Origin of the sequence: Hymenobacter norwichensis DSM 15439, from assembly GCF_000420705.1 — a bacterium.
Taxonomy (GTDB): domain Bacteria; phylum Bacteroidota; class Bacteroidia; order Cytophagales; family Hymenobacteraceae; genus Hymenobacter; species Hymenobacter norwichensis.
On the sequence record NZ_ATVL01000006.1, the window covers coordinates 1 to 57,671 of the forward strand.

A 57,671-nucleotide genomic window follows, 5' to 3' on the forward strand; every position below is an offset into this window, starting at 1 on the left:
CGGCGAGCGGGCGGCCGCCTTCCTGGCCATGGCCCACGAGTACTGCGCCGACATGCCGGTCTGGCTCACCGAGTCGGGCTACGACCTCAACCAGGGCAGCCCGCTCAAGGCCATCGCCGTGGGCGGCCGCTCGGTGGAGCAGACGCAGGCCGACTGGCTGCTGCGCTCGGCCCTGAGCTACGCCCGCTGGGGGGTGGAGCGCGTGTTCCACTACCAGGCCTACGACGACAACCCGACCAGCAGCATCCAGTTCGGCTCGATGGGCCTGTTGAACAGCAACCGCAGCCCGCGCCTGGCGGCGCAGTACCTGCAGCAGGTGCAGAATCTGCTCGGCCGCTACCGCTACCAGCAGACCCTGAACGCCGACCCACTGGTGGACCGCTACGCCCTCAACGGCCAATCCGCCTTCATGCTCGTCGTGCCCGATGAGCGGGGACGCACTGCTTCCTACACCTTGCAAGTAGGAGCCGTAGCCTACGCCGACGTATATCGTCCGCAAGCGGGTAGTACCATGAGTGTGCAGCGGGTGAACGTGACCAATGGCCAGCTTCAGCTCAACGTGACTGAAACCCCGCTGTTTGTACTGCCAGCCGGTACTACCACTACTATTGCGGGGCCAACGCCTACAAATTGCTCGGCCACGGGTACTATCCTGCGCGAGCAGTGGAACAACGTAAACGGCTGGGCAGTGAGTGATATTCCACTGAAAAATACTCCTAGCAGCACCAGCCAACTCACTCAGTTGGAGAGCAATGTCAATATTGGCGACTCGTACGGAGCGCGTATCCGAGGCTATGTTTGCGCACCACAAACTGGGGCATATACGTTTTGGGTTTCCGGTGACGACAATTGCGAGCTGTGGCTGAGCACCGACGACAATCCGGACAATAAAGTCAGAATTGCCAGCGTGCAGAATATCAATTCCTGGACTAACGCGCGGGAATGGTACAAATATCCTTCTCAGCAGTCAGCGCCGGTGAACCTGGTAGCAGGCGGCCGATACTACATTGAAGTGCTGCACAAAGAAGACGCCGGTGGCGACGTAGTAAGTGTGGGATGGCGCATGCCCAACGGCGTGATGGAAGGCCCAATCCCGGGTAGCCGACTTTCCCCTTACATAGAGGGTGCCAACCGGTCGGCGGTGGCAAGCGGATCGAACAGCACGACTTTGGCTACCACTGCCGCTGAGAAAGGTAAAACAGCTGAATTGTCGGCTGCCCCGAATCCTTTCAGCCAGGATAGCTACGTACGGTTCAAGATGGCCGCTGCTGGCAATGCCACGGTGACTGTGTATGATATGCAGGGCCGCCAAGTACGGCAACTATTCTCGGGTAATCTGAAAGCCATGCAAGTGCAGGAGGTACAGTTCAAAGCCGAATCGTTGCCAGCCGGCATCTATACTATTCGCCTTGCCACTGATACCGAGATAGTGCACCAGCGTGTAGTGCTTACCAAATAGGCTAACAGCAAGGTTTCAAATGAAACGACTGTAGCTTGATAAATAGTAACGTTTACCCAACAAAAAGGGCCTTTGCTTAGCAAAGGCCCTTTTTGTTGGGTACGTGTTGTGTGCTGAGAGTAACTTGTTGATGCTAACTATTTAGCGCAACTCCTGCTGCCTTCTCGTACATACCTACCAGTTGAGGCTTGATAACATCCGGGTGGAATTCCTGCTCATAGCACCGGCGGGCATTGTGGGCCATAGCCAGATACTCGGCGGGCGAGAGAGCAAATAGTTTGGTTAGCGCTTGGGCAGCCTCGTCGGCGTTATGGACAGCAAAGCCAGCCTTGTGCGCCACAATTTTATCGTGGATAGGCACCTGCGTTGACACCACCACCGGCTTGTAGCAAGATAGTGCCTGTGCAATGCTAAGCCCAAAGCCTTCCGTGCGCGATAACTGCATGTACACCTTCGATTGAGCTAGTAATGCGTTGCGTTCGGGCTCGGGTATCTTGTTGGTGAAAATTACATCTTGGCCAATGCGTAGATGAAGTCTTTGGCAAATAGCTTCACGTTCCTTGGCCGCTTGCTCATCAGCGGGCCCGATCAACACATAGGTCACAGTTGCGGCATTGCTGCTCTGCTCTTTGAACAGGTGAAATGCATCAAGAGCAATGTCGATACCTTTTCTAAAAATATCGAAACGGCCAATAAAGCACACTTGCTCCTTCAACGAGGCCGCGTCGAAGGCAATCTGCATATCGTTCACTTGGTTGGTTACCACCGAAACGGGATTCTTAGTCACGTTACCTAAGTGAGCGGCGCACATTTCTGATATGCCATGAACTACCGTGGCATTATCAAGTACGTATTTATCAAATACGGAAACAAAAGCATTCCTGTACCAGCGCTTTAGCAAAGGCCGAGCCTGCATATAGGCCGGATCATACACGAAAGAATCGTGCGGGGTGATAATAAATGGAATAGAAAGCCGCTTCAGTTGGCGACTAACTAAGTAATTGTCTATATTATAGATATGGCTCAAATGAAATACGCAGTTGGTGTTATCAACCTGCGCAAGCCATTTTTGAAAGCCACTAGGTAATTGAAATTTGCTTCTGTCTTTAGCGCCGAAAACGTGAATTAATACGTTTTCTTTAGATTCGGTATTGTGGTAGTTGCTGTCTTTGGTACTGTCAAACTCAATAAACTGTATGCTGAATTCGTCTCTTAGTACTTGGGTTATTCTGTAATTAAATTCAGCCAAACCATCGGCGGCTCCTGCTCTATAATGTCCTACTATATAAATAGTTGATTTAATTAAGTTAAGTGTTTTCATGGTGAGATGTTAAGTGGGCGGGTTGGGAGTTAATAACATAGGGTAGAAATTGAATAGTTTTTAATTAAGCTAATTTAGATTCCACAAGCAATAGAGCAGCTAGTACGTCAAGCAGTAGTATAGTAAGAAGGCTTGGTGCTGAAACGCGAGATGCCCTTTCCAGGAAATAGCTAGAAGCAAGCAGGCTATTTCAAATGCAGGTGCCGCTTGAGACGCATAATAGTCCCTTTGATTAGGCCGCCATCTATTTGAAGGCGTCGGTCGGTGGTCCAAACGGTGGCCTTAGAACTGCCTACGTAGTGAAACTTCTTGTGGAATGTATTCCGCAATTTTAGTCCCATCCAGCCGTCCTCGTTGCTACCCACAGGGTGATTAAAACTGTCAACCTGGAGGCCTTCTGTCCTTCTGAATGCCGAGTTAAACCCGTAGATATTAACGGCTTCCTCACGAAACTTCTTATTGATCCACTTTGAAACGTCAGAAGCGTATTCATACATCAAAAACACCGGGCGTGGCGTGCCCTCGGTTGGAATAAATGCAAAATTGCCGTATACCATGGCTACATCCTGCTTGTAAAGCGGAGAAACCATCTGGTCTATCCACTCAGGTGGATAAATAGTGTCGGCATCGGCATTTAAAATGTATTCTCCTTTTGCTTTGTCTAAGCCTGCGTTTCGAGCATGCGTAATTCCTTGCTTGGTTTCCAGAATACACGTTGCTCCTGCTAGCCGAACTAACTCTTCAGTTTCATCTTTGGAATTATTGTTAACTACAATAATTTCCACTTTTCTAGTAGTAGTTGTATCGGCTAAAGATGATAGGGTTTTTAAAATGTTTTCCGCTTCATTATAAGCCGGTATAACAATCGATATATCAGGAGTTGAGGAGTGCAGCTTTTGAATTTGCTTGCGTACTGTCTCTGCTCTACTTCTAAGCACCTCTTTGGGCTGATTGTGTTTAGTGATGTAAGCAGGAAGGCCGATGTGTCGCATAGCTACGGGGGAGAGGTACTTGAGTGAGGGAAAGGTAGCTGAATCAGTGAAGGTAGGAGGAGCGTGTGCTATGCCAGAATGCAGCTCAAGGAGCTATACGCTTGCCAAAGTGGATATCGTAGTTGTACTTAACCTGCCGGAAAACCAGCCGGACAACGGCAATCAGCGGGTTGTTGCTGGAACGCCAGTCACTGCGGGCAACCGTGCTAGGCTCCTCCGATGAATTCTCTTGCAGAAATAGCTCTTTGAACTTGGTGTAGAACAAAGCGCGGCCCTTGTTCTGCAAGAAAGAGATGCACATCAGGTATTCAGTCCGGTCCGATTTGATGCCTTCTCGGTAGCGTCCAAACCGTTCGAAAAAGTTGCTGCGCCGCAAATGCGGATGGTCGCTGTAGTTGTAAATCTTGCCGGTATGCGTAAACCACGGCTTGTACACCATTTCCGCAAAGCCCTTGCGGTAGGGCTTCAGGTAAGGGTAGGCGTAGTACGCATAGAACCGGGCAATATCAATGTCAGGCGTTTCCTCCATCATCCCGAACGCATCAACGAAATGAGGAAGGAACTGGTCAGTAGGTACAAAATCTTCCTGTACGTACAGCGTATAGGGCGTCTTTACTGCGTCTTGCCCTTTATTTAAGTTGTTGCCTAAGCCTTTGTTGACGGGCGTAGTAATCAGATTGAACTTATGAGTCTGCTGCAACTGCCGAAGCGCATCAACATGCTCTGGTTTGCTTCCATCATCCGACACCACAATGTCTCCAAAGGCTATACCTAGCTTGGTAAAAGAATCCAGAAGCCGTTCTAACGACTTGCTGCGGTTATAGTGGGTAACCAATAAGGTTACCGTAGGGAAATTAGCCGTTGACATCAATCGAGGAGTTTAATGATAGTGTTTTCGCCCAGATTACATGGGGAATACAGTACCGCAATTAGGCAACTGATGGGCGGTGGGCCTTGTCCCAAGCAGCCGGTTGCGAATTCCGCACGAAGCGGCCAAAGCCTCGGAAGGCTGCTACATTCATCATGGTGAAGTAAAGCGGAACCAACGCTGGTCCGGCCTTGCGGTTGCTGGCAGCCAGCCACCACCCAAAGGCGCTACTCAGATAGAACAGTATCTGCAATACCAACAAGACAGTATAGATACCTTGCTGGGTGTAAGCTAGGTACGCATTGAGCGGTAGCAGTAAAGCCAGCAAAGCAGGCGTGAGGCTCCAGCGCAACACCCGGTGCGAAACATAAAGGAATGTTACCACTGGCTGGCGGAATGGGTTGAGCAGAAACGTTAGGCGCGCCATCGACTGCCAGCCGCCTGCACAGATGCGTACTTTGCGGCCCATTTCCTCGGTCAATGAGGTGGATGGTGGCTCCATAGCGTAAGCTTTAGGCTCATACACCACACGGTAGCCAGCTCCCACAATGCGCATAGACTGCACAAAATCATCAAGGATGGTGTCGTGCTCAAGCGGCTTGAACAACTCCGTGCGGAACGAGACCAGCTCACCGGCTGCCCCCATAAGGCTGCATATTTTCGAGTCGCAGCGCTTAAGAAACGATTCGTATTTCCAATATAGGCCCTCGCCCGAACCCGAAGCACTGCCGTCGTTGAGAACCACTTTCTCGCCGGATACCGCCCCAACTTTGGGGTCTTGGTAATGACGAATCATAGCACGTACTGCTTCCGGATTTAGCATGGTGTTGCAATCCGTAAAGATTACGTACGGCGTGTGCACATACTGCATTGAGCGGTTTTCAGCCATCGACTTACCGCCGCGCTCCGGCACGTGCAGGTGCTGCACCATTGGAAACGCCGCCAGCACTTTCCCCGACGCGTCGGTGGAGCCGTCGGTGATAAACAATAGCTTCAGTTTATCAGCCGGATAGTCGAGCGCCAGACAGTTGTTAACCTTGGCGGCTAGAATAGAGGCTTCGTTGTAGGCCGGTACAATTAGTGTGACCTCTGGCTCAAATGAGGCGGTAGGAATGGCATGTGAGGAGCGGGTGAGTTTGGCCCATACGCCTACCAATAGTCCGTAGCCTATGTAGGTGTAGAAGATGATTCCTAAGAACACCCAGAATAGCAATACAAGCATGTGCGAATCAAGAGAAGAAATGCGTGCCATTAGTAAGGGCAGCGCACTTCTCAGTGACAGTATGTTTTCAGTTGCGTGTTAGCTGCTGCATGAGAGCAGCAAGTGGGGGAGTAGGCTAACAACTGTGGTGTGTTTCAACGCCGGATAGAAAGCTGAAAAGCAGCCATCTAAACGAATGTTCAGAGCGGTTGTGCAAAGATGTGTGCTGAACGAGGATGAATACGGAAGGTTTCAATGCCTTACCTTGATAAAGCGGAGAAAAGAGGTGGCTTTTTTATTAAGGAGGTTGTAAGCCTTGCGAAGTAAGCGGCTAGACTCCCGACGTGGGCGGTAGCCGCGCCATTCCGTTTGATTCAGGTAGTGAAAAAACAGCTCCTTATAAGCCGGGTTGTGTTCATACAGTTTGAATATTGGTTTACGGCCAATGAAATGAATCAGAAATGGCTTTTCCACTGTGGCCATAGGCACGCAATTCCAAAGCGGATCAAGCTCCAACCATTTATTGGCCAACACTACATTGAGCCCATATTGGTCGGGAAAACTAGCGTAGGCTTTATTGTCGCTAACGCATTGTAGTACTTTGTTTGTAATATCTAGCTTGCGCCACAGTGGCATATCAATTACAAGCAGGCCCGAATTAAAATACTTGGATTCTGGATCAAGCCCCAATTCCTTGTAATTCTTTATACCTCCCCAAGGGTTACTTACCTTCTCAGTTCGGTCAATTGCCGCTGCTAGCACATGCCCCTGTAAGTCGATATTCCATAAAACCGAAATATCCTCTAGTAGCAGCATGTCAGCATCCAGATAGATAATCTTTTCTACTTTGCTATCCACGAAGTATGGAGCAAACAAACGGATGTAGGCGCTAATCGGGAAGGAGGAATTATCCATTGGGATAATCATGTTTCTTGGAATAGCATCCTGCATTTTAATCCATCGCAGGGTTATGTTAGCGGAAGTAACACATCTGGTTAATTTCGCCCGGTTACTATCGCTCAGGTCATCATCAACGATATACAGTGTTATATTTTCCGGCGACTTATGATTTAGGTCTAAAGATTTAAGCAGTGCAGCAAGTAGAACTGCGAAATGATTGTTGCAAACTACAGCAAGGGTTATGGTTTCCTGTGTAGTCATAAAGAACGTAGCATAAAGGTGTGTAAGCGCAGGCAGTGCAATTGTAAATTAATTAAATCTCAACGGGAAATAGATGAGCTTATATGGGTTTATTGAAATTGGTAGTAGTTGCTTAACGAACTCTTTCCCATACAGCAGATGCAGCGTTGTACTGCTTAATAACCCGAGCTGGGTTTCCTCCGACTACTGCGTAAGCAGGTACATCTTTAGTAACCACGCTGCCCGCAGCTATTACTGCGTGCTTGCCAATGTGCACCCCAGCCGTGATAACGGCATTGGCCCCAATCCATACTTCGTCTTCTACTACAATATCAGCTGTGGTACAGGGCTGGTCATTTATGGGCATAGTAATGTCTTGGTACCCATGATTAAGGCCAGAGAAAACCACGTGCTGTGCAATAATTACATCGTTGCCAAGGCGAATAGGACCAATCAGAACACTGGAAATACCAACGAGCGCACGGTCACCGATAAACACACCACCCATCCCATTATTGATGGTAACGAAGTCCTCAATGATAGCCTTGGCTCCAACCTCAAACGGGTTGAAGGGCAGCACATCCAAGCGCGTATTCCAGCGCACGAGTGAGCCACGGCCGTAACGGTGCTTGAATGGATTAACAAACCAGCGTACCCATAGCCGGGGGCGTGCCTGTTGAGGAATGATCAACAGGTAAAGCACCAGTTTTTTGAGCTTCGGGCTACTCTTAATACGGTCAACTACTGACATACAAAAAAATCCAAGTGGAGGCAGCCTAGCATCACAATGCCCTCGTTACCTACTGCATCTGCTTAATCAACTATTGCCCGGCCATAGCACCAGACAAGTTGGTTGGTTTGGTAAAAGTCTTAAAGCATACGAATGATATAAGTAGCTTCCCTGAGCTAGAGGATTAATGAGTTAGGCAGGTTGCTTTTGAACGGCTGCCGATTCCACTATATCCCAGAAGTAAGCCACTCGGGCCTGCCAAGTATTAAGAGCTGCCTTGGCTATGCGGGCTTGCTTCCTCTCAGGGCTATCCTCTTGAATTGCCTGGTCAATCTTCGCCACGAATTCTTCCTCGGTTTGAGCAATGTAAGCCACATCACCGAAGTCCTGAATGTCTTCTGAGAAGGCAGTTGCAATAACTGGCTTACCAGCCGTCAGGTACTCGTTTATCTTCAGTGGATAAATGCTCTTCGTTAGAATGCTGTACTCGAACGGAATGAGCAGGCAGTCGCTGTGCTGGAGGTAAGAGGGTAGATCCTTTATGTCGCGGGAGCCAGTGAATACGACGTTGGGTTGTTTATCCAAGTCAAACTCTTTGTGGTCATCGTTGCTGACCGGGCCTACCATCAGCAATATTTTATCGGCGTGGGTTTGCGCCACCTTCTTCAGCAGACTATAATTGATACGGCTGCCAATGTTGCCCGTGTAACAAATAACCTTTTTGTCGACGCCAACTAACTCTTTGGGGCGCGCAAGCTTTTCAGTTGCTGCTTTCTGAAACAAACTAAAATCGGCGGCGTTGGGCATGCAAAAAGCCGCCGGTGTGTAGCGCGATATTAAGTGAGTTAATTGTTTGGAAGTGCCCATGCTCACGTCGGAATTGAGAATAACTTCTTTTTCCAAACGCACTCCGTGCCGAGCAATATAAGTTTCCTGCGTTATATCGTCAATCGTTTGGTATACTTTCACTATTGGCTGAAGATCAGCCGCAATGGATCTAAAGTAAAATGGGTCGAAGGAATTAAAGAATACGTACTTCTTAATATTGAAATCTTTAATTGTCTTTTTTAGGGCATTCTGTACGATAGTATCGTTGAATTTCCAGAGCGTATTGTATAGAGCACCTTCCCCAAGCCAATTGATAGGTAAAGTAACTTTTGGTGTTACAATTGTCAGGTTATTGGGTAAGCCGTCTATTTTACGATAAATACTCTTCCCCAAGAACAAAGCAGGTATTCTCGACTTCACCATATCCTTGTTTGAATATTGTGAAGCAACCTCATTCAGAGAAAAGGGATGATCTATATAAAAGACTCTATTATTCTTCGCAAATTCTTTAGCGAAGCTAAACCCTACTGATGAGTAAGGATTATCCCACCTAGAAGTTGAAATGATAACAATGTCACAGTCGTTTCTCATGCTACTTTGATGTTTATACTCTGGATGTAAGTACTATCTAGTAGTATAGAGAAAGGAAATTGAAAATGTCGGCCTCAGTTTTGGCATGCAGGATTTTAGCTCCAGATATAGCCGTGAAGATGCTGGAAAATTCGTTGAATATCGTTTCCAAACCTCCACCTTCAACTGGGTTTGCTTTGCCTTTTGAAAGAATGATATTATGTCCTCCGAAATAGCTGGCTAGTGTAGCGGTGCCACCATGTATCGACATGAATTTGTCACAATTGGCGTACACCAATATTTGAAAATGGTTGAAGCTATTTACCTGGTTCTGATACTTGTTGAATAAATCATCCAGAATAATCACTTCAGGATGCTTTTCGCGCAACCACGGAATATCTCCTAAATCGAGAATGTCGCTATTGTCTTCTACAATGCGGCTCGGCATGGGCCTATTATAGATGATTTGATATTTCTCTTTATAAGTCGATATTACTTTGTCGAGCGTAGGAATGTCAAAATAATTCAATGGTGGTCCATCCCACTCGATATTGTACTTGTTAGCAATAACCATTATAGGTTTTTCAAAAACGAAAATATCGTTTTTGTAATGCTCCTTTAGAGGTACGCGTGCCCACTTGCTATAGCTCTTGGTGATGCTATTCGTTTTGTTAGGAGTGTCGTAGTTTACGTAGGAAAACGTAGCATCTCTGCTCTGATACCGCTCTTCGTGATTTTCACTGAAAAAGTATAAATCCTTGGTGTCCTTACAGGATATAGTTTTTTTTAGAGTGCCGTTCAGATGATGCCAGTAAGCAAAGGGTAGCGTGTAGTTCAATTCGTCTGAAAACTCGCCGTAATAATCTATTACCTTATATTTTTTCTTGTACAGATAATCATCAGTAAAGAACCGTACTTGGTTTAAGCGGCTATAGTAATTGTCTCTGATATAGTAGCGAATAGCTTTGTCCATCTTGGGGTGATTAACAAAGGCCACCCCCGATAGTACTTTCAAGGCTATCTTTTTTACAGCTTTTCTCATGATTCTACGCTTTCAAAAGTTTTCCTGCTGATTTTAATTCCACGAGTGAAACCTTATACATCAGGGTTAGGATGCCATATACTAAGCCTCCAATTATAATTTCAGCTATTGTATTGACAACTCCCTCGTAACCGAAGTAGCTCTTGTAAAGAGTTACTGCTACTATCATTGATAAACAGAATAGCACTGGTTTGTATATGTTAGCTATGAAGTCCTTCATGAAACTGCCTACCAAGTACTGGACGATAACAAAGCTGAATGCCATGTTAGCGAAACTAGCCGCTAAGTAAGCAAACGCAATTCCATCAATACCCCACTGTTTGCCGAATAGGTACAGCAACGGCAGTTTAACAATTAGCGTGGCTAAATTTAAATAGAACAATAAATCAGGTCTGCCTTTTGAATATACTAGCGTGAACAGTGGGTGAGCTAAACAAGTGAAAATGCTGACGAAAACGAATATCTTGATCAAGTGAATAGTTTCTTCCCAGCCAGGACCATACAACAAAGGCACAACGCTTTCGGCAGTTACATACAAGCCTATCAGTAGAGGGAAATTCAGGTAGCTAATAAGATCTAGTATTTTAATGTATGACCGCTTCAAACTGGATGGATCTTCCTTCATCCTTGCCAGAATAGGATAGGCAACCTGTAGTATAATAGGGTTGAGCTTAGTTACCGGGAAAATAGTTAGCTGAGACGCTATGGTGTAATACCCTAGTGCTTTCACACCTAATATTCCACCAATGGCAATGTTGTCGGAGTTTCCTTGAACGAACGATAGAAAGCCTTCCCCTACATTGAATATGCCAAATCGCAAATGATCTTTTACTAAAGCGAAATCGAATTTTAGCATGGGAGAAAAATACTCCCGTCCAAAATAAATCTGTAGAATGGTTTTTGCGGTAATCATTGTGAGCTGCCCGAAAATGAGGGACAATTCTTCCAGCCCTTGGTATGCTAATAAAATGGTAGCACCGGTACCGACAACAGAGCCGATAATATCAATAATGGCAGTTGATTTAAATTTTAGGTTTTTCTGAAGTAGAAAGAAATATATCTGTCCAAAATAAGATATAATGAAATAGAGTGAAGCTAATTTTATTATGCTGTCTAGTTTGGGTTCTTTGTAATATAAAATAATTAATGGTGTGCATAAGTAAATGATGATAAACATGGCTACTCCGAGGAGTATGTTCATAATATATAAGCTGGATAAAACTCTTCTGTCGTTTTCCTGCTTGTAAATTATGGAATTAGCAAAACCTAAGTTTCCGAAGATGTTGAAGAAATTTATTATCAGTGCACTTACGCTAACAATACCAAACGCAGCCGGTGGTAGTAACCGGGCGAGGATAGCGACTTGAGCGAATTGAAAACAGGTTGAGATAACAGTTGCGACAGTTACCCACTTACCACCATTTATTGCCTTTTCTTTATTACTCATTTTGCATTGCAACTACACGTGGTGGAGGCTTAGGGCCGTGCTATTCCTACAGACTTATATAGTATGTCGCACGGTACTGCACTTGCTAAGCGAGCAAGTGGAATTGGGTGCTGCTACTCAATTTACAAGAGAGGCAGGCTGCCTAGTCATGCTTAATTTTTGCAATATTAGGCTATAGTTGGCTCTAAGCCATACAGCGCGCCCCAGTCATTTTTCAGAAGCTGCCCGTAAGCCGTACTTTATTCCTAATAAAAGGCAGCCGAGAGCTGGAAGAAAGATGATTTCCCAAGGCATAAAACAAGTGGTTAGTGCTGGGGAGTATCCATGCCAGAACTGGTGGCATGCGGAGTAGGCATGAAAGAAGACTTGGCTTTCTTGATTTGCAGCAACGCCAGCACCATGGATACTAAAGCCAGCGGCAAGTGTAGAATGGCCTGTGCTACCTGACGGTTATACAGCCGAGCTGGCAGGGAAAGGAGCAGTGCGCCCCCCGTGCCGAGCAGCAAGCCAGCCCAAAACAATGGAGAGGGCCCTATTGGTAGCTGAAGCAACGACAGGAGGAATAGTACCCCCAGCAAACCCAATAGCAGAATGCGGGGCACTAACAGGGTTTGTAGCACCTTATCGAAGAACTCGACATTGCCACGAAACAGCTGCACGGGACCTTCCCAGAAATACTTCTGGAGGAATTCCACTTGGGCGGCTATCCAGCGGGTCCGTTGGGTGGTAAAAGCTTGAGAGTTAGGAATTTTCTCGTCGTAAACGTAGGCGTTAGGCAAGTATCCGATTTTGATTTCATCCTTTACGGTGCGGAAATCCATTTCCTTGTCTTCACCAGGTGTTTCGCCAATGTCCTGCATCAGTTTCCGTAGGTACTGAAACTCGAATGCCATGCCTGAACCAATAAGGGCCGCCGACATACCTAAACTAGCGTGGCCCTGACGGAAGATGTGATTGTTAATCTCCTCGTTGCAGGCGTCGAGAACGGCAAAGGCAGAGTCTAGATTCTTGGCAGTACGGTGGCCCTGCACCACCCGGTAGCCGGCCGCAAAGGCATCGTTTACCTGGGTCAGGAAACCCGCGTCCATGATGTTGTCTACATCTAATACAACGGCCACGTCGTAGGCATCGGCTGGTAAGGACTGCAACGCCGTTAACAGCGCCTTGCCCTTGGTGCTTCTCTCGAAGAATACCTCGATAACACCGATTTGCTGCCGGCGCAGTGCCTGTACAGTGGCAGGCTGCAACCCATCCGCAATAACGTGCACATCCATCTGGCCTGGGTACGCCTGGCGCAGAGCCGCCGGCGCAGTTTCCAGAATTACAGCATCAGAGTGGTAGGCTGGAATAAGCACGCACATCCGCCGAAAAGCTGTGCCAGCAGGGGCTTTCGGAATGGGAGCTGGTTTGCGGTGCCCGGCTACAGCGAAAAGCAGCAGGTACAGCATATTGAGCAACAAGAATATTCCCAATGCATAGAAAAGTAGGGAAATGATGGTCAGTACGATGCTCATGAAAGGAAGTGGTTTTGGTGCACGTTATGAGGGGAGAGGTGCCACTTAAGCCCCCGCCACAAAGCACTTAAATATTTTTGCTCTAAATGAAGCGCATACACTAGGCCTTGCTTAGGCACGGCTACAAATAGAAAGAAAAGCATGCCACTCCAGAACCGGACGCCCGACGAATTGCGCCGGATATATAGCAGGCGGTTACGGTACATGTAATAGGTGCGTAGCACTGAGCCTTGACCCACTGAAGCCGACTCTTTGTGATAGACTGTACCCTGAGCTACATAGTGGCTCTCGTAGCCCCCACGTTTGATCATCTCGCACCAGTCCAATTCCTCGTAATAAAGAAAATATAGCTCAGGCATCAGCCCCACCTTCCGTATTACTTCCATCGGCACCATCATGGCGGCACCATGGATGAGCGGGGTGGGGGAGGAGACGTTGTGTTGCCCTTGGTCCTTTTCCATCAGCCCAAACGTTACGCTACGTCCGGTCCAAGGGTTGATGCCCCCGCACCCAGCGTACTGAATCAGGTTGTCGGTGCCGTAAAAAATGATTTTGGGGGATGCAATACCAGCCTTCGGGTTGGTTTCAAACAGTTCAACTAGCGGCTCTAAAAAGCCGGGGTCTACTTCGGTATCGTTGTTGAGAAACAGCAAGTATTTACCCTTCGCAACTGCAATACCCAAGTTGTTGCCCCCAGCAAAGCCAAGGTTTTCAGCAGACCGAATAAGTTGCACTCCCGGAAACTGGTCGGCAATAGGTTGCACTTCTGCTTCCGGCGACGCATTATCAACTACGATTACTTCGTAGTTGGGGTAGGTTACCTGCCGAAGCGAAGCCAGCATTTCACAGGTAACGCTGGCTTGCTTGTAATTGATAGAAATGATGGAAACGAGCGGCTTATCCATAAGTAAATTAGGCAGTAGGAGAAGCTTTATCGAGTTCCGGACCAAGGAAAACAAATACCCAGGAGATGTACACAATCATGGCCGTAGGTACCTGGTTCATGATTTCGTTGCCGTAGCTACAGAACAAAATGCCGCTGAAGCCGGCTGTAAGTGCCAACAGTTGTTGTCGGAGTTGGGGGTTGCGGATACGCCAGACAATGCCGCAGCATTTGCCCAGAATATAGAGCATCATACCAAACCAGATGATGAAGCCCACGATGCCGTATTCCGCCCAAATCTTAACGTAGTAGCTGTCGGGCTCAATGGTGGAAATAAACTTGTCTTTGTTGAATTCATGACCCCACGTACCAATGGTACCAACGCCTTCACCAAACGGCTTGGTTGACAAGTAGGCGCGCAGAGTAGCTTGGTTGGTAAGGCGTAATTGCAACGAGGGGTCGTTGGGGTCAAGGGACGAGCGGAGACGGAAAACATCCGGGTTACCGTTGCCAATGTTGGTGTACTTCAAGACCCCAAAAGCGCCCACCGCCAACATGCAGCCAATTAACAGTACTTTAGTTTGCTTGCTTAGCAGCAGGTATACCAGAATACCAGCCACTAGCACAAACATAGCGCCGCGCGTACCGGAAATAAGCATACCATACAGTAAGATAACACTGGCCAACCCAAAGGAAACCCGTTTCCACCAGGCAAAAGGCCCCAGTGCCAGGATAAAGCAAATAAGACTGATGTGCGCCTGGGAAGAGCCAAACTGAGCGGCCTCACTATAGAAGCCGAAGATGCGGAGCTTGCCCCAAATCAAGTGGGTTTCGGCCGCTCCGGCATCCAGCCACATCTGCTCCATAGCATCCACCCCAATGACTTTCTGCTTGAGGCCATAAAAACTGGCCAGCAACGAAAACCCAATGATAAGCAGTAGAAACAGCCGTAAGTCGCGGCGCTTATTGAACAGCACAAACCCGAGCGGCACGGTGAGCAACCAGTATAGCGAGATGTTGCGCATCTCGTAAAACCAACCAGCTACACTAGGGCGCGAAGGGTTGGCAATTTCTAGTACGGTGATGCCAAACCATACCACCCCTAACAACGACAAATCGTTTTTCGCGCGGGTCCAGGTGATTTGCTCGGAGCGGTGAAAGATAACGCCCAACCAAGTAAGCACCAGTAGACCATCCATACCCAGCCCAAAGGGGATTCCCGTAACGTGCCGCCCGATGTATCCTAATACAAAGCAGTAGACAATGTAGGAGATGAAGCCGGCCCGTGGATTGAGAAAAATCAGGACCAGAAAGAACACCAACATCGTGATACCCAGCAGCATGCCAGGTACTAAAGTGCCTACCTGCCCAGCGAGCCAACCCAATCCCAATGCTACCAACAGCGCCACTGGCAGCAGCCAGCGGGAGTTGAGCATAGTTTCAGAAAAAGGGGGGGTAAGCTTCATACGGTAGTGGTGCGGCAGAGCGCGCCAAACTTAACTTAACACTTCTTCGCCGTGTTGTAGCGATACGCCTGACAATACAACCTCAACGGGTGCTGTTGTTGCAGTGCGAAGATAATCAACAGTTTGCTGATCGGTGGGGCGCCAAGTGCGCGTGGCTGGTACCGTTAGAAATACCAGATTCAATTGCCGCAGAATACCTACTGGTACTGCTTCCTCACGAAGCGCCGGGAATTCAACCAGCACTACCTGCACATTGGGCGAGCTGATTTCCGACATACGCTTTGGTACGGCGTGCTGAATCAGCTGATCCAGCGGCCAGCCTTGCACAGCAGCCGCTTCAGAAGGGTAGAACAGCGAAGGCGCCTCAAACGAGTCGTCTATGTCGTTGTGGTCGGGATACAGGGCCAAGGTTTGCACGCCCATTTCGTGGCAGCGCTGCGCCAGGGCTTGGCACAAGGTGGTTTTGCCTTCTTCCCGTTGCACGCTAAACACGCCTACTACAAAAGGAGACGGCGTTTGTGAAGAGTTGGCTTTCAAAAGAATGTGGCGCACCAACTGATCGAGGCTGCGTTGCTGAGAGGCTTGTAGCTGCTTGGTAGGAGTTACTTGCTTGTCGAGCATGATGCCGGCCACAGGCAAGCCAATACGGCGGGCAGCAATTTGTGGGTTCTTCAACGAACGGTCGAGCAAGCCTAAGCCCAGCACCAAACCCGTAGTGAATACAAAGCCACCTACGCTGCTCAGTAGTACCAAGAGCAGCAACTTGCTGGTTTTGGGAGAGGTGGGCAGGTTTGGTGCATCTACAATTTTGAGGTGGGTAGCCGTTAGCTGCGTATTCTGCTGCGACGAACGGCTGGCGTTCAGGCTGGCCATTATACCCAGGTATTCTTTTTCTGCCAGATCTATTTCCCGCTCGATACGCTTCTTGGTAGCACCAAGGGGAGCCATGCGCTGATATTCGCGCTCAAACTCCTGCAGGCGGCGGTTCATCACCCCCAATTTAGCTTTGCTGGTTTCCACCTGAATCATGTCCTGCATCCATTCGGAAAGTAGGTCCTTATTAGCAATACCTTCGGTGGAGTTGCTGTTGGCCACTACCTCATCCACGTTATTCTGCAGATTTTGAATGGTCTTGTTGGCTTCTGCTTGCAACTGACGAGCTTTATCAGCCGAGCCGGCTTCTTTCTGTTGGCTATAGAGCTGCTGATCGGCAATAGCTGCGTTCAAGCGGCTTAGCTTTTCCTTCTGCTCAATTACCTTTCTACTGCTTAGTAGTGCTCCTTGTCGGCCTCCTAGCTTGCGGTTGATGGCTTGCAAGGCAGCCTGTGCTCCGGCATAGTCTTGGTTCATTTGCGCCAGTTGGCTGGCTAGCTGCTCACGCTCGTTGGCTACCGTGCTCGACTGCTCATCGTAGTTAATGATGTTGTTGTCGCGGTTGAAAGCTAAGTTTTCGTTTTCTGCCTTGGCTAAGCGAGCCTTCGCCTTGGTCAGCTCGGTTTCATAATACTCGATAACCGACTCCGTCTGACCTTCACGTAAGTTCCTCGACTGATTCATGAAAACGCGTGTAGCTAGCGCCAAGGTGGCACGGCACAACTCAGGATCATAACTCTCGAACTCCAAACGTACCAGGTCGCTAGTACCGATGCGTGTGCCTACTAGGTTGTTGAGGGCGGCGAGTGAGTAGGTAGGGCTAGCTGAATTTACCAACTGATAAAGCAGGTTGGTATTATTGGCTTTCGCGTAGTTCCGTACGTTCTCTACCGTCGCTTCTAGCGTTGGTCCGGTTAGCTGCTGGCGTAGGCGCTCAGGAAGTACTTCTTGTAGCTCTTCATAGGGGCCACCGCTACCAAGCAAAGCTGGCTGCTGCTTGCTCTGCCATAAGTGGCTAGCCAACAGTTGGTACACAACCTCTTCCTTGGTGGAACGAGCCTTAATCAAATTGATTAGGTTGTCGAAGGCGTTGGCAGTGGAAGAATAATCCGTTTGCGCATTGCCGGTAAGCGAGTAGCCCGAAGCAATACCAGTATAGATAGTGGTGTCGGAACTGTAAACTTTAGGAAGGTGCCGTGCGAAAAAGTAGGTTGATACGCCGAGCACCACGGGAACCAGTACCAGCAGAAGCCATTTACGCGCTAGGAGCCGGAGTACGTCAGATAAGCTCATGGAGTCTGCATTAAAGAAGAAATGGTAGTGCCTACTACTTCTTCCAATATCATGAATGATGTATCGTATTGATTGCGAGCTGTTTCCTGCGACATGGCAGATTGGTTCAGCTGGTTCGTCGCCTCTGAAAGCTCGGGGAGGGTAAGTTGGCCCTGCCGAAACTGCTTTTCCGCCAACTTATAGTTGGTTTGCACCGTAACATATGACTCCTGTTGCAGCGTAAGTAGTTTCTTAGCTAGCACCACGTTCTGATACAACTGAATCACCTGCTGACGCAGCTGGTTTTCCTGCTCTTTGCGCGTAAGTTCATTGCGCTGGTAATTCAGCTGCTCCTTTTTGATTAGGGTGTTGCGCGAAAGCACCTGTATCAGCGGCAACGCTACTGAAACACCGGCTGCATATAACCCTGTGTTTCGCCCCCTCTCAAAGCCCGGTGAAGTTGGGTTGTATACACCAATGGTTCCTTGGTTACCATACGTGTAGTTTCCAACTACCCCAACGCCACCTAGTATTTGGCGCTTAACAATTTTGAGGTCCTGCTCACTAATTGCTTTGCCTACTTCCATCGACTGCAGCTGGGCTGAGTGCTGGATAGCGGCGGCCGTAAGCCGGGGTAGCGCAACAGTAGGGGAATCAAAGAAAACGGTTTGCCAGCTTTTGGCAGGCGCAGTATTTGCCTGCCCTAGCGCTACAGTAGTGTAGAGTGCTAGGAGCAGGCTGCCCAATAACTTTCTCATTTATACGCTCTCCTTTTGGAATAATGCTGGTATCGTCTTCAACACGATTTGGATGTCTTTCTTCAAAGAGTAGTTTTTGGCGTACTCCACATCCAGCATTTTGCGCTCCTCTTCCGACATGTCGCCGCCTTTGCCACGCTTGGTTACCTGCCACAGGCCCGTGATACCGGCTGGGGCAATAAAACGGGCAGCAAACTGGTCGGTAGTAATCTTCTCCGCTTCATACAAAGGAAGCGGCCGGTTGCCCACAATCGACATGTCGCCCCGCAGAACGTTGTAAAGCTGCGGCAATTCGTCGATGCTGGTGTTGCGGATAATCTTACCGATGAAGGTAACGCGTGGGTCGTTGGCAATCTTAACAAAGGCTGCGCCTGCCTGAGCCTTCTTCAAAAGCTGATATTGACTCTCACAAATGGTCTGGCCTTTGTCATCAATGAGTTGTGCGTGGCAAGGGTTGTCGCCGGCCAGGCACTGGGGGCACAGCGCCGATACAGAAACTTTCTCTTGTTCAGCGTCTGCCTGATATTGGTTCAGGCCTTTCATCGACGAAAGCATCTGATCTGCATCCTGCCGCATCGAGCGGAATTTCCAGAATTTGAAGACTTTATAGCCCGTGCCAACTCGATAAGAATAATAGAAAATAGGCCCCTTCGATTCTAGCTTGATCAGTATTGCAACCACTAAAAAGAGAGGAAGCAAGCAAAGGAGAATGAAGGAGGCGAAAAGAGTGTCGAAAATGCGTTTGCTAATAGGAAAGTGCAGCGAATATGGATTGTTGGCTGTATCAGAAGCTGCTGCTGGGCTGTAATTAGGGAAATTGTTCAGGTGCGGACCTACCCTCTCCTTACCTGTTCCTTGGAACATGGGGTTTGTGATACTTGCATTCATAACAAAGTGAGTGTGTGGTGTTGCGCAACGTGCACAGTAGGAAAACAGGGCGGGTAGTAATAGGGTAGTAAGCGGAGCAGGGGTACTTATACTTTCACTTTATCTAAAAGCTTTCTGACTCTGAGGTCCAGTTCTTCCGGATTGAAAGGCTTAACTACATAATCATCAGCACCTTGCTTGAGGCACTTGATTTTGTTGCTTGTTTCATCCTTGCCCGACAACATCAGCAACGGTGTGCTGTGATACAAGCTGTTAGCTCTCAGGCGCTTAATGAAGTCTAAGCCGTCCATAACGGGCATGGCATAATCGGCTATGATGGCATCAGCAGTGTTGCCTTTTTCCAGCCATTGAATAGCCTCCAAACCATTCGATTTCAATACAACGTCGAAATCAGAGGTAAAGTAATGCTCTAGAATCAGGCGGATCGATGGCTCATCATCGACTACTAGTAAGGTTTTTTTCATAACCAATATCAGAAGGTGATGAGGTGAGGAAAATTTATTGCTTTAAGCAGAACGAAACGCATTTTTTGTGAAAAAAAGTCAATTCGTTATGATTTGAGTTACAAATATAGGAATTGATATGGGAATAACAAAATCTTATAGATTTTATGCAATGATTTGGTAATCTTCACAAACTTGTATAAGCTCATTCCTACTGGCGTTGGCAGGGTTTCTTAGCCCCTGAGAAACACACAGATAAAGCTTCATCTTGTTTGGTAGAACAGGCTTAGAACGAAATTAACTAATTAAAGATTAAAGAATATGTATAACCAATAGCTCTTAGCGCACAAGACTTGGTGAGGCGTATCTCTTATCTTTGAAATGTACTTTCAACAGGGGTAATTCATATAGCTAAGCTAAGTAGGTGCCTAATACGGAGGCTATAAAAATTCGGCTATCTTTTTTTGAAAAAGATCAATAAATAGTGGAGTGGCTTTTGAAACAGCCATTGCTAGTGTATAAAATTCACTTTTTGGTGGAACAGGGTTAGTTTCTGCTAGCTCCTCTAGTTTTTTGAGATGATTGGTCTCGGGTTGAATATTAAGGCTGCCGAATGTAGTCTTCAAGCTATGTGCTTCATTCGCTACCGTTAGCCAATCATTTTGCTCAATAGCATCCTGCAAAGTCCTGACCTGCTGAGGTACTCTGTCGACAAATAGCGCCAGCATCTGATGTATAAACACAGGATTGTTGCCGAGCTTACCGAGTAAATTAAAATCGTAATGTAAACCTGCTTCTATCGGGGTAGCAGGTATTTCTTGCATGGGCGCTCCAACAGGAGCCCGCTGACTAGCTTGCGCCAGCAGGTTATACAAAGCCACATCGGTGTATGGCTTGGTTAGGTAATGAGTGAAGCCCAACGATTGATAGGACGAAGCATTAATGCGAATGGCGTCTGCCGACAACGCAATGATGGGCACATGCTGGTTTGGGCCGGGGGTAGAGCGCAGGCGTGCCGTGGCTTCTATACCGTCCAGCATTGGCATCTGCACATCCATCAGAATTAGGTCGTATTTGCTTTGTGACGACTTCAGCAAAGCTTCCTCTCCGTTTTGGGCCATTTCCACCCGCACCTTCCATTGCCCCAGCATCGACACCCCTATCAACTGATTAACGGCGTTGTCTTCAGCTAGCAGCACTGTAAGGCCTTGCAACAAGTTAGGCTCCTTGATAACAGCAGTATCTTCCGTCAGCGGCGCTTCACTCACTGCGTATGGAATAGTGAACTTAAAGCAGCTTCCGCGGCCCAGCTCACTTTGCACCTCTATTGAGCCTCCTTGTAGCTCAATTAGGTTTTTGCAAATGGTTAGTCCGAGGCCCGTACCACCGTATAGGCGCGGAATGCTGCTATCGGCTTGCCGGAAACTATTGAATATCTGACTGATATTTTCAGCGCTGATGCCAATACCAGTATCTGCCACACTGAATGTAATAGGCAGGTTATTGCCCTGGCGCTGGCTGGCATCAATGGTGATGGTAATGGCACCCTGACGTGTGAATTTGATGGCGTTGCTAATCAGATTCACCAATACCTGATGCAACCGGAAAGGGTCGCCTTTGGCAAATGGAAGATCTTCCTGCGGATTAATAATGCGCAGTAGCAAGCCTTTCTCGTCGGACTTGAAGCTTAGAGAGCGGGCGGCGTTCTGCACCGTAGAGAGAACATCAAATGGAATGCTCTCAAGGCTAATCTTGCCAGATTCGATTTTAGCGAAATCCAGAATGTCGTTGATAACTACCAGCAGGTTCTCGGTGCTGGATTTAATCATGTCCACGTAGTCGGTTTGCTCGGTGGAGAGGGGTTCCTTCTTCAGCAAGTCCGACAAACCCAAGATGCCGTGCAAGGGCGTCCGAATTTCGTGGCTCATGTTGGCCATAAACAGCTGCCGAGCCTGCACTGACTCTTCGGCCACTTGATGGGCCCGTTTCAGGTCGGTGATATCCGACGAAAACGTAAGGATGTAGTCGGACCCATCAGCCTGGGCCAAAGGGCTTTTGGTGGTGTAATACCACACTGTTTGCCCATCCCGAAGATGATAGCACTCTTCAAAAGAAGTGGTTGTAATCAGGCGGCTTGCTTCAGGTTGGTCTAGCTCCAGGTTAGTGGCGCTTTCTTCCTCTAAAGTTACCGGGCTGACCTGCTGTTCAAGCAACTCGATGTAGCGCTTGTTAGCCAGAATACACCGTCCCTGCTGGTCTTCTACATAAACCAGGTTTGGGCTATTGTCAATTACCAACCGTACCAAGCCTTGTTGGTCTTCCAGTTGCTGCTCGGTCTGTTTGAGCTGGCTAACCACTTTGGCTAGGTTCTGCGCCGCATCAGGCGATGATACCGAAGTCGTAGAAGCCGTGTCAACTGTTTCTAGCAGGATCCTGAGCCGGGCTACCTCCGCTTCAGCTTCTTTCCGCCTTTGGCGTTCGAGAGCTAATGTTACCTTCAGACTCATAAGCAAGAAAAAGTTTGCTGCACCACCCCAGTACCCTAGCCAATACTCAAGCAGCAGGGTTGCGGAATGGCCCGCAAATACGAAGCTTGATAATCTGCGGAAAGATACCGCACTTTACGGGAATGGAACCGCAGCAGAATGGTAATTGATGAGCAGAGCCAGTCATGAAAGCAGACGTGTGCGGGGTAGCGCCTACCTTTACATTGCAGGCTGAACTGCTATAGGCCAATTCACACTATCGTTGTATGCCCTTTACTTTTGCGCACCCGGCGCTGGTTATTCCGCTGTTATACGCTCGGCGAAAGCACCAATGGGTGTCGGCAACCGGCCTGATTGTAGGCAGTATGGCTCCCGATTGTGAGAAGTTTATGCGGCTCAAGCTGGCCAGCGCGCACAGCCACACGATAGCCAGTATTTTTTATTTCAGCTGTCCGGTTACGCTGGCGGTGGCCTTTATTTTTCACTTGCTGGTGCGGCGGCCACTCATTGCCCATCTGCCGGCGGTGTTGTATCGGCGCCTGGAAAAATACATGGGCTTTGACTGGCTAAACTACTTCCGGCGCTACTACTGGGGCGTACTGCTGAGTGCTATAGTAGGAGCTGCATTGCATTTGTTTTGGGACAGTTTTACCCATAACCACACTTCAACGGCCGATATTCTGCCCGGTTTGCGCGGCATCATGTGGGTCGGCAGCCGCACCATTCCCATATTCCATATCGTAGCCTTTGTGAGTTCTATAGTAGGTGGGGCCGCTATAGTGCTGGCTATTTGGCTAATGCCCGCCCGGCAGCTCAGAGCCGTACCTACTACTGCTAGTGTACTGCGCTACTGGGGTTTAACTGTCCTAATAGCCTTAGTGTTGGAAATACAATGGATATTGGTAGTACAGCCACGCATCCTGAGTGCTGGCATTGCAGCAATTACCGCTGGGCTACTGGGAATCCTGGCGGCTTCCATCTATTTCGGCCGGCGAATGGCGACGCGACGCCTGTAAGCCATCCGAAGGTGCAGTCCTGCAAAGCTGGCTGTGGCAATTTCAGTAGTTAGCCTCTGATAGCAATTATACGCTAGAGCTGCTGCCGCAATAGGGCTTCGGCGAGCAGTAAATCATCAGGCGTTGTAATTTTCAGGTTGCAGTAGTCGCCCGCTACTAGCTGGATGGGGTGCATGTCTTCCACTACACTAGCATCGTCGGTGAAGGTAGACAGCTCTGGAAGTTGGTAAGCCCGCCGTAACAAGTCTATTTCAAAGCATTGCGGTGTTTGTACCAACCGCAAACGGCTGCGGTCTAGGGCATAAGAACCTTGCTGGCTTAGTACACGCACCGAGTCTTTGGGCGGTACGGCGGCTATGGCGGCACCATGGGCAGCCGCGGCGGCATATGTGTTTTCAATCACAGCTACCGGCGTTAGAGGGCGTACTCCGTCGTGTACGGCCACCACCCCCGTTGGGTAGCTGGCTAACTCGGCTAGCCCGTTGCGCACCGAGGCCCACCGCGAGGCCCCACCTGCTACCACTGTATGCGGAATCCGAATATGGTATGTGGCACACAGCTGCGCCCAGGTCTCGAATTGGTCGGTAGGCAGCACTAATATCACCGCCGATACCCCTAGTGCCGAATCAGTGAACCGGCGGAGCGTATGTAGTAGCACCGGCTCGCCAGCCAGCTCTAAGAACTGCTTGGGGCGGTCGGCACCCATGCGCGTGCCGCTGCCACCTGCTACTATAATAGCGTATCTGGCGGGGTGAGGACTTGGGGGCTTGGGAGCTTGGAAAGAAGGTGCCATAACAAAATATACAAACGAAGCCCGCAATAATAAGCCAATAAAAAACGCCAGATACCAACATAGTCGGTATCCGGCGCAATTCAATTCGGGAAACATCAAGAGCCTAAAGCTCTTGCGCGCTTGCCTACAAAATCAGCATGGCGTCGCCGTAGCTGAAGAACTTATATTTCTCCTTAATAGCCGTCTGGTACGCTTCAATCAGGAATTCATGGCCAGCAAACGCTGAAGCCATCATCATGAGCGTGCTTTCCGGCGTATGAAAGTTAGTCAGCAGCGTGTTGGCAATTTTGAAGTCATAAGGCGGGAAGATGAACCGGTCAGTCCAACCTTCGTTGGCTTTCAGCCGGGAGTTGGCCGACACCGACGATTCCATGGCGCGCATGGAGGTGGTACCTACGGCGCACACACGCTTCTTGGCGTCCAGCGCCTTGTTCACAACAACAGCCGACGAGCCAGGCACGATGAAGTTCTCGGAATCCATCTTGTGCTTGGTCAAATCCTCCACATCCACGGTGCGGAAGGTGCCTAGGCCTACGTGCAGCGTAACCGGTACCACTTCCACGCCTCTGATTTCCAAGCGCTTCATTACCTCGCGGGTGAAGTGCAGGCCAGCCGAGGGGGCCGCTACTGCGCCCGTGTGCTTGGCATAGATTGTCTGGTAACGCTCTTTATCAGCCGGCTCGGCGTCGCGGGTGATAGACTCGCGCGGCAGTGGCGTTTCGCCTAGGTTGTGTAGCGCTTTGTAGAACTCTTCATCGGAGCCGTCGAACAGGAACTTGATGGTTCGGCCACGTGAGGTAGTGTTGTCGATAACCTCTGCTACCACTTCACCTTCGTCGTCGAAATACAGCTTGTTGCCCACCCGGATTTTACGGGCCGGGTCAACCAGCACATCCCACAAGTGGATTTCTTTGTTCAACTCGCGGAGCAGGAATACCTCAATCTTGGCACCGGTTTTCTCTTTGTTACCGTAGAGGCGGGCCGGAAATACTTTGGTGTCGTTGACCACAAATACGTCGCCTTCGCCGAAGTACTCGATGATGTCTTTGAACGTCCGGTGCTCTATCTTGCCACTGTCGCGGTGCAGCACCATGAGGCGAGATTCGTCGCGGTTTTTGGCCGGGTGTTGGGCCACTAGGGCCTCGGGCAGGTCAAACTTGAACTCGGAGAGCTTCATATAGGCAGGAAAGGCAAAGGCAATAGCTAGGGAAGCTAAAGAAAATTTGGGTGGGCAAAAGTACGCAACCTCGCTTGATTTATCGTTACTTTTCGGGCGGAAAGGTGAAATTGTGAGCTGGCGCAATAAGAGTTTACGTTCTGGTTGCGCAATTGGTGCCGCTCGAGCAAACTCGTGCCACTCCAACGTAAACTCGCTACCTCACCATCTCACAATTTCACCTGTATGAAAGCTCTGCGTCTGACTTTAGAAAGCTTCCGCTTCGCGTGGCAAGCCCTGAAATCAAATCTACTGCGGACCATTCTTTCGTTGCTGGGCGTGACGGTCGGCATCTTTGCCATTATCTCCGTTTTCACCGTCGTCGATTCCTTGGAGGCCAACGTGCGCCAAAGTATGAGCTTCGTGGGCGACAAGGTGATTTACGTCATGAAAATGCCGTGGACCTTTGACCAGCCTGACTACCCGTGGTGGCGCTATTTCCAGCGACCGGCCCCCACAGTGCGTGAGTATCAACTGTTGCAGCGTAGCCTCTCCGATAATCAGCGGGGCGTTGCTATTTATGCCGCTACCGGCGGCAATACTTTGCGGGTAGGCTCCAATAGCTTGCAGGGCTGCGCACTAATGGGCGTTTCCTACGATTACCGCAACGTGGCCGACCTGCCGATTGAGGAAGGCCGTTATTTCACCACGCAGGAAGTGGAAGCGGCGCGCAACGTAGCCATTGTGGGCGCCGACATTGCCAACACCCTGTTCCCGAACGGCTCGGCGCTCGGGCAGCAGTTCAAGGCCCGAGGACTGACATTCACTATTATTGGCATCGTAAAGAAGGAAGGCAAGAAGATTCTGGATACGCCCAGCAACGATACGAACTGCGTTATTCCGTTCGGGGCGTTTAGCAAGATATTCGCGCTAAGCACCAACGGCCTGACTGGCGTAACGCCTACTATTGCCGTAAAAGGCCGTGACGAGGACACTGGCCTACTGGACTTGGAATACGAAATGAAGGGCCTGATTCGCAACATCCGCACACTAAAGCCGCGGGAGGAAGACAATTTCGCTCTCAACCGCCCCGAGATGCTGACCAATATGGTGGGTAAGCTGTTCTCCGTGATTGGTATTGCGGGGGCTGTTATTGGCTCGTTTGCTATGCTGGTGGGCGGCTTCGGTATTGCCAACATTATGTTTGTGTCGGTAAAGGAGCGCACCAACATCATCGGGATTCAGAAGTCGTTGGGGGCCAAGAACTACTTTATCCTATTCCAGTTCCTGTTTGAAGCTATTTTCCTGTGTTTGATTGGTGGGGCGGCCGGTATCTTCTTGGTTTGGCTGATTACGTTGGTGCCGCAGGACGCTATGCCGCTCACACTATCGGCGGCCAATATCACGCTTGGTCTTACCGTATCGGTGGTGATTGGGGTACTGGCTGGTATTATTCCGGCGGTACTGGCCGCCAACCTCGACCCGGTTATTGCTATCCGGAGTAAGTAGGGAGTTCAAGTATTTGCTATTTCAGTGGTTGACTTCAGCGAGGTGTGGTTAACTACCAATTACTTAAAGCACCTTTAAAACTGGGGTACCCGGCCTGACGGCTTTTAAGCCGCCGGGCATGAGATACCGCTCTTTACAGATAGTTGACAACGACCGGTGCGACGGCTCAAAAGCCGTCAGGCCAGAGCCACTTAACAATTCAGCAACCAATAATTCAATACCTCAACCAATCAACTATTGACAATCAACCTGTAATTTGCACCCCTGCACTTTTAGCCGCTCTAGTTGCGTGGGGCGGCTTTTTCTTTTCCCCCAATTCCCCATTTTTCCGGCAATCCAGCTTGGCTGGCTTTGCCTGTAGTTACCTCAGAACCTATGTCTAAGCTCAAAAAAACCAGCCGCACCAAAGCCTCCGATGAGGTGATGAACGCCGGCAGCGGCCAAACCATCCGGCAGCCCGACGTGAATGATAACAAGGTGAAAACCATCAGTGACATTCGGGAACAAACCCACGGCCAGCGCACCGTGCAGCTCGACGACGAGCAGCGCATCCGTAAAGCCTTCGTTGACAAAGACTGGAACGAAATCAAGATTGCCGACTCCTGGCAGATCTTCAAAGTGATGGCCGAGTTTGTGGAAGGCTTCGAGAAGATGTCGAAAATCGGTCCTTGCGTGAGCATTTTCGGTTCGGCCCGCACCAAGCCCGACAACCCGTACTACAAAATGGCCGAGGAAATTGCGGCCAAGCTGGTGCGCCACGGCTACGGCGTGATTACGGGCGGCGGCCCCGGCATTATGGAGGCCGGCAACAAAGGCGCCCACTCGGAAGGCGGTCGTTCGGTGGGCTTGAACATCGAGCTGCCCTTCGAGCAGTTCAACAACATCTACATCGACCCTGACAAAATCATCAACTTTGACTACTTCTTTGTGCGCAAGGTGATGTTTGTGAAGTACGCGCAGGGCTTTATTGGCATGCCCGGTGGCTTTGGTACTCTTGATGAGCTGTTTGAGGCCATTACCCTAATTCAAACCAAGAAAATCGGACGCTTCCCCATCGTGCTGGTGGGCACAGCGTACTGGAAAGGTATGTTCGAGTGGATTGAGAAGGTGATGCTGCACGAAGAGCACAACATTTCGCCCGAGGACATGAACTTGGTGCAACTAGTGGATGACGCCGAGTCGGCCGTGAAAATCATCGACGACTTCTATTCCAAGTACCTGCTTTCGCCGAACTTCTAGTAGGCTTAACTTCCTATGTAAAGTCAGCTTCTCTAGTGAGGAGCTGACTTTTTATTGTTTAGTTGAGCTTGTATCTTTTGAAGATTATTGGAATTTTTGAATTGCAAAATCCAGTCTTCCAGCAACCGAAGTATATGGAAGACGTGTTTCAAAATTCCCTACTTTATGATGTCAACTCCGACCCAAACGCAAAGGAAAGAAGTATTTATTGTACCCCGCTGGGCTGGTGCGCCGCACGACGACTGGTATCCATGGTTAGGCGAACAGTTGCAAGCAGTAGCCACCGAGGATGGCTTCGACTATCAGGTGCATACGCTGCCCATGCCAGCCTGGGATTTACCGGTTATCGAGCGAGCAGTGCGTTACTTACAAGAAGTGTTGCCGGCGCACAAGCTGAATTCCAACGTGTATCTGGTGGGGCATAGTGTGGGCTGCCTCGCTATTCTGCACTATCTGGCTACCATTGCCAAAGCCAACCCCAAGGCCCCCCAAATTGGCGGTGTGTTGTGCGTAGCAGGATGGTTTTCGGTGGATAGTCCGTGGCAAGAAGTGCTGGATTGGATGCATGCCCCCATCGACTACGAAGCAGCGCGCCGGCTCATTCCGAAAGACAAACTGATTGTGCTGCTGTCCGATGACGACCCGTACACTTCTGGCTACCAAAACAATGAGCAGCTGTGGGTGGAACGTCTACATTCCCAAGTTAGCATATTGCCCGGTAGGCAGCACTTCAGCGCCCAACTGGATTTTGACGTGCGAGATGCCGTGCGCGACCTAGCTGGCGCCATCAGTGCGCCAGTGCTTGGCTAACATAATCTGACCTAACAGCACGGTACAAAGCGCGGGCGGTAACCAAACTCTGGTTGCCGCCCGCGCTTTGTGGTTTCTGAATTCACTCTACCTTGCAACCGCCGTTGTGTTCGAGCGGTTGTGTGAGCGTGACTATATCTTCCGACTACGATTACCTGATAGTGGGCGGTGGGGCTGCGGGCCTCAGCTTAGCTTACCACATCAGCCAGGAGCCCCACCTAGTAAGCAAGCGGGTGTTGCTGATTGAGCCCGAAGCTAAAGACCAGAATGACCGCACTTGGTCGTTTTGGGCGGATGAACCGATGCTCTTCGATGGGATTGTAGCACACGAATGGAACGCCATTGCTTTCCGTAGTCCGCAGTTTGAGCGGGTGTTTCCGCTAACTCGGCACCGCTACAAAATGATTCGGGGGCTGGATTACTATCAATTCGTGCGAGCGGCGCTGGCTAAAGCACCGCAGTTCACTTGCCTGAGAGGAACCGTTACAACGTTGCAATCCACGGCCGCTGGCGTAACGACCGAAACTAGTGAGGGTGCCTTTACTGCTCGCTATGCCTTCGATAGCCGTCCGCCGCAGTTCACCAAGCGTCCTGATAATCACCGGTACCTGCTACAGCACTTCGTGGGCTGGGAAGTGGAAACTACACAACCCGTTTTCGACCCAGAGACGATGGAGTTCATGGACTTTCGGGGCGAGCAGCAGCGCGAGGCGCGGTTCATGTACGTGTTGCCATTCAGTGAACGACGGGCGTTGGTGGAATACACATTGTTCTCGGCAGAAGTGCTGCCGAAAGCGGAGTACGAGCAAGCCATGCGCGACTATCTAGCCGGTTTGGGCGTGACTGATTTTCGAATAGCAGCCGAAGAAGTGGGGGCCATTCCGATGACTGACCACCCACTGCCTGCTACGGCTGGGTTGCATATCATCAATCTAGGTACCAGAGCTGGCCGGGCTAAGCCTAGCACAGGCTACGCGTTTAAACGTATTCAGGCTCACTCGGCGCGCTTGGTGCAGGCGCTGGCCACCACCGGCCAGCCACCCGCCGACCCTACCGGTGACCGGTGGCAGTTTCACTTGTTCGATACCCTACTGCTTGATATTATGCAGCGCCAAGGGCAGCAAACCCGCGAGATTTTTACGGAGATGTTTCAGCGGAACTCCCCAGAGCGGATGTTTGACTTTCTAGATGAGAAAACATCTTGGAAAGAAAATTTTCAGGTAATGAACTCCGTGACGCCGTGGCCCTTTCTGCGCTCCATCTGGCATGTGCTGCGCGGGCGCCCAGGCCAACGCAAAGAGGGCGCATAAAGCTCTTATAAGAGCGGAGTATTACAGCCTACGCATTCAAAGCGTCAAACCAATGAATAATGAAGGTGGTGCCCTCATCTATAACGCTGGCTACCTCTAAATGCCCTCCTCGGCTACTAATGATGCGCTGAACCAAATACATGCCTACACCAGCGCCGCCAATCTGCGGATGCTGACGGGTGAAAGGCTGGAAAACAGGTGCCGGCTCTTCGGGTAAAATCATGCCGCGGCCGTTGTCCTGCACAATAAGAATCGGGTTGCCCGAATCGGCAAGCGTACTGCGCAATAGCACGTGTGGAGTACGCTCGGGGTGCGCAAATTTCAGGGCGTTGCTGAGTAGGTTGTGCAAAATGGAGCGCAAATTAGCGCGGCCGTATGTGAGCGTAGGAACCTGCTCGAAGTCCAACTCCAGCACGGCTCCCGATTCCTGCACCTGCGTCCGGAGGCCTAGCAACACTTCTTCGGTTACGCTGCGCAAGTCCAAGGGCTCAGCCGGAGCTGAAAGCCCCCGCTGGTCTTGTACGGTAGCTGCTAAGTCCTGTAGAGTCAGGTCCAACTGGTATAGTGCATCGTCAACCATCACCACTATTTCCTCTTCCTGCGGGTCGTTGAACGAAGCTGTGCGGCGCAACTCATCGAACAGGCCACGTAAGTTAAGGAGCGGCTGTTTTAAGTCGTGGGAGGCCGTGTACACGAAGGTGTCCAAGTCCCGGTTGGTGCGGGCTAGTTCGTCGTATTGAGTTTGTAGTACCTGGCGGAGACGGTGTTGGTCGTCTACGTCGGTACAGGCGCCAAACCAGCGCAGCCCACGGGCATCGGTGAGCTGACGCGCCCGAATAATGTGCCAACGGTAGCGCCCATCGTGGCGCCGCATCCGGTAGAGCCCCTCGTATGATTCGCCGGTAGCCACGCTATGGATCCAGCGCCGAGCGGCGCCTGCTTGTTCGGCTGGGGACAGCAAGCTAATCCAGCCAGCAGGACCCAGTTCCTCGCCCGACAGCCCGGAATACTCACCCGAATACTTGTTGTAGTAATCGATAAAGCCCTCCGCTGTGGCAGTCCAGATAAGCTCTGGAATGCTGTCGGCCAAGAAGCGCAGCTCGGCCTCGCCCCGGCGCAACACTTCTGCTAATTCGCGCTGATCATGAATTTCGGTGAGGGCCCCATGCCAGAAAACGGCTTTGTCGGGCGCGTGCAGTTCAGGCAACGCCCGGCTCAGCATCCAGCGGTATTGTCCATCGTGGCGGCGAAGACGGTATTCGTAGCTCCAACCCACCCCCGCCGACCGGGCCGCCTCGGTTTGGTAGAGCACCCGCAGCCGGTCATCGGGGTGAATAAGTAGCGGCCAGATGATATTAAGGTCGGCGGTAGTTGGCTGGCCCGTGAAGTAGTGCCACTGCGGGCTAACGTACTCATACGTACCTGCCGCATCCACCGTAAACGTGATTTGCGGTACCGTTTCGGTGAGTACCCGCAGGCGCGTATCGAGGCGGCGGGTTTCGATGGCTAGCTCGTGGGTGCGTTGGCGAGCCTCTTCCTGGCCGGTTACGTCCATAGCGAAAAGTAGCAAGCCAGTTACTTGGCTGCCCCCTTCCCGAACGGGTTCCAGCGCTACATCATAATACCGTTGGGGAGCCGTGGTGCCATCGTTGTTGTCAGCTAGCGGTAAGCAATAAGCCTTTGCTATGTAGGGCTGCCCTCGCTGGTATACTTGCTGCATCACGTCCAGCAGGTCAGCGGGGATGATACCGGGCTGCTCCATCACCGACTGTCCTTCAGTAATCGGGCTACCGAGTACGGCCTGCATAGCGTCATTCACAAACCCATACCGCAGCTCCGGGCCCTGCAAGGTGGCTACTCCCGCTGGCATGTGCCGTAGGATATCTTGCAGTTGTTGTTCACGCATAATGGAAAAGTAAAGAGGTAAAAGGCCACCTTACTTCCTGCCAAGTACGGTAAAGATGAACGAACACAGGTAAAACAGCCACCATTTACGTCTACGACTAAATGGATTTGGGAGCAAGAGGCTCAACACCAAATACAGCCAGTTTCACCAAGTCCAGGAGCATGGCGTCGGCAATGGTGAGGGAGCTAGGTGGAGGCGTAATGTGTGTGGGGAGCAGAAATCCTTGGAGCGCCTCAAACCCATTCGGCTCTAGTGGGTGAAAAGCCATCGACCAATCAGGAAAACTACGTGCGCCAATGGGCTTGCTAATCAACTTATTTACATTGGAATGGCGTCCGTCTCGGGATATTATCTCGAACAGTGGGTTAAGAGTTTCTGCCTCTCCTTCAATAAGTTGTGCAATGTTGCCGTGGCTGTAAAATAATACGCCGGTTACGTTGTTCCGCTCATTGTCGCGGCGGCATTGGGCCAGCAGGCCCTGCAAATCCTGGTCGGAAAGAGGACGCACGGCACGGCTGATGTAAATGATATGAATCATACCAGAAGAAAAGCAATGGTCAAGCGTGGCGCTCGGCTACGTTGTAGGGGTGTTCCGAAACGGGAATACAAACCTTGGTGGAAATTTATAATAAGTACACTTCCCTCTGCAAAGCTCAACAATAAAGCCGAGTGTTATTTGCCTGTATGAAGTATCTGCTAAGTCAACAGCATTGCTTGAAAGTGTGTTTTGCCCGTGGTTTATTTTAGATACGGTAAGTTGACCTGTATTGGATTATGCAACCAACTTATTGTACCGTAGCGAAAGCGCCACTACGCAGGTGAAGACTCCAAAAAAGATTTAGCTGCTCGAACAGTCACCGTAGTTAAGGGCTCCAAGTGGGGGGCAGGATGAGAAAGGTTGAGTAAATAGCCCGACAAGCCAATTAGATTGTCGAGGTCGTGAGTGATGCACAGAACCGTTTTACTTTGTTCCAACACCCACGCTTGCATCAGGTCGAATACGCGGCGGCGGTAGTACACATCGAGCTGTTGGGTAGGCTCATCGAGGAGGTAGAGGGGCGTTTCCTGTAAACTGAGCTGCGCTAGCCACACTAACTGCTGCTCGCCTCCTGATAGCAGCGTAAAGTCTTGCTCAGCCAAGTGCGCTGCTCCTACTTCCGCTAGGGCGGCATCGGCTAACCGGTAATCGGTGGCAGAATAAGCGCTAAGCAGGCCGTGCCGCCGGTAGCGCCCCATTACTACTAACTCCCGCACCCGAATTGGAAAGCCGATAACCGTGCGTTGGGGTAGATAGGCTAGCAGCCCCTCCGCCGCTGGCCGGCGCACAGTGCGCAACTCGCGTGCACCCAATGTAATGCTGCCTTGGTAGGGGAGGTGGCCCGTCAGCGCTCGGAAAAGGGTGGTTTTGCCGCAGCCATTGTGTCCTACAATAGCTACAAAGCTCGTCTTCGGCACCAACAAAAAAAGGTTGCGGAGCAAGACCCGTTGGCCATACCCCGCAACCAGATTATCTGTGCGTAACGCAAATGCTAGTTGGTTGTTACTGGTTGATGGCTGGTCGTTCAACTACCTACAAAAGAAAATCCAACGAGTAACCATCAGCCGTCAACAAGCTGCTACTAGTACTCGTCTTCGTTGAACATGAAGTCTTCTTTGGTTGGGTAGTCGGGCCACACTTCCTCGATGCTTTCGTACGGCTGCCCGTCGTCTTCCAGGGCTTGCAGGTTTTCTACTACTTCCATTGGGGCGCCCGAGCGGATAGAGTAGTCAATAAGTTCATCCTTGGTGGCGGGCCAGGGAGCATCTTCTAGGTACGAAGCAAGTTCCAGCGTCCAGTACATAAGCGTGTGTGGGTACGTAAAAGGGTGGTCAAAAGAAAGGAAATTCCAGCCATCAAAAATCTGGCTGGAGCAATATAGCTGACAACGTGACCGTAGAAAGCCTATTGTAGTTGGCAGCAACGTAAGATAGCCGCGAAGGTTGGGTTACGCAACCAAACGTTGGCGCAACATCTCAATCAGGTCGTTTTTTGTGCGGATTTTTCGCTCAAAGGCCCGGATTTTTCCTTGCAGCATTTGCCGGAACGCGTCGTTGGCAGGTGCCGAACTGAGCTTGCCCAGGTTTTCTTCCAAGGTTAGCTGCTCTTGCTGGTCGTATTTGATGAAGTCGCGCAGGGCCTGCACGCGCATGGTTACCTGCTCGTCGGGCTTGGCAGTGGCGCTGTCGGGGCGCTTGCGGATGTAATGCTCCAAGGCACTCAGCTCAAACACCCGGTCGCAGGCCAGAATGAATTGCTCCCACACCCGGTCCGATTCGGGGCCGCGTACTGGGCCTACCTTCTTCCAGGCAGCTTGCAGTTCTTTGGCGCGGGCCACAGCTTCCGACATAGGCCGGTTGAGCAACTCCACCGCTTCGGCTACTAAAGCGCGCTTGCGGGTCAGGTTGTCATCGGTGGAACTGTCTTTCGACTCGTGACGCTTGCTCTCTATGTGTACTTTTAGGCGCTCGAAGAAGTGGTTGTGCGCTGCCCGAAATTGGGTCCAAAGGTCGTTAGCCTGCTTGCGCGGCAACGAGCCACCTATTTCCTTCCAATCCTGCTGGAGCTTCTTGAGCTTGGCCGTGGTTTCCTCGAATTCATTGGAATCCTGCAACGCTTCCGACTGCCGAATCAGTGACTTGAACTGGTCGGCGGCGCGGTTGGTCATGGCCTTCTTCTCGTTCTGGAAGGCCTTGCGCCGCACAAAAAACTCGTCGGTAGCCACCCGAAACTGGTTTTCCAGCTCGTCGGTGTGTTGCTTGTCCACCGGGCCGGTCTTGATCCAGGCCTGGCGTAACTCCTGTAGCTCGTCGCCGGCGGTGGTCCAATCCAAGGCGTTGTGCAGGGCCTGCACCTGCTGAATAAGACTGACCTTGGTGGCCAGGTTTTTTTCGCGGTTGCGGGCTACGGTCACCTTCACGGCATCCTCGGCTTCAGTGAGGCGATGAAATAGGCTCTCGAAGTCGCCGAGGGCATCGTAAGAAGCTACCTGTTCTTTCAAATGCAGGGCCTTCATCAGAAAGGAACCCTTATTTTCTGATTCTTCTATTTTCTGTAGCAAGCCTTCCACTTTGCTGCGGAAAAGCTCGAAGCGGTTGGCAAAATATACCAGCGAAGCATCGGCAGATTCTTTCACTTGCCCCACTTTGCGGGCCGGCAGATCCATAAAGGGTTTGAGCCACACCTCGTCGCCCTCAATGTAGCCGTAGCGGCGGGCTTCTGCCAGCAGGTGGTCTTGTTGTTCCATAAACTCAATAACGCGTAGGCGAATCGGGGGTGGTGGGATGAAGGGAGCGGTAGTAGTACCTAAATTGGAAAGACGTGCAAGTTTACGGCTTGTTGCAATATATGCTGCATTCCGGGGAGGGTGGCAAACCACGTAAGGGCTAGTTACCTTTGGCCGTGCCCAACTCCCAGTAAATTGCTTTTAACCGAACGTAAGGCCGGTTTGGAAGGTTGGGTGCCCTTCCAAATAAGGGGCTCGGCTCCTAAAAATAGTGAATTGAAACGGCAGATACCTCCACCATTACCCACCTACCACTTACTTTTTCATTTATACGTGCCGGTAGGCCTGTTTTTCGCCCGGCCAGCGCGCCACTTACCATCTCACTCCTTTTCCTTTCCGCATGAGCGACCAGCCCACCATTATCTTCTCCATGGAGCGGGTAAGCAAGATTTACCCTCCGCAGAAACAGGTTCTTAAAAACATTTACCTCTCGTTTTTTTACGGCGCCAAAATCGGCGTACTGGGTCTGAACGGCTCCGGTAAGTCGTCGTTGCTGAAAATTATTGCCGGTCAAGACAAGCAGATTCAGGGCGACGTGGTCTGGTCGCCGGGCTATACGGTGGGCTACCTAGAGCAGGAACCCCAACTGGATGCCACCAAAACCGTGCGCCAGATAATTGAGGAAGGCGTGGCCGAAACCGTGGCATTGCTCAAAGAATTCGACGAAATCAACGAAGCTTTTGGGGCCGAAGATGCCGACTTCGACAAGTTGCTGGAGCGCCAAGGCACCGTGCAGGAGCGCCTCGACCAACTCGATGCCTGGAACCTCGACAACAAGCTGGAGCGCGCTATGGACGCCTTGCGGACTCCACCCGAAGAGGCCATCATTGGCAACCTGTCGGGGGGGGAGAAACGCCGGGTAGCCTTATGCCGCCTGCTGCTCCAAGAGCCAGACGTATTGCTGCTTGATGAACCGACCAACCACTTGGATGCGGAAAGCGTGTTGTGGCTGGAGCAACATTTGCAGCAATACAAAGGCACCGTTATAGCCGTTACCCACGACCGGTACTTCCTCGACAACGTGGCCGGCTGGATTCTGGAACTGGACCGCGGCGAGGGTATTCCGTGGAAAGGCAACTACAGCAGCTGGCTGGAGCAGAAGTCCAACCGCCTAGCCCAAGAAGAAAAAACCGAAAGCAAGCGCCAGAAAACCTTGCAGCGCGAGTTGGAGTGGGTGCGTATGGCTCCGAAAGCCCGCCAAGCCAAGAGCAAAGCCCGCTTAGCTGGCTACGACAAGATGGTGAACGAAGACTCCAAAGAGAAAGAGCAGAAGCTGGAGCTGTTCATCCCCGATGGTCCGCGCCTGGGTGCCCAGGTAATTGAGGCCGAAGGATTACGCAAAGCGTTTGGCGACAAGCTGCTGTTTGAAAACCTAAGCTTCCAGCTGCCCCAAGGCGGTATTGTAGGCATCATCGGGCCGAACGGAGCCGGCAAAACCACTTTGTTCCGCATGATAACCGACCAGCTCCAGCCCGATGCCGGAACGTTCGTGGTGGGCCCCACGGTGCAAACCGCCTACGTAGACCAGCAGCACGACACGCTTGACGGCAGCAAGTCGGTGTTCGAAACCATTTCGGGTGGCACCGAGACGATGTTGCTGGCCGGCCGGCAGGTGAACTCGCGCGCTTTCGTGAGCAACTTCAACTTCCGCGGCGGCGACCAAGAAAAGAAAGTAGGTAGCCTCTCGGGCGGGGAGCGGAACCGGGTGCACTTGGCTACTACGCTCAAGCAAGGCGCCAACCTATTGCTGCTTGACGAGCCCACCAACGACCTGGACGTAAACGCCATCCGGGCCCTGGAAGACGCGCTGGAAAACTTCGCCGGTTGCGCCGTTATCATCAGCCATGACCGGTGGTTCCTGGACCGCCTTGCCACCCACATCCTGGCCTTCGAGGGCGACTCGCAAGTGGTGTGGTTTGAAGGTAACTTCTCCGACTACGAGGAAGCCAAGAAGAAGCGTCTCGGTGATGTGGAGCCCAAGCGCGTGCGGTACAAGAGCTTGGGGTAATTGTTATTCTGACCTAAAAAAGGGGGTTTCTTATCCACGGATAAGGAACCCCCTTTTTTATACCTATCAGTTGCGTACCCCTAATGCGGCATGTGACTGATTTTGGCTTCGTCGAGGTCCAACTGAGCTTCCTGGTGGCGGAGCATGTGGTCCTCGAATACATCTTGGCGGCGCAGCTCGGCCAGCTCGTCGCGCTGCACCCGCAGTACGTCGAGTAGCACGTGGTGGTAGCGTTGCAGAGCCAGGCGTTTGGTTTCATCGAAATCGAGGGCTTCGAGCAGGTTGCCGGTGCGCTGGGCTTCGGCCTGCATGCGCTGTTGCAGGGCCTTTATCAACTCGTTCTGTTCCAGGTCGGTGGAATACTGCCGGGTGAGGTGGGCGAGGGCCGCCTGCCGCAGCCGCAGCCGGATGCCCGCTTCCTGCTCTTCGGCGGGCATTTGCTCATCAATTTTAGAGATGCCCGTGAAGCGAATAAGCAGTGGCAGCGTAAGGCCCTGGAATACCAGCGTCACGAGGATAACCACGAAGGTGATGAACAGAATCAGGTTGCGCTGCGGAAAAGCCTGCCCATTGGTCAGCAGTGGCACCGATAGCGCCGACGCCAACGACACCACGCCCCGCATACCTGCCCAACCTAGTACCAGCGGCCCCTGCCAGCCGGGGCTAGCCTCGGTACTCCGAATAGTGTAGCTCCACCACCGCGGCACAAATGCCGCCGGATACATCCACAGCAGCCGAATCAGGATGATGATAACGCTGATGAGCAGGCCGTAGGTAATGGCTTGCTGGAGCGAGTAGTTACCCAGTCCCTCCACCGCCGTAGGGAGCTGAAGACCGATCAGAATGAAGACCAGCCCGTTTAACACGAATCCCACGCTGGCCCACACGTTGGTGGTCTGGAGGCGGGTATTGGCATCAAACACGCGGTGCGAGTGAAACGACATCAGCAGCCCGCCGCTTACCACGGCCAACACACCCGAGAAGTGGAATTCCTCGGCTAGCAGATACATAGCGTAGGGCGCCAGAAACGTAAGTACCGTGTTGATGCTGGGGGTAGTGGGCAAGTAGCGGTGCAGCAAATAGAAGCCATGCGCCACCAGCAGCCCCACCACCACGCCCATGCCGCTCACTAGCACAAAGGTGGTAGCCGCCTGCTGCCACACAAACGTACCCGACACCACTGCTGCCAGCGCAAACCGAAACACAATCAGGCTGCTGGCATCGTTGATGAGGCTTTCCCCTTCCAGAATGGCCGTAATGCGGCGCGGCACCTTGACACCCTTGAGCACCGAAGTAGCGGCCACGGCATCGGGCGGCGAGATGATGCCGCCCAGCAGAAACCCCAGCGGCAGCGTAAAGCCCGGAATCAGGGCCTTAGATACGTACGCCACGATGATGGACGTGAAAAACACCAGCCCAAACGCCAGCAGCCCAATCGGCCGCCGCCAGCGCCAGAAGTCGTGCCAGGAGGTGTACCAGGCAGCTTCGTAGAGCAGCGGCGGCAGAAAAATCAGAAAAATCAGGTCGGGGTCGATGACTAGGTGCGGCAAGCCCGGCAGGAAACTTAGCCCCAAGCCGCCCAGTACTAGAAAGATAGGGTAGGAGATGCGCAGCTTCTGCCCCAGCATCACGAGCAATAGCATAGCAAACAGCAACCCCAGAATCAGCAGTATTTTTTCGTGCATGGGTAGCAGGAATAAGTTTGTGGCCAGAAAACAGCGGCCGGAAGGTAGCGGGCCAAAAGTCAACTGTAGCAATGTCTACCGGCAGCCACCCGCAACAATAGGTAAAGCTAACTCTTGCGCAAACTTATAAGCAAAGCCCCAAGCTTGACACTATTTCAGCGTCAGGCCTGGGGCTTTGTATGCCTATTAGCTTCTGAACGTGGCGCAGATTTACTGCGTCGGCCCCGTATCTACCCGTGCCTCTAGAGTAGCCTGCACGCCCGACGCCACAGCAGAAAGCAAATCCAGGCCGGTAGCGGCTTCCAAGGCGTCTACGGTGGTGCGGTAGTTGCCCCAGGCCGCCCCCACCGAGTTTTGATTGGGGGCGTTAATGGCAATAACGCGGGTGCTGCTTGTTACTTCCTCCGGGTCGTGTTGGCCAGCGGGTAGCACTACTACCACCTTCCACACGCGGGCCGGTACCGTCACGCGGCCTTGGTCGATGGTGTTGTCGGCGCCCTGCGAGCCAGTGCCACCGGTACCGTAGCTACCCATGATGATGTACAATTCATTGCCGTTGCGCACCAAAGTGCGGCAATATTCCTCCAAGTCGGCCCAGGTGCGTTGGTTGAGGTTGGGGGCCTGGGGCAGCATATTAGTCATCAGGAACGTGGCCGAGTTGCTGGCGGAACTGGCCGTGCGGTCGGCAGAAGGGCAATGGTGGCCCCTATCAAAGCCCGAGCCGGTGTAGCTGCTGGCCGTTACCTGGTACCAGCCGGCGGGCAGGGCGTTGTCGGCCCGGAAATTGTCTTGGCGGGGCGCTGTACCCAAGTCGTTGGCCGCCAAATGCCAGCTTACCCAGTTCGGAATGCCCCGGCTGCGGTGGTAGCTCAGCGCATATTCGGGCCGGGTAAGCAGGTAGTTGTTGGGCTGATTGACATCGGAAGTAGCCCCACTGGGGTTGCCCAGCGCGAGGTTCAGTGCTTCGGGGGTGGGGGCGGTGTCGTCGCAACTGGTGGCGAAAGCCAGCAGAACCACAGGCACCAGGAAACGCAAGCGGGCAGAGAAAGTACGCATCATGGCCAAAGATACCGCCTCCACCACAACGCCGATGGTTAGCTGCCGCTTACTGCGCGCCTTTTACCCGCATCGGTAGTACGTACACCGCCTCCGAAGCCGTAATGAGCAGCGTCCTGCGGTTTTTGCCCCCGAAGCACACGTTGGCCGTCCACGCTTCCGGTACTGCTATGTGCTGAATTTTCTGGCCCGCAGCATTGTACACGGTTACACCTTTGCCGGTAAGGTACACATTGCCCTGGCTGTCGAGGGTCATGCCGTCGGAGCCCTGCTCCACGAACAGCTGCCGGTTGGTGAGCTGGCCGTCGGGCGCAATCTGGTAGCGGTAGGTTTTGTCGGCTTCAATGTCGGCCACGTATAGCTGCCGGCCGTCGGGGGTGCCAATGATGCCGTTGGGCTTTTGCAGCTTATCATCCACCACCGCGGGCTGCCGCTGGCCTTTAGGCAAATAGTACAGCTTCTGGCCGCCAATACCGGGGTCGGGAGCGGTACGGGTCCAGTAGTCGCGCTGGTAGTACGGGTCGGTGAAGTAAATACCGCCGCTGCTGGGGTGCACCCATAAGTCGTTGGGGCCGTTGAGGCGGTGGCCCTGTACGTCTTGCAGCAGCACCGTCACCTTGCCGTTCGGCGCTATCGACCACAACTGGTTTTGCTCGTCGGCGCAGGCCAGCAGGTTGCCTTGCTTATCGAAGTACATTCCGTTGGCTCGGCCGGCTTTATCCAGAAACACGCTGAGCTTGCCGCTGGTATCGTACTTCCAGATTCTATTGTTGGGCTGGTCGGTGAAGAACACGTTTCCGGCCTTATCCACCGCCGGGCCTTCCGTGAACTTGAACTGCCGTGCTACCAGTTGCGGCGTGGCCGAGCCCGACAGAATGTTGCTGGTTGATGTTGTTTGGGCGTAGGCCGCCACTATGCCAGCGCCAAGTAGCACCGCACCGCCGGCCAGCAGTATGTTAAGAGAAGTAGACATAAGCAGACGAGTCGGGTTCGGCGTGGGCTGGCTATTCCTATCGGCCCGCACAAAGTAAAACACCTGCTTTAACGGAAATACCAGAGAAAGGGACAAGCTCTTGTGGCTAAGCCTAAGTTTGAAGCTAGAGGATAATGAATTGCCTGATTATGGGAATAATTTTATTGTATGTTGGCCTTAAAGAGGTTTTTTCAAGTTTTTTAGCATAGTCAATACAATTGTAGTTAATTTTAAACCAGCGAGATACGCGCTGTAGTGCGTGTGGGGTTTCAAGTAGTGTTTCATCGTGTTCTACTAGTTTATGTACCGTTTCCTGACCTTCCTTATTGGCTTCGGCCTGATGGCAATACCTGGTAAATTGCTGGCCCAGCAGACTACCACCACTGTGCCTGATTCTATGGAGCAGTCCAGCCAAATCAGCAGCTGTGAGTCGCTAACGGGTTTGATAACTGACGAAAACTACAAGCCCCTAACAGGGGCCACTTTACAACTTCAGGGTATCAATGATGCGTTCAGCACCAATTCCGAGGGGCGCTACATCATCATGCTCAACAAGCGGCCCATTCCGTTTCCTACCCGGTTGAAAGTTAGTGCGGCTGGCTATGAAACCCAGGAGTTTGCTCTCAATACCTGCAAGCCCACCGATGTGTCGCTCCGGCTGGTGCCCGGCACCATCTTCAAGCGCGACGGCCGCATCAAGAAGACCACCTCGACTGGTAAGATTAAGTACTAAGTAGCACGGAGTCGGGCAGTTGCTTATCCGGCAACAGGCTGAAAACAGCAAGCCCATTTCGCTGCCTGCGTGATACCAATCACGGCGCATAAATCATACGGCTCGGCCATGGCTGCTTTAGCCATGGCCGAGCCGTATGATTTATGCGCCGTGAGGATGACTGCTACGCCACGCCTACCCAGCCTTCGCGCATGGCCTGCATAACCAAGCCTACCAGGGTTTTGGCACCAGCTTTTTGCAGTAGCGCCCGGCGGTGGCTTTCTACGGTGCGCACGCTCAAACACAAATGGTCGGCTATTTCTTGGTTGCAGAGGTCGGCGGTTATTAGGCGCAGTACTTCCACCTCGCGCTGGCTGAATGGGGTAGGAGGCGTGAAATTCCGGCGAGTTGCTACCGTGCCAAGCATGCCGCCCGTAGCGCCGCTGAGCAGGGGCATAACTGTGGCTACCACCATAGCCGGTGTGGAGTTGTAGGGCAGTAGAGCGTTGGTATCAGGTTGGAGCAGATGCTGCCGGAGTACTGGGGAAAGGCGCTGGCTAGCAATAACCAGAATGGGCTGGCAACTGCGTACGTTGCGCAAGCGCTGAAACAAGGTCCCCAACGACGGCCCGGCCAGTGCACTATCCAGCACCAGCAGCGCGTAAGGCTGCTGCCGAAGTAGCGGCTCCAGCATGCAGGTGTCGGCCGTAACGCTGAAACTTAGGTCGGGCCATTGCTCGTGCAGCGTGGAAAGCAACCCTTGGCGATGCAAAGAAGGTGGTGCCGCTACCAGCACCGCCGCATTTTTCAAGCAGTCAGTAGGATTCATAGCACAAACGATAAAGAGTTGATAGAAAGCCAGGATACCGAAAAAGGCGACGAAGTATATAGCCGAAAGTAATATTAGATAAGGACTATGTCAATACCTACTTGTAGGTATATTACAGATGAGTATTAGATAAGTATAATAATAATGTAAAACAACAAGCCGATACCGCTACTTGTTACGCCACTAGTCGCCTGCCGAAAAGCCGCTGAATCGGGGAGGCTAGTTGCTGGGTTGCCCTGCCGAACCGCGCCTTGCCGGATTTATGGGATAGTCTGGTAACTTCACCGCTTTGGTGCCGTTTCGACTTTATGCGCAGTAAGCTCTACTGTGGTAGCCCTTACTGGTTTCAACGTTTCCTTGATTGGCGATGCCCGCTCCCATTATCGATTTTCAACACCTGCTGGAAGAAATACCGTCTGTTTTCTTCGTGTACAGCTTGTCCTTGCGGTCCTTTACCTATGTGAATGCCGCTTACGAGCAGCTACTGGGGGGCAACCCCAGCCAAGTCAACGATGAATTGCCAGGCCTGCTGGCGCGCCTGCACCCCGACGACCAGGATTACGCTGCTGACTGCTTCGAGCGGCTGGCAGCAGGGCTATTGCGCGAAGCCGTGCAAGTGCGGTTGGTTTCTGAAACCGAGCCGGAGCAGTGGCTGTGCGTGCGGGCCGCACGGCATCAAGCCCCCGATGGTACCCGCAGCATTACTGGCTTCATCGACGACATTACCGCCGAAAAAGCCACTCACCAGAACGCCGCGAAATTCAATACCAAGAAGAATTCCATCTTGGAAATTCTCTCCCACGACTTGGCCGGGCCGCTGCGCCTGATGCAGACCTTGAGCGAACAGCTAGGTGAGCAACTCCAAACCTACCCCGACCCGCGGCTGCACGAGTTAATCCGGATTATCACCACTACCTGCCGCGAAAGCACCGATTTGATTCATGATTTTGTGGACAACGAGTTCCTTGAATCATCGAATGTGAAGCTGAAGCGCGAGCGGGTGAACATGGTGGAGCGGGTAGGTATTATGGTGGATAACTACCGGCGTACCGAAGCCCGTCTGAACCTATCTTTCACCCTCGAAACTTCGGCGCCAGCTATTTACGCCAGTATCGACGAAAACAAGTTTATGCAGGTGCTCAACAACTTAGTGGGTAATGCCATCAAGTTTACCGCGGCCGGTGGGCATATTCGGGTGGGGCTGCACGAGCAGCCGGGCTACATTTTGGTGACCGTAGCCGACGACGGAGTGGGTATTCCGGAAGACTTGCAGGAAGGCCTGTTCGAGAAATTCACCAAGGCCCGCCGCCCTGGTTTGCGCGGCGAAAAAAGCACTGGTCTGGGCATGTCCATCATCCATACCATTGTGCAGTTGCACGGCGGGCGCATCCGGTTCGAGAGCGTCGAAAAACAGGGCACCACTTTCTTTATCGAGCTGCCTTTGCTGGAAGTATAGGGCTAACGGGCAGCACTACAGTAATTTGGCAGAAGCCAGCGGGCCGGCGCTGATATACTGGACCTTGGGCTTTCGTGCACCGGTTCGTTTATTGATTCAGGCAGGATACGTACTTTTGGCGCTGGCAAGGTGAGATACGCCCCGTGCAGTAGTGCCTTCATCCCATCATCAACCCGAGTATGAGTAGCGAAGACCAAAAGCAGAAGCTGTTTAAAGATATGGAGCAGCGCTTAACCCAATTGGGGTTCTCTATTGACAAGCAGGACCAAACCCGGCCGTGGGGTGGGTTTTTCGTGATTGACGAAACCCAGGCTCCCGCTTTTGCCGATACCTATTTCGAGGGAATGGCCCTGGAAGACCTGCGTATTTCCGAGAAGCTGAGCCCAAAAATCCTGATTGTAGCGCCGCAAAAGCGGCTTTCGTGGCAGTACCACCACCGCCGAGCCGAAGTATGGAAAGTGCTGCAAGGCCCTGTAGGAGTAGTAACCAGCGCCACCGATGAGGAAGGCGAAGTGCGGGTGTACGAGCCCGGCGAACTGATAACGCTCCGGCAAGGTGAGCGGCACCGCTTGGTGGGCTTAGACACCTGGGGTGTGCTGGCTGAAATCTGGCAGCACACCGATGCCACCAATCCATCAGATGAGGACGACATTGTGCGCGTGCAAGACGACTTTGGTCGCTAGGTAGCTGCCCCATAGCGCTGTTCTATGCCAGAACGCGCAAGGGAAAACAGTACACTGGCAGCCTTGCCACCCAGAAAACCGTACTAGCCGGAAGCGGATCAACCGTTTCCGGCTTTTGCTTTTCCCGTCTTCCCTTCGTTCTGTGTCCAACGCTCCTGTTCCTGCCGCCGAGCCACCAGCTTCTAAAGTTGCCATTATAGCGGCGCTGGCAGCTAATTTGGCTATTGCCGTCATCAAGTTCGTAGCGGCTGGCTTCACGGGTAGTTCCGCCATGCTGGCCGAGGGTATTCACTCGGTGGTAGATACCGCCAACGAGTTTCTGCTGCTGCTGGGTTTGCGCAAAAGTCAGCAGCCTGCCCACGCCGGGCGGCCGTTCGGCTACGGCAAAGAGCTGTATTTCTGGTCGTTTATCGTAGCCGTATGCATCTTCGCCATTGGGGGTGGCATTTCCATCTATGAGGGTATTGAGCATTTGCGCCACCCCACGCCGCTGGAAAATCCTACTTGGAACTACGTGGTGCTGGGACTAGCATTTCTGTTCGATGGGGCCTCGTTTCTGGTGGCGCGCCGCACGTTCAACGCTCAGCGCAACGGCCGCAGCTTCTGGGCCGCCTTCCGCAGCAGCAAAGACCCCTCTATTTTTGTGGTGTTGTTTGAAGACGCCGCCGACCTGATGGGCTTGATAGTGGCCTTTCTGGGAGTATTTCTGAGCCATCAGTTGCAGAGCCCGGCCCTTGACGGGGTAGCTTCCCTGGTCATTGGGCTGATTCTATTGGTAGTGGCCGGTTTGCTGCTGCGCGAAAACAAAAGCCTGCTGCTCGGGGAACCTGCTGAAGCCGAATTACTGCGCGAGGTGGAAGCCATGATAACCGCCGATGAAACAGTGGTAGCACTGGATGCTCCGCTGTCGTCGTACCTGAGCCCACACGAGATTCTGTTGGTGCTGCGCGTGGAGTTTCAACCGGAATTATCAGCCACGCAACTCACCGAAGCCATTAGCCGGCTTGATGCTACCGTTCGGGCGCGTTACCCCGATATTCGGCATCTGTTTGTGCAGCCATCGTTGGTGCCGGATAAGTCGGCACCCACAGCAATCAAGTAACTGCGGTGGTCTGCAGGTCGGCCGGCCAGTGGCACCAGGAAATAACTAGGCTGCTGGTTGGCTTTCTTTAGGAGTTGGTATTGGCTCGCGTCGGCCACCCATAATGTAGCGCAGGCCAGTGTTCTGGCTGAAGTAGTTCCAGGTCCAGTTGGCGAAAACGGTGAGGCGGTTGCGGAATTCCACCAACGCAATTATATGCACAAACACCCACATCACCCAAGCAAAAAAGCCCTGTGTCTTCCAGTCCTTACCCAGCAGCTTAACATCCGCTACAGCGTGGTTGCGGCCAATGGTAGCCATGGCACCTTTGTCGTCGTAGCGGAAAGGCTGTAGTGGCTGCTTCCGGATGATGCGCTGTAGGTTAGCGGCCAAAAGCCGGCCCTGCTGAATGGCAGGCTGCGCTACCATCGGGTGCCCCTCGGGGTACTCGGGGCTAAGCATGGCAGCAATGTCGCCAATGGCGAAAATATTGGCGTAGCCTGCCACCCGGTTGTAGGTGTCTACCTCGTAGCGGCCACCCTTGCGTAGGCTTTCCGGCTTGATACCATCAATGGGGGCCCCAGCAACGCCTGCCGCCCAAATAAGGGTGCGGGTAATCAGCTTCTCGCCAGTGTTCAGCGTCACGGTGTAGCCATCATACGACTTCACCCGGCGCTCCAGCATCACATCTACCCCGAATTTCTGTAGATATTCCAGCGCCTTTTGCGAGGCTTCCGTCGACATGCCTTTGAGGAGCACGTCGCCACTCTGAATCAGGTGGATATCCATCTGCCGGAAGTCAATTTCGCGGTAGTCTTTCGGGAAAACGTGCTTGCGCAGTTCGCTTAGCGCGCCAGCCACTTCCACCCCAGTAGGGCCGCCGCCCACAATCACGAAATCGAGCAGGCTGTTCAATTGCTCATCGTCGCCGATTTGCAGGGCCTTCTCGAAGTTCGATAGCACGGTGTTGCGCAGCGCTACGGCGTCTTCCACGCTCTTGATGGCAATGGCGTGGCGGGCCATCTGCTCGTCGCCGAAGTAATTGGTGGTAGCGCCAGTGGCAATTACCAGGAAGTCATAAGGAATCAGGCCGATAGAGGTTTCCACTACCTGGGTTTCGGTGTTCACGCACACCACTTCGGCCATGCGGAAAATCAGGTTGGGCTGCCCTTCCAGAATCTTACGAAACGGCGACACAATATCAGCTGCTTCCAGGCCAGCGGTGGCCACTTGGTACATCAGCGGTTGAAAGGTGTGGTAGTTCTGTTTGTCCACCAATACCACTTGCACGTCGGCTTCACGCAAGGATTTGGCCAGTTCCAGCCCCCCGAACCCACCGCCTACAATCACCACCCGCTGTTTGCCAATGTGCTCGATTTTGGCTAGTTCCTGATCTTCCATTGAAGCTACGCATTGAAATACACTAGCTGCTTACTTAAAGCGCAGCAGAATAGTTATTGAATCCCTCGCACAGCCGATCAAGACATCGGTATTGTAGAGGCAGCAGGTGCTGCTTATATTGTTTCAGATATATTTACAGCGGCTGAATTAGAGAAGAGCACAGAAACACAATCGTGAATTGTGTATCTACATCAACCGGTGAACTATCTTTACTGCAATTCAGGTGCGGCATGAAGTAATGCCGGCCAGTACGTGTTTTATGCAGCTGCGCTATCTTGTTGTTAATGAGAATGTTTCTATTGCCTACGATGCTATCAACGACTGGCTGTATGTAGATTGGCAGGGAGAACACACGCCCGACACATCGTACGATACTTGCTGGCTGATAGTGAAAGCGCTACAAATGCAGCCTTGCAGCAAAATTCTCAACGACAACTCCAACATCACCTATACAACGGCCGAGCTGCCGGAATGGGGCCGGCTGTGGCTGCGTGATATGGAAGACGCCGGGTTGCAGTATATGGCGTGGGTGCTGCCGTTCAACGCTCCCAAGTTGCAAACCACTGACCTCACTGCCCGGCCTTTTCGGAAGCCACTGGTGGTTACCTTCTCAGACGTGGCTTCGGCGTTTGAATGGCTGCACAAGCAGCAGCGGGAACTGTAGCACTAAGCCATCAACCCTGGCAGGAAAGAATGGTCGGGCTGAATAGTTGGCCGCTGCCGAGCCAGTTTTCGTACGCACATCAGACCCACCTCATCCTGATCCTGTGCGACACGCATTCTTACTTTTTCTGTGCAGCTGCTGGCTGCAAGTGGCTGCTCAGCTGCCACCTACGCCTCGGCAACTTTATCCGGGCTTGTTTGAAGCCGTGCAAACCAGCCAGATTTTTCCCGACAATAAAACGTTCGTGGACATGGTGCCGCGCAGCCCGCGCGATTCGCCAGCCAGCATTGTGGCCGACTACCAGCGGCAGCGTACCCAGCCTAGCTTTAGCTTGGCGCAGTTCGTGCAGGCCCGCTTCCAGTTGCCCACCACCGACACTACCACTTACCGCAGCAACGTAGCTGCCGGCTTGCGGGCCCACCTCGATACGCTCTGGACGGTGCTGCGGCGCCAGCCCCAGGATTCAGTAAGCCGGTACTCGTCGTTGCTGCCGCTGCCCCGGCCTTATCTGGTGCCGGGTGGGCGGTTTCGGGAGGTGTATTACTGGGACTCCTATTTCACGATGCTTGGGTTGCGCGAAGCCCGCCGCCTCGATTTGGTGCGCAGTATGACCGACAATTTCGCGTATCTGATTAACCGCTACGGCTTCATCCCAAACGGTAACCGCACGTATTACCTGACCCGCTCGCAGCCGCCATTTTTTGCCCTCATGGTGCAACTGTTAGCGGAAGAACAAGGCGACACGGTGCTACAGCGCTACCAGCCGCAACTGCTGCGCGAGTACGCCTACTGGATGGCCGGTGCCGATTCGTTGAAGCCCGGCACTGCCACGCGCCGGGTGGCCCGCGTGGCGGGCGGCGAGCTACTCAACCGCTACTGGGACGACAGCACCCTGCCCCGCGAAGAATCATATGTAAAGGACGTAGAGGCAGCGCGGGGTAGCAAACGCCCCGCTCAGCTTTACCGCGACATTCGGGCCGCCGCTGCTTCCGGCTGGGACTTCAGCACGCGTTGGTTTGGGCCGGCCGGTACGTTGGCGTCCATTCGGACCACCGAGTTTGCTCCTGTTGATTTGAACTGCTTGCTGATGACCTTGGAGCAAACCATAGCTCGCTCATATAGCACGCAGGGCCAGCGTACTGAGGCTATTGCCTGGCAGCGGAAAGCCGAGCAGCGCAGCAAAGCCATTCAGCGCTATTGCTGGAACGAAACTGCCGGTTGGTTCACCGACTACGACCTCGCGCAGCGCCGGCCTGCGACCATCCGAACAATGGCGGGCGTGTTTCCGCTGGCTTTTGGCGTGGCTACTCCCACCCAGGCCAGCCGAATAGCGAAAGGGCTCAACACCGATTTTTTGAAAGCTGGCGGTTTGCTGACCACACTCAACCGTAGCGGCCAGCAATGGGATGCTCCTAATGCGTGGGCTCCTTTGCAGTATTTGGCCATACAGGGCCTACGCCGCTACCGCCAACAGCCCCTAGCTGATACCGTTGCTATCCGCTGGATACGGTTGAATAATCGAGTGTTTCAGCAAACCGGTAAACTGCTGGAGAAATACAATGTGGTGGATACCCACCTGCCCGCTGGCGGAGGGGAGTACCCGCTGCAAGACGGCTTCGGCTGGACCAACGGCGTGCTGCTGAACCTGTTGAACAAGAAAGAGCCGGAAAACAACTAACGCTTTCCGGCTATTCTATAATCTGCCTACCAATTTTCAAGGTGCTCCGGCACCCGCTGACAAACGAGGCTAGCTGAAGTTGCTACTGTCGCTCGTTGCTGCGAGTGGTTTTGTAGAGGTACCAGCCTTTCGTGATGGGCCGCACTACAATAAGTCGGTCGGGATGCATGGCGGGTACTTCGGCGGGCGTGGGTTGGTAGAGTAGCCCCACGGTGTTGTCGATGCGGCCCCCGATGATGAACTCGATGCAGGTATTGCAGTCGGTGTCGTGCTGGGTGACGCGGCTGATGTAGAGCTTCCGCAGTAGCGCCCGTACCTCCGGGTCGGTGTTGGCGGCTTCTTCGCGGGCCGTGGAGTCAGTGGCCACGAAATACCGGCGTGATTGAATAAGGCGCAACACCTTTTGAAAACCGGCCTGATGGCTGGTGAAATGGGTGGTGATGTCGGCATCAGAACCAATCCAGAGGCGGAGGTTGCCTACCGTGAAGGCATGGTCGGCATCGGGGTGCTTTTGGTTGTACTGGGCTATTTTCGCTTCGGGCATGGCCGTTAGCAGCTTTAGCATGGGTGGGCCAAGCTGGGTCATGGCCAAACTACGGATAGCTTGTAGCTTCCATTCGTTGTCGTCCTTGGCAAAGTGCAGGTAAAAATCGTTGCGGCTCACCGAATCGCGCAGCTCCACGGCTACTACGGCTGTGGTAGGGTCTTGCCGAAGTAGCTCGCAGCTACGCCGTAAAGTAGGTGGAATTTGCTGGCCGAGGGTTTGGTTTTTGGCTTGTTGCTGGGCTTCGCAACAGAGGTATTCTTTCATTTGGGGCCAGCCATCGGTATCAACAAACTGCTGAGCAATTTGCAATGGCTGCAAGGGTGCCCGCGCCAGCACCACCTGCGAAACACACAGTAAAAAGGAAAAAAGAAAATACTTCATTGAATAAGCTAAAATAACTGGCTGTCAGCCATTAGGTAACAGCTCTAATCCTGGAAGGTAAGTGAAATGCCGGTATGCAAAGGCAGCGCTACGAGTAAGGAAACACTGCCCAAGCTTACTCGTGAAAGGTATAGTCAAACAGCGCTACCGGGGAGACCAGTCAACTACCGAGAAGGTTGCTGGCGGGCTGTAAATTCCAGGTTGTGGTTCTGCTGGCAACGTTGCCGGCATCGATTGCGCAAAGAAATTCTGGGTTAGATGTTTGCCTGGCTAAGCGTTTTGGTAATATCAGGTTGAGGGTACCGGATTTGGCCGCCCTGTCACCCGGGCTTGTTTTAGGCTGTACCCGTTGCTTTTCAGTTTATGCGCTTCATTCACTTACCTGGCAGTTCCCGCCGCACTTTGTATGCTTTTTTCCTGCTTGCTGGCCTTGGAGCAGTGGTTGTAAGTGGTGCCACACCGGCTGCCACCCCGCCGCTGGCCTTTCCGGGGGCCGAAGGTGCGGGCCGCTTCACTTCGGGCGGCCGTGGCTCGGCAGCCGTGCCCACCACCGTGTTTGAAGTGACTAACCTCAACGACGACAACCAGCCGGGTAGCTTGCGCTACGCCCTCACCAAGGCAGCTCCGGTCCGCACGGTGGTGTTTCGGGTGTCGGGTACCATTCACCTCACGGCGCCCCTCACAATCAGCAAGCCCAACACCACCGTTGCGGGTCAAACCGCGCCCGGCGACGGTATTTGCCTGGCCGATTACCCGGTAAGCGTGAAGGCCCGCAACGTTATTGTGCGGTTTATGCGCTTTCGGATGGGCGACCGGTACCAGAACAAAGGTCAAGTGGACGGTGGGGGCGGCGACGACGCGTTTGGCGGGGTGCGCAACAACGGCCTCATCATAGATCATTGTACCATGAGCTGGTCGACGGACGAATGCTTTTCGGTGTATGAGGGCGACAGTACCACCTTGCAGTGGAACCTGATGAGCGAGCCGCTCAACTACTCGTACCACTTCGAAACTGGCGATAAAGACTTTGAGCGGCACGGCTACGGCGGTATCTGGGGTGGGCAGCACGCCACTATGCACCACAACCTATTTGCCCATTGCAACAGCCGCACGCCTCGCTTCAATGGCAGCCGCTACACCCACCCGGCCGGCTTCGAGAATGTGGATTTCCGCAACAACGTTATCTACAACTGGGGCGAAAACAACGTGTACGCTGGCGAAGGTGGCAACTACAACATCGTAAACAACTACTACAAGTACGGCCCCAACACCAAGGAAAGCGTGAAAACGCGAGTGTTGAACCCCTACAAGCTGGAAAAAGGCAGTAACCCGCTGCCCTACGGCAAGTTCTACCTGAGTGGCAACTACGTGGATGCCAGCGCCGACGTAACCCGCCGCAACTGGCGCGGCGTAACTATGCAGGATGGTACCGCCGCCGACACCGTGCAGGCCCAAGCATCTGTGCCTTTCAACATGGGCTCAGTCACGACGCAGACGGCTGCTGAGGCTTACAAAGCGGTGCTGCAACACGTAGGCGCCAGCCTACCCAAGCGCGACACCCTCGACCAGCGCATCATCCGCAACGTGGTCAACCGGACGGGTCGGTTTATTGATGTGCAAGGCGGTTACCCACACGGCACACCCTATGAAGTGTCGCAGAAAGCATGGCCGGTGCTAGCCTCCAAGCCCGCACCCGCCGATACCGACCACGACGGCATGCCCGACGCCTGGGAAACGCGGCAGCGCCTCAACCCCAAAGACCCCACCGACCGTGCCAAAACCAACGCCAGCGGCTACACGATGCTGGAAGTGTACCTGAATAGCTTAGCTGCTTTTTAGGGCTTAGTACTTGGGTCGTTCTGCCATCTATACCAAAACAACCTATAGCAGCTTCTTAAACAGCATATTCAGTTTCGGTTGCTCCGGTCCGACGGCTTTTCGGCCGTCGAACCGAACCTCGTCTGCTAGTCAGTAAGAACGGAGTCCCACGACCGGTCGGTCGGCCGAAAGGTCGTCGGGCCAGGTATGCTGGTTCTGAAACTGCTTTAAGATACTACGCGCTAAAAACTGGCCACTTCTTGCACTGCGCCGGGAGTTAAATCACCGAGTTGAATGCTGCCGATGCGCATTCGTACCAGCCGTAGTGTAGGGAACCCAACGGCGGCCGTCATTTTGCGCACCTGCCGGAACTTGCCCTCCGTAACCGTGATGCTCACCCAACTGGTGGGGCCGTGCCTGTCGGAGCGGATGTGGCGGGTGCGGGCAGGTAGGTCGGGCGGGGCAGGCAGGCGGTAGGCGGCGCAGGGTAGGGTCTGGTACTTGCCTTCGGAGAGGCCGATTTCAACGCCCTGTTGCAACTGCGCCACGGCTTCGTCGGTGATGAGGCCGTCCACTTGAGCGTAGTATTCCTTTTCCACGTCTTTGCGCCGGATTACCTCACTCACGCTGCCATCGGTGGTAAGTAGGAGCAGGCCCTCACTGTGCTCGTCGAGGCGGCCAATGGACATGGTGCCTTCCGGGAAATCGTGCAGCTCACCTAAAAAGCGCTTTTTGCGGGCTTCTCGGGCGTTGTTGCTCATAAACTGGCTGAGGTAGCCGTAGGGCTTATGCACAAGAAAATGACGGTGGAGCATGAGCAGGGCCAGCAATTCAATCAAGTAACAGCTGCCGTTTAAGCAGCCTGCAAAGAATCCAAAGGTACAAAGGCTGCCGGTGCGTGTCTGCTCGACGGAAGCTTGGGTGCTAGTAACCACAGGGGGTAGCTTGCTCTTATAGGTATTGGCAAGTGAAACAAAACGCCGTTATCAGTATTTAAATCTGCATGGAGAAGAATACCCGCGCCGCCGTAGTACAGCAGCTCGTCAGCCTGCTGACCGAAGCCAATGCCCACGTTACCTTCGAGCAGGCCTGCGCCGATGTGCCCGCTGCCTTACTCAACCAAAAGGCTCCGGGTTTGCCGTATACCATCTGGCAGCTGGCCGAGCACCTGCGCATTGCCCAGCTGGATATTCTGGAGTTCAGCCGCAACCCCGCGCACGAGTCGCCGGAGTGGCCTGTCGGCTATTGGCCCGCCCCGGAGGCCACGGTAGATGAGGCCGGCTGGCAGGCTACGCTGGCCGCCATCCGCCACGACCAAACCGAGTTTATTGCGCTGCTGCACGATGAATCCAACGATTTGCTAGCGCCCTTTGCGCACGGCACCGGCCAAACCCTGTTGCGCGAAGCCCTGCTCATTGCCGACCACAATGCCTACCACACCGGCCAGCTAGTGTTGCTGCGCCGCCTGCTTGGTGATTGGGAATAGCTGGTGCGCCTAACACCCGAAACGGGTGGCGGAAAAAGGCCTAATGGCTGATGGGGTGTATTTTTTCGTCTACCTCTGTGCCTTGCCCCGCCACTCGGCACCAGCCTGTTTCTTTTTTAATGAACACTTCCAGCCGGCGCACTTTCAAGGCTACGTCGTGCCCATCAACGAGGAGGCGCACATCGGCCAGCCAGTTTACCACGGCCGAAGTGCCACCATATATCCGGATGATTTCGGTGCCTGGCACGGGAGTGACTGACTTGAAAACCAGCTTTTCCTTGGTTTGCACCCCTTTCCACTGCTGTACGGAATAGGAGATGTCTCCCTTGGCCCCAACGGCTACTACATCTGAGGGGCAGGACACTCTTTCGGGGCCGCCGGGGCCGTGCAGGAGGGTACGAATTTGCCGCCGTTCTGTGGGGTAGCTGGCGGTATCTAGCTGAGCTACAGCAGCGGTGGCTGTCAGCAGCAGTAGGGTAGTGGTTGTCGTCTTTTTCATGGCCCAGGGCGTTGCTATCCGCCAAAACTAGCGGGTCCCGGAACCATAAAATAGTATAAATCCGACATCCTAAATGCGCAAATCGTCCTGCACTTTCAGCGGCGAGTCGAGGATTTGCAGGGCCAAGGCTTTGGGCGTAGCATCCGCGAATTCCTTGAAGTCTCTGATTAGGTGCATCTGGTCGTAGTACCCGCACGCATAGCTGATAGAGGTCCAGGTGTGCTGCGGCTGGGTGAGTTTCAGGCGGTAGGCCTTCGAGAAGCGGATGATTCGGGTGAAAAACTTAGGTGAGTAGCCCAGCAGCTCCTTCGATTTCCGCTCAAACTGCCTGATGCTCAGGCACGCCGTAGCCGCGGCTTGGTCTAAAGTGTAAGCGCCGTTGCCACCAAGCATGGCCTGAGCTGCGCGTTCGAATGGATTGTAGCTGGCCAAGTTCATCCGGCGCAGCAAATACGCTTCCACCACGGTTTTCATTTCCACGGGGTGCCGGGCTGCCCTTAGGCGGTCCGCCACGTCGCTGATTTCCCGGCCCAGGATATCCGCTGCGTTGCAAGGCAGGTCTAGCAGCTCGTGCATGGGTACGCGCAGCAGCCGAAACAAACCGCCCGGATGAAATGCCACCGTCACAAACCGGTGCTGCGGGCCCATAGCTAATTCTACCTTGGTGGTTTGGGGGCCAACAATAGTGCAGGCGGGTAACTCAGTGAACAGATGTTTGCCTTGGCGGCTTTTGGTGGCGTCGGCGGGGTAGAAGTTGAGGCTGTGCTGCGGCGTAGGCGGAAACGGCGCCACGCGGCTGTAAGCAGGACCAGCCAGCTGCACTTGCACTACCATTATATGGCTTACAAAGGGTCGTAAGGCCGGGTGCACGGCGTAGAAATCAGGCTTCATACACTTGCGGCGGTGGATGGGCTAACCGGAGGGTTTTCCGAATGCCTTTACTGCTGTATCGAGTAAGGTGTTAAAATACAGAGAATTACTTCTTGTGAAACCCTTCCTCTCGCAACATTTCCATGGCATCTACAATACTGAAACTATGAAGATCATACACTAGGAACTTACCAGCGCCAATACCCCGTATCCGAGCAGCTAATTTACCCCGAGGTCCTAATTTAAAATGACCGAAGCGCTGCATTCTGTCTTTTCTATTCCACCAGAAAAAACTGTAATGGTCTTCATAAGAAGAGTAAAAGATAACATTGTCCCGGTCGGAAGTTAAAGCGTAAGACCCCTTGAAATCAACGGGCGTTGGTTGTTGCGTCAGCCGGTAGTCGGTAAGACGAAGCTCTTGTAGAGGAAACCCGGTATATGTGTAAGCAAGCACGGAATCGTTGTCTTGTTTGCATATGCAGTAGCAGGCCAGGATGAAGCCGTGCCCACCGGATACGTAGCCGAAAACCTGTTGGCCCTCAAAGTCAAACACTGCTATACCATCTCCGGTAGGCGACCTTTCACCTGCCGCTTGGTCGAAGTAGGCAACCACAATTCGATTGGCTTGTACCAACACATCTTCTATGTATTCGCCAGCATTGAAGGACAAAAGCTTGCGGCCTGTGTAATCGAAAATATGGCCGGTGTCTGGATTGCCTACCTGTTCGCCGATTATCAAAAAACGCTCGGCATCCAACTCCCGAATCCATGCGTAGTTAAATTGATATGGAAGGGTCAACTGCATGCTGTTCCACCAAACTTCCATATTGTTCATCAGCGCAATGAAGTTGCCGTACTCGTCGGCATCCAGGTCTAGTATGTGCAACTCGCCACAGTCGAGCGGGTAGGTGGTAATGGGCATGAGGCTGAAAACGAAAAAGCAGAAAAGGCTGCTGGTAAGCTAGCATTTTCTGCTTTTGAAAAGCCGGGTGGCTGAGGGGGTTAGCGGCTGACGCGGGCGCGGCCTTTATTGTGCACGTCGCTGGCGCCGGAGCTATGGGCTTGCAGCTCGTCGTCTACGTACACGTAGGCATCGGAGGCGCCGGAGGCTTGCACGCTGGCGGTGCGGCTGCGCAGATCGGAGGCGCGGTAGTCGCTACTGCCGCTGATGTCTACCTGCTGGCGCTCCACGCGGCCATCAAGGCGGACGTCGGAAGCGCCGCTGGCGTTTGTGGTCAGGGATTTGGCGTTGAGCGTGAGCGTCACGTCGGAAGCGCCGCTGGCGTTAATGCGGAAATCGTCGGCGGAAATGGGCGTTTCACCTTTCACGTCAGAAGCACCGCTCACCTCAATGCCGGCCAGCTGCGGCGTGGTGATGTACACTTTCACGGTTTTGCTGCGCAGCATCTGAGTGAGCGAGAAGTTTTTGTCGCGATAGATGGTGAGCGTATTGCCGCGCACCTCGGTTTTCACCGATTCCAGTACGTCCTGGTCGGCATCAACCTCTACTTTGGTGGTGGGTCCCTGCCGCACGTACAGGTTGATGGCGCCGCTGGCTTTCACCATCTGAAAAGAGCCAACCGACCGCTGCTGCTGGGCCACGGAAGAACAGGCAGATAAGCCAACCAGCGCGGTAGTGGCCAGGACCGAAAGAAGGGCGAAGGATTTCATAAGGCTGCGTTTGAAAGGTGAGAGGCTACTACTATCTCAGATGCAGCACAACATAAAACCGTTGCCTAGCTATATAAGTAAGTTTTGAATTACTGATTGAGAATTATCGGTATCCAGAACAATGTAGCGACGCTACAATCATTTCACTGTCATTGTAATCAGCAGCTCAATTGTCAGCAGTCCAACCCTAAATCTTCCGCACCAGCACCACCACCACGGCCCCCAGCAGTGCTACCAGCCCAAACGACCAGCGCAAACTGGCGGCTTCGGCCACAAAGCCCACCAGCGGCGGCACCAGCAAAAACCCGAAGTAGCCCACCGTGGAAACCGACGCAATGGCGGTGCCGGAGCTAAGCGCCGAGGTACGGCCCGCCATGGCAAACACCATCGGAACCACGCACGACACGCCCAGCCCCACCAACACAAACCCCAGGCCCGCTACCAGCGGCACTGGAAATAATGCGGCCAAGCCCAGCCCCACTGTCATGAGCAGGCCGCTGTAATGCAGAATGGGTTTCACGCCGAAGCGGTTGGCCAGCGAGTCGCCGGTGAAGCGGGCAATGGTCATGGCCACCATGTACACGGCATAGCCAATGGTGGCTGTTTCCTGGGGTACGTGCACGGCTTTCTGAAAGTAGATGCCGCTCCAGTCGTACATGGTGCCTTCGCAGGCCATGCAGGCAAACGCAATAACTCCGAATTTCAGCAACGCCTTATCAGGCAAGGCGAAACCGGCGCGCCGCTCGGTGGCAACGGGTGCCACGTCCAGCGTGGTTGGAAAAAAGTACACGGCTACGCCCGTTAATACCACTGCTACGGCCAGAAAGTGGTACGTGGGCATGATGCCGGCTGGCACCAGGGCGGCGCTTACGGCCGCCGCCGCAAAGCCCGCCACGCTCCATACCCCATGAAAGCTGGCAATGATGGAGC

At 52.8% G+C, this 57,671-nt stretch carries 51 protein-coding genes (1 of these 51 running past the window's edge); 15 read left to right on the forward strand and 36 right to left on the reverse strand.

Annotated features, from left to right (window positions below):
• Positions 1-1,459 (forward strand): PA14 domain-containing protein (locus G536_RS30135; RefSeq protein WP_157530284.1); only part of this gene is annotated, 1,459 nt, incomplete at its 5' end.
• 133 nt (positions 1,460-1,592) lie between these two features.
• Here G536_RS30135 and G536_RS0101105 read toward each other — a convergent pair.
• From G536_RS0101105 to G536_RS0101185, 17 genes are all read right to left on the reverse strand, one after another.
• Positions 1,593-2,780, reverse strand: coding sequence for a glycosyltransferase family 4 protein (locus tag G536_RS0101105; protein WP_022821732.1), 1,188 nt, complete (start codon positions 2,778-2,780; stop codon positions 1,593-1,595).
• A gap of 185 nt (positions 2,781-2,965) precedes the next feature.
• On the reverse strand, positions 2,966-3,772 hold the full coding sequence (locus G536_RS0101110; protein ID WP_022821733.1) for a glycosyltransferase family 2 protein: 807 nt from the start codon (positions 3,770-3,772) through the stop codon (positions 2,966-2,968).
• A gap of 85 nt (positions 3,773-3,857) precedes the next feature.
• Positions 3,858-4,640, reverse strand: coding sequence for a glycosyltransferase family 2 protein (locus G536_RS0101115; RefSeq protein ID WP_022821734.1), 783 nt, complete (start codon positions 4,638-4,640; stop codon positions 3,858-3,860).
• Between the two features lie 61 nt (positions 4,641-4,701).
• The gene (locus tag G536_RS0101120; protein ID WP_022821735.1) at positions 4,702-5,862 is read right to left on the reverse strand and encodes a glycosyltransferase family 2 protein; all 1,161 of its coding nucleotides are present in this window, start codon (positions 5,860-5,862) and stop codon (positions 4,702-4,704) included.
• A 231-nt stretch (positions 5,863-6,093) separates the two neighbouring features.
• Positions 6,094-7,002 (reverse strand): glycosyltransferase family 8 protein, encoded by a 909-nt coding sequence (locus tag G536_RS25685; RefSeq protein ID WP_022821736.1) that lies wholly within the window; start codon positions 7,000-7,002, stop codon positions 6,094-6,096.
• 112 nt (positions 7,003-7,114) lie between these two features.
• The gene (locus tag G536_RS0101130) at positions 7,115-7,732 is read right to left on the reverse strand and encodes an acyltransferase (RefSeq protein ID WP_022821737.1); all 618 of its coding nucleotides are present in this window, start codon (positions 7,730-7,732) and stop codon (positions 7,115-7,117) included.
• Positions 7,733-7,903: 171 nt separating this feature from the next.
• Positions 7,904-9,130 carry a glycosyltransferase gene (locus G536_RS0101135; protein ID WP_084708440.1) on the reverse strand — a complete coding sequence of 409 codons (1,227 nt, stop codon included), beginning with the start codon at positions 9,128-9,130 and terminating at the stop codon, positions 7,904-7,906.
• 37 nt (positions 9,131-9,167) lie between these two features.
• A complete protein-coding gene (locus G536_RS0101140) occupies positions 9,168-10,151 on the reverse strand; it encodes a hypothetical protein (protein ID WP_022821739.1) in 984 nt (327 codons plus the stop codon).
• 4 nt (positions 10,152-10,155) lie between these two features.
• Positions 10,156-11,598 (reverse strand): MOP flippase family protein, encoded by a 1,443-nt coding sequence (locus G536_RS0101145; protein WP_022821740.1) that lies wholly within the window; start codon positions 11,596-11,598, stop codon positions 10,156-10,158.
• Between the two features lie 305 nt (positions 11,599-11,903).
• Positions 11,904-13,112 (reverse strand): glycosyltransferase, encoded by a 1,209-nt coding sequence (locus tag G536_RS0101150; protein ID WP_022821741.1) that lies wholly within the window; start codon positions 13,110-13,112, stop codon positions 11,904-11,906.
• Positions 13,109-14,017 (reverse strand): glycosyltransferase family 2 protein, encoded by a 909-nt coding sequence (locus G536_RS0101155; RefSeq protein ID WP_022821742.1) that lies wholly within the window; start codon positions 14,015-14,017, stop codon positions 13,109-13,111. Before G536_RS0101155 ends, G536_RS0101150 begins: the two co-directional genes overlap by 4 nt.
• A 7-nt stretch (positions 14,018-14,024) precedes the next feature.
• Positions 14,025-15,431 (reverse strand): O-antigen ligase family protein, encoded by a 1,407-nt coding sequence (locus G536_RS0101160; protein WP_026879727.1) that lies wholly within the window; start codon positions 15,429-15,431, stop codon positions 14,025-14,027.
• 60 nt (positions 15,432-15,491) lie between these two features.
• Entirely contained in the window at positions 15,492-17,627 is a 2,136-nt protein-coding gene (locus G536_RS0101165; protein WP_022821744.1) for a Wzz/FepE/Etk N-terminal domain-containing protein, read from the reverse strand.
• The gene (locus tag G536_RS0101170) at positions 17,624-18,364 is read right to left on the reverse strand and encodes a TolC family protein (protein ID WP_022821745.1); all 741 of its coding nucleotides are present in this window, start codon (positions 18,362-18,364) and stop codon (positions 17,624-17,626) included. The genes G536_RS0101165 and G536_RS0101170 overlap by 4 nt, the downstream gene beginning before the upstream one ends.
• On the reverse strand, positions 18,365-19,252 hold the full coding sequence (locus G536_RS25690; RefSeq protein ID WP_051166813.1) for a sugar transferase: 888 nt from the start codon (positions 19,250-19,252) through the stop codon (positions 18,365-18,367).
• A gap of 86 nt (positions 19,253-19,338) precedes the next feature.
• Positions 19,339-19,716, reverse strand: a complete 378-nt coding sequence (locus tag G536_RS0101180) for a response regulator transcription factor (RefSeq protein ID WP_026879728.1) — start codon at positions 19,714-19,716, stop codon at positions 19,339-19,341.
• Positions 19,717-20,135: 419 nt separating this feature from the next.
• On the reverse strand, positions 20,136-22,202 hold the full coding sequence (locus G536_RS0101185) for an ATP-binding protein (RefSeq protein WP_022821746.1): 2,067 nt from the start codon (positions 22,200-22,202) through the stop codon (positions 20,136-20,138).
• 245 nt (positions 22,203-22,447) lie between these two features.
• Here G536_RS0101185 and G536_RS25695 point away from each other — a divergent pair, with 245 nt between their 5' ends.
• A complete protein-coding gene (locus G536_RS25695; RefSeq protein ID WP_022821747.1) occupies positions 22,448-23,197 on the forward strand; it encodes a DUF4184 family protein in 750 nt (249 codons plus the stop codon).
• Positions 23,198-23,270: 73 nt separating this feature from the next.
• On the opposite strand, the gene G536_RS0101195 is transcribed toward G536_RS25695, so the two are convergent.
• Together G536_RS0101195 and queA are read right to left on the reverse strand one after the other, a co-directional pair.
• Positions 23,271-23,990 (reverse strand): 2-C-methyl-D-erythritol 4-phosphate cytidylyltransferase, encoded by a 720-nt coding sequence (locus G536_RS0101195; RefSeq protein ID WP_022821748.1) that lies wholly within the window; start codon positions 23,988-23,990, stop codon positions 23,271-23,273.
• Positions 23,991-24,114: 124 nt separating this feature from the next.
• Positions 24,115-25,167, reverse strand: a complete 1,053-nt coding sequence (gene queA, locus G536_RS0101200) for a tRNA preQ1(34) S-adenosylmethionine ribosyltransferase-isomerase QueA (protein WP_022821749.1) — start codon at positions 25,165-25,167, stop codon at positions 24,115-24,117.
• Between the two features lie 225 nt (positions 25,168-25,392).
• On the opposite strand from queA, the gene G536_RS0101205 reads away from it, so the two are divergent.
• The 4 genes from G536_RS0101205 to G536_RS0101220 all read left to right on the forward strand — a co-directional run bounded on the left by G536_RS0101205 (position 25,393) and on the right by G536_RS0101220 (position 30,014).
• Positions 25,393-26,655 carry an ABC transporter permease gene (locus G536_RS0101205; RefSeq protein WP_022821750.1) on the forward strand — a complete coding sequence of 421 codons (1,263 nt, stop codon included), beginning with the start codon at positions 25,393-25,395 and terminating at the stop codon, positions 26,653-26,655.
• Positions 26,656-27,030: 375 nt separating this feature from the next.
• Positions 27,031-27,894 (forward strand): LOG family protein, encoded by an 864-nt coding sequence (locus G536_RS0101210; RefSeq protein WP_022821751.1) that lies wholly within the window; start codon positions 27,031-27,033, stop codon positions 27,892-27,894.
• A gap of 165 nt (positions 27,895-28,059) precedes the next feature.
• Positions 28,060-28,704, forward strand: coding sequence for an RBBP9/YdeN family alpha/beta hydrolase (locus G536_RS0101215; protein WP_022821752.1), 645 nt, complete (start codon positions 28,060-28,062; stop codon positions 28,702-28,704).
• A gap of 128 nt (positions 28,705-28,832) precedes the next feature.
• Entirely contained in the window at positions 28,833-30,014 is a 1,182-nt protein-coding gene (locus tag G536_RS0101220; RefSeq protein ID WP_026879730.1) for a lycopene cyclase family protein, read from the forward strand.
• A gap of 28 nt (positions 30,015-30,042) precedes the next feature.
• Here the strand turns inward: G536_RS0101220 and G536_RS0101225 are convergent, their stop codons facing one another.
• From G536_RS0101225 to G536_RS0101245, 5 genes are all read right to left on the reverse strand, one after another.
• Positions 30,043-31,920 carry a PAS domain-containing sensor histidine kinase gene (locus G536_RS0101225; RefSeq protein ID WP_022821754.1) on the reverse strand — a complete coding sequence of 626 codons (1,878 nt, stop codon included), beginning with the start codon at positions 31,918-31,920 and terminating at the stop codon, positions 30,043-30,045.
• Between the two features lie 97 nt (positions 31,921-32,017).
• Complete coding sequence (locus G536_RS25700) at positions 32,018-32,458, reverse strand: BLUF domain-containing protein (RefSeq protein WP_022821755.1); 441 nt, start codon at positions 32,456-32,458, stop codon at positions 32,018-32,020.
• 272 nt (positions 32,459-32,730) lie between these two features.
• Positions 32,731-33,399 carry an ABC transporter ATP-binding protein gene (locus G536_RS0101235; protein WP_157530288.1) on the reverse strand — a complete coding sequence of 223 codons (669 nt, stop codon included), beginning with the start codon at positions 33,397-33,399 and terminating at the stop codon, positions 32,731-32,733.
• 140 nt (positions 33,400-33,539) lie between these two features.
• Positions 33,540-33,761 carry a DUF2795 domain-containing protein gene (locus G536_RS0101240; RefSeq protein ID WP_022821757.1) on the reverse strand — a complete coding sequence of 74 codons (222 nt, stop codon included), beginning with the start codon at positions 33,759-33,761 and terminating at the stop codon, positions 33,540-33,542.
• Positions 33,762-33,905: 144 nt separating this feature from the next.
• The gene (locus G536_RS0101245; protein ID WP_022821758.1) at positions 33,906-35,204 is read right to left on the reverse strand and encodes a DUF349 domain-containing protein; all 1,299 of its coding nucleotides are present in this window, start codon (positions 35,202-35,204) and stop codon (positions 33,906-33,908) included.
• A 379-nt stretch (positions 35,205-35,583) separates the two neighbouring features.
• Between G536_RS0101245 and ettA the strand changes: the two genes are divergently transcribed.
• The gene (gene ettA / locus G536_RS0101250; protein WP_022821759.1) at positions 35,584-37,251 is read left to right on the forward strand and encodes an energy-dependent translational throttle protein EttA; all 1,668 of its coding nucleotides are present in this window, start codon (positions 35,584-35,586) and stop codon (positions 37,249-37,251) included.
• An 80-nt stretch (positions 37,252-37,331) separates the two neighbouring features.
• On the opposite strand, the gene G536_RS0101255 is transcribed toward ettA, so the two are convergent.
• The 3 genes from G536_RS0101255 to G536_RS0101265 all read right to left on the reverse strand — a co-directional run bounded on the left by G536_RS0101255 (position 37,332) and on the right by G536_RS0101265 (position 40,965).
• A complete protein-coding gene (locus G536_RS0101255; RefSeq protein ID WP_026879732.1) occupies positions 37,332-38,936 on the reverse strand; it encodes a Na+/H+ antiporter in 1,605 nt (534 codons plus the stop codon).
• A 210-nt stretch (positions 38,937-39,146) separates the two neighbouring features.
• Entirely contained in the window at positions 39,147-39,995 is an 849-nt protein-coding gene (locus G536_RS0101260; RefSeq protein WP_026879733.1) for a DNA/RNA non-specific endonuclease, read from the reverse strand.
• Positions 39,996-40,041: 46 nt separating this feature from the next.
• Positions 40,042-40,965, reverse strand: a complete 924-nt coding sequence (locus G536_RS0101265) for an SMP-30/gluconolactonase/LRE family protein (RefSeq protein ID WP_022821762.1) — start codon at positions 40,963-40,965, stop codon at positions 40,042-40,044.
• Positions 40,966-41,266: 301 nt separating this feature from the next.
• On the opposite strand from G536_RS0101265, the gene G536_RS0101270 reads away from it, so the two are divergent.
• Complete coding sequence (locus G536_RS0101270; RefSeq protein ID WP_022821763.1) at positions 41,267-41,698, forward strand: carboxypeptidase-like regulatory domain-containing protein; 432 nt, start codon at positions 41,267-41,269, stop codon at positions 41,696-41,698.
• A gap of 163 nt (positions 41,699-41,861) precedes the next feature.
• Here the strand turns inward: G536_RS0101270 and G536_RS30140 are convergent, their stop codons facing one another.
• Positions 41,862-42,506, reverse strand: coding sequence for a helix-turn-helix transcriptional regulator (locus tag G536_RS30140; protein ID WP_022821764.1), 645 nt, complete (start codon positions 42,504-42,506; stop codon positions 41,862-41,864).
• 367 nt (positions 42,507-42,873) lie between these two features.
• Between G536_RS30140 and G536_RS0101280 the strand changes: the two genes are divergently transcribed.
• The 3 genes from G536_RS0101280 to G536_RS0101290 all read left to right on the forward strand — a co-directional run bounded on the left by G536_RS0101280 (position 42,874) and on the right by G536_RS0101290 (position 45,747).
• Positions 42,874-43,962 carry a sensor histidine kinase gene (locus tag G536_RS0101280; protein WP_022821765.1) on the forward strand — a complete coding sequence of 363 codons (1,089 nt, stop codon included), beginning with the start codon at positions 42,874-42,876 and terminating at the stop codon, positions 43,960-43,962.
• A 179-nt stretch (positions 43,963-44,141) separates the two neighbouring features.
• Positions 44,142-44,645 (forward strand): cupin domain-containing protein, encoded by a 504-nt coding sequence (locus G536_RS0101285; RefSeq protein WP_022821766.1) that lies wholly within the window; start codon positions 44,142-44,144, stop codon positions 44,643-44,645.
• Between the two features lie 142 nt (positions 44,646-44,787).
• Positions 44,788-45,747, forward strand: coding sequence for a cation diffusion facilitator family transporter (locus G536_RS0101290; protein ID WP_022821767.1), 960 nt, complete (start codon positions 44,788-44,790; stop codon positions 45,745-45,747).
• A gap of 45 nt (positions 45,748-45,792) precedes the next feature.
• Here G536_RS0101290 and G536_RS0101295 read toward each other — a convergent pair whose 3' ends face one another.
• The gene (locus tag G536_RS0101295) at positions 45,793-47,127 is read right to left on the reverse strand and encodes an NAD(P)/FAD-dependent oxidoreductase (RefSeq protein ID WP_022821768.1); all 1,335 of its coding nucleotides are present in this window, start codon (positions 47,125-47,127) and stop codon (positions 45,793-45,795) included.
• Between the two features lie 259 nt (positions 47,128-47,386).
• Here G536_RS0101295 and G536_RS0101300 point away from each other — a divergent pair, with 259 nt between their 5' ends.
• Positions 47,387-47,791 (forward strand): hypothetical protein, encoded by a 405-nt coding sequence (locus G536_RS0101300; protein ID WP_157530290.1) that lies wholly within the window; start codon positions 47,387-47,389, stop codon positions 47,789-47,791.
• Positions 47,792-47,939: 148 nt separating this feature from the next.
• On the forward strand, positions 47,940-49,469 hold the full coding sequence (gene treF, locus G536_RS25710; protein WP_169515023.1) for an alpha,alpha-trehalase TreF: 1,530 nt from the start codon (positions 47,940-47,942) through the stop codon (positions 49,467-49,469).
• Positions 49,470-49,551: 82 nt separating this feature from the next.
• Here the strand turns inward: treF and G536_RS0101310 are convergent, their stop codons facing one another.
• A complete protein-coding gene (locus G536_RS0101310) occupies positions 49,552-50,397 on the reverse strand; it encodes a hypothetical protein (protein WP_022821771.1) in 846 nt (281 codons plus the stop codon).
• A 363-nt stretch (positions 50,398-50,760) separates the two neighbouring features.
• On the opposite strand from G536_RS0101310, the gene G536_RS0101315 reads away from it, so the two are divergent.
• Positions 50,761-52,236: a pectate lyase family protein gene (locus G536_RS0101315; protein ID WP_022821772.1), complete on the forward strand. Its 1,476-nt coding sequence runs from the start codon at positions 50,761-50,763 to the stop codon at positions 52,234-52,236.
• 221 nt (positions 52,237-52,457) lie between these two features.
• On the opposite strand, the gene G536_RS0101320 is transcribed toward G536_RS0101315, so the two are convergent.
• Positions 52,458-53,030, reverse strand: coding sequence for a pseudouridine synthase (locus G536_RS0101320; RefSeq protein ID WP_026879736.1), 573 nt, complete (start codon positions 53,028-53,030; stop codon positions 52,458-52,460).
• A 188-nt stretch (positions 53,031-53,218) separates the two neighbouring features.
• On the opposite strand from G536_RS0101320, the gene G536_RS0101325 reads away from it, so the two are divergent.
• Positions 53,219-53,701 (forward strand): DinB family protein, encoded by a 483-nt coding sequence (locus G536_RS0101325; protein ID WP_022821774.1) that lies wholly within the window; start codon positions 53,219-53,221, stop codon positions 53,699-53,701.
• A gap of 40 nt (positions 53,702-53,741) precedes the next feature.
• Here G536_RS0101325 and G536_RS0101330 read toward each other — a convergent pair whose 3' ends face one another.
• From G536_RS0101330 to G536_RS0101350, 5 genes are all read right to left on the reverse strand, one after another.
• Positions 53,742-54,200 (reverse strand): hypothetical protein, encoded by a 459-nt coding sequence (locus G536_RS0101330; RefSeq protein ID WP_022821775.1) that lies wholly within the window; start codon positions 54,198-54,200, stop codon positions 53,742-53,744.
• 69 nt (positions 54,201-54,269) lie between these two features.
• The gene (locus G536_RS25715) at positions 54,270-55,091 is read right to left on the reverse strand and encodes a helix-turn-helix domain-containing protein (protein ID WP_022821776.1); all 822 of its coding nucleotides are present in this window, start codon (positions 55,089-55,091) and stop codon (positions 54,270-54,272) included.
• 85 nt (positions 55,092-55,176) lie between these two features.
• Positions 55,177-55,992 (reverse strand): hypothetical protein, encoded by an 816-nt coding sequence (locus tag G536_RS0101340; RefSeq protein ID WP_022821777.1) that lies wholly within the window; start codon positions 55,990-55,992, stop codon positions 55,177-55,179.
• An 80-nt stretch (positions 55,993-56,072) separates the two neighbouring features.
• Positions 56,073-56,741: a head GIN domain-containing protein gene (locus tag G536_RS0101345; RefSeq protein ID WP_022821778.1), complete on the reverse strand. Its 669-nt coding sequence runs from the start codon at positions 56,739-56,741 to the stop codon at positions 56,073-56,075.
• 187 nt (positions 56,742-56,928) lie between these two features.
• A protein-coding gene (locus G536_RS0101350; protein WP_022821779.1) for an MFS transporter crosses the window boundary here: on the reverse strand, positions 56,929-57,671 show its 3' portion. The gene runs 406 nt beyond the window's last position; 743 of the gene's 1,149 nt are visible here — the last part of the coding sequence; the start codon falls outside the window, past its right edge; the stop codon is at positions 56,929-56,931.

Bases quoted from the DNA above. Each gene is read 5' to 3' on its own strand.
- G536_RS0101105 (WP_022821732.1), bottom strand. From the start codon at position 2,780: ATGAAAACACTTAACTTAATTAAATCAACTATTTATATAGTAGGACAT.
- G536_RS0101110 (WP_022821733.1), bottom strand. From the start codon at position 3,772: ATGCGACACATCGGCCTTCCTGCTTACATCACTAAACACAATCAGCCC.
- G536_RS0101115 (WP_022821734.1), bottom strand. From the start codon at position 4,640: ATGTCAACGGCTAATTTCCCTACGGTAACCTTATTGGTTACCCACTAT.
- G536_RS0101120 (WP_022821735.1), bottom strand. From the start codon at position 5,862: ATGCTTGTATTGCTATTCTGGGTGTTCTTAGGAATCATCTTCTACACC.
- G536_RS25685 (WP_022821736.1), bottom strand. From the start codon at position 7,002: ATGACTACACAGGAAACCATAACCCTTGCTGTAGTTTGCAACAATCAT.
- G536_RS0101130 (WP_022821737.1), bottom strand. From the start codon at position 7,732: ATGTCAGTAGTTGACCGTATTAAGAGTAGCCCGAAGCTCAAAAAACTG.
- G536_RS0101135 (WP_084708440.1), bottom strand. From the start codon at position 9,130: ATGAGAAACGACTGTGACATTGTTATCATTTCAACTTCTAGGTGGGAT.
- G536_RS0101140 (WP_022821739.1), bottom strand. From the start codon at position 10,151: ATGAGAAAAGCTGTAAAAAAGATAGCCTTGAAAGTACTATCGGGGGTG.
- G536_RS0101145 (WP_022821740.1), bottom strand. From the start codon at position 11,598: ATGAGTAATAAAGAAAAGGCAATAAATGGTGGTAAGTGGGTAACTGTC.
- G536_RS0101150 (WP_022821741.1), bottom strand. From the start codon at position 13,112: ATGAGCATCGTACTGACCATCATTTCCCTACTTTTCTATGCATTGGGA.
- G536_RS0101155 (WP_022821742.1), bottom strand. From the start codon at position 14,017: ATGGATAAGCCGCTCGTTTCCATCATTTCTATCAATTACAAGCAAGCC.
- G536_RS0101160 (WP_026879727.1), bottom strand. From the start codon at position 15,431: ATGCTCAACTCCCGCTGGCTGCTGCCAGTGGCGCTGTTGGTAGCATTG.
- G536_RS0101165 (WP_022821744.1), bottom strand. From the start codon at position 17,627: ATGAGCTTATCTGACGTACTCCGGCTCCTAGCGCGTAAATGGCTTCTG.
- G536_RS0101170 (WP_022821745.1), bottom strand. From the start codon at position 18,364: ATGAGAAAGTTATTGGGCAGCCTGCTCCTAGCACTCTACACTACTGTA.
- G536_RS25690 (WP_051166813.1), bottom strand. From the start codon at position 19,252: ATGAATGCAAGTATCACAAACCCCATGTTCCAAGGAACAGGTAAGGAG.
- G536_RS0101180 (WP_026879728.1), bottom strand. From the start codon at position 19,716: ATGAAAAAAACCTTACTAGTAGTCGATGATGAGCCATCGATCCGCCTG.
- G536_RS0101185 (WP_022821746.1), bottom strand. From the start codon at position 22,202: ATGAGTCTGAAGGTAACATTAGCTCTCGAACGCCAAAGGCGGAAAGAA.
- G536_RS25695 (WP_022821747.1), top strand. From the start codon at position 22,448: ATGCCCTTTACTTTTGCGCACCCGGCGCTGGTTATTCCGCTGTTATAC.
- G536_RS0101195 (WP_022821748.1), bottom strand. From the start codon at position 23,990: ATGGCACCTTCTTTCCAAGCTCCCAAGCCCCCAAGTCCTCACCCCGCC.
- queA (WP_022821749.1), bottom strand. From the start codon at position 25,167: ATGAAGCTCTCCGAGTTCAAGTTTGACCTGCCCGAGGCCCTAGTGGCC.
- G536_RS0101205 (WP_022821750.1), top strand. From the start codon at position 25,393: ATGAAAGCTCTGCGTCTGACTTTAGAAAGCTTCCGCTTCGCGTGGCAA.
- G536_RS0101210 (WP_022821751.1), top strand. From the start codon at position 27,031: ATGTCTAAGCTCAAAAAAACCAGCCGCACCAAAGCCTCCGATGAGGTG.
- G536_RS0101215 (WP_022821752.1), top strand. From the start codon at position 28,060: ATGATGTCAACTCCGACCCAAACGCAAAGGAAAGAAGTATTTATTGTA.
- G536_RS0101225 (WP_022821754.1), bottom strand. From the start codon at position 31,920: ATGCGTGAACAACAACTGCAAGATATCCTACGGCACATGCCAGCGGGA.
- G536_RS25700 (WP_022821755.1), bottom strand. From the start codon at position 32,458: ATGATTCATATCATTTACATCAGCCGTGCCGTGCGTCCTCTTTCCGAC.
- G536_RS0101240 (WP_022821757.1), bottom strand. From the start codon at position 33,761: ATGTACTGGACGCTGGAACTTGCTTCGTACCTAGAAGATGCTCCCTGG.
- G536_RS0101245 (WP_022821758.1), bottom strand. From the start codon at position 35,204: ATGGAACAACAAGACCACCTGCTGGCAGAAGCCCGCCGCTACGGCTAC.
- ettA (WP_022821759.1), top strand. From the start codon at position 35,584: ATGAGCGACCAGCCCACCATTATCTTCTCCATGGAGCGGGTAAGCAAG.
- G536_RS0101255 (WP_026879732.1), bottom strand. From the start codon at position 38,936: ATGCACGAAAAAATACTGCTGATTCTGGGGTTGCTGTTTGCTATGCTA.
- G536_RS0101260 (WP_026879733.1), bottom strand. From the start codon at position 39,995: ATGATGCGTACTTTCTCTGCCCGCTTGCGTTTCCTGGTGCCTGTGGTT.
- G536_RS0101265 (WP_022821762.1), bottom strand. From the start codon at position 40,965: ATGTCTACTTCTCTTAACATACTGCTGGCCGGCGGTGCGGTGCTACTT.
- G536_RS0101270 (WP_022821763.1), top strand. From the start codon at position 41,267: ATGTACCGTTTCCTGACCTTCCTTATTGGCTTCGGCCTGATGGCAATA.
- G536_RS30140 (WP_022821764.1), bottom strand. From the start codon at position 42,506: ATGAATCCTACTGACTGCTTGAAAAATGCGGCGGTGCTGGTAGCGGCA.
- G536_RS0101280 (WP_022821765.1), top strand. From the start codon at position 42,874: ATGCCCGCTCCCATTATCGATTTTCAACACCTGCTGGAAGAAATACCG.
- G536_RS0101285 (WP_022821766.1), top strand. From the start codon at position 44,142: ATGAGTAGCGAAGACCAAAAGCAGAAGCTGTTTAAAGATATGGAGCAG.
- G536_RS0101295 (WP_022821768.1), bottom strand. From the start codon at position 47,127: ATGGAAGATCAGGAACTAGCCAAAATCGAGCACATTGGCAAACAGCGG.
- G536_RS0101300 (WP_157530290.1), top strand. From the start codon at position 47,387: ATGCAGCTGCGCTATCTTGTTGTTAATGAGAATGTTTCTATTGCCTAC.
- G536_RS0101310 (WP_022821771.1), bottom strand. From the start codon at position 50,397: ATGAAGTATTTTCTTTTTTCCTTTTTACTGTGTGTTTCGCAGGTGGTG.
- G536_RS0101315 (WP_022821772.1), top strand. From the start codon at position 50,761: ATGCGCTTCATTCACTTACCTGGCAGTTCCCGCCGCACTTTGTATGCT.
- G536_RS0101320 (WP_026879736.1), bottom strand. From the start codon at position 53,030: ATGCTCCACCGTCATTTTCTTGTGCATAAGCCCTACGGCTACCTCAGC.
- G536_RS0101325 (WP_022821774.1), top strand. From the start codon at position 53,219: ATGGAGAAGAATACCCGCGCCGCCGTAGTACAGCAGCTCGTCAGCCTG.
- G536_RS0101330 (WP_022821775.1), bottom strand. From the start codon at position 54,200: ATGAAAAAGACGACAACCACTACCCTACTGCTGCTGACAGCCACCGCT.
- G536_RS25715 (WP_022821776.1), bottom strand. From the start codon at position 55,091: ATGAAGCCTGATTTCTACGCCGTGCACCCGGCCTTACGACCCTTTGTA.
- G536_RS0101340 (WP_022821777.1), bottom strand. From the start codon at position 55,992: ATGCCCATTACCACCTACCCGCTCGACTGTGGCGAGTTGCACATACTA.
- G536_RS0101345 (WP_022821778.1), bottom strand. From the start codon at position 56,741: ATGAAATCCTTCGCCCTTCTTTCGGTCCTGGCCACTACCGCGCTGGTT.